The 57,128-nt window shown below is 38.1% G+C and carries 57 protein-coding genes, 9 tRNA genes, 2 other RNA genes, 4 pseudogenes and 1 riboswitch; of the genes and pseudogenes, 9 read left to right on the top strand and 63 right to left on the bottom strand.

The window, feature by feature from the left end:
- Positions 1–66 precede the first annotated feature (66 nt).
- Positions 67–499 (top strand): annotated as a pseudogene (locus EV203_RS09070) (transposase); the annotation flags it as partial.
- A gap of 13 nt (positions 500–512) precedes the next feature.
- Here the strand turns inward: EV203_RS09070 and cuyB are convergent.
- A complete protein-coding gene (gene cuyB, locus EV203_RS09065; RefSeq protein ID WP_009610996.1) occupies positions 513–1,217 on the bottom strand; it encodes a cysteate racemase in 705 nt (234 codons plus the stop codon).
- A gap of 506 nt (positions 1,218–1,723) precedes the next feature.
- Between cuyB and EV203_RS09060 the strand changes: the two are divergent.
- Positions 1,724–2,224, top strand: a pseudogene (locus EV203_RS09060) (transposase); the annotation flags it as partial.
- A 15-nt stretch (positions 2,225–2,239) separates the two neighbouring features.
- On the opposite strand, the gene EV203_RS09055 reads toward EV203_RS09060, so the two are convergent.
- The 22 genes and pseudogenes from EV203_RS09055 to EV203_RS08950 all read right to left on the bottom strand — a co-directional run bounded on the left by EV203_RS09055 (position 2,240) and on the right by EV203_RS08950 (position 12,322).
- The gene (locus tag EV203_RS09055) at positions 2,240–2,467 is read right to left on the bottom strand and encodes a cation:dicarboxylate symporter family transporter (protein WP_081698988.1); all 228 of its coding nucleotides are present in this window, start codon (positions 2,465–2,467) and stop codon (positions 2,240–2,242) included.
- A 462-nt stretch (positions 2,468–2,929) separates the two neighbouring features.
- Positions 2,930–3,292: a hypothetical protein gene (locus tag EV203_RS13545; RefSeq protein WP_046159919.1), complete on the bottom strand. Its 363-nt coding sequence runs from the start codon at positions 3,290–3,292 to the stop codon at positions 2,930–2,932.
- 192 nt (positions 3,293–3,484) lie between these two features.
- On the bottom strand, positions 3,485–3,928 hold the full coding sequence (locus tag EV203_RS13865) for a DDE-type integrase/transposase/recombinase (protein ID WP_236727694.1): 444 nt from the start codon (positions 3,926–3,928) through the stop codon (positions 3,485–3,487).
- Positions 3,929–3,983: 55 nt separating this feature from the next.
- A complete protein-coding gene (locus EV203_RS13860) occupies positions 3,984–4,154 on the bottom strand; it encodes a helix-turn-helix domain-containing protein (protein ID WP_236727692.1) in 171 nt (56 codons plus the stop codon).
- A 118-nt stretch (positions 4,155–4,272) separates the two neighbouring features.
- A complete protein-coding gene (locus EV203_RS09040) occupies positions 4,273–4,398 on the bottom strand; it encodes a hydroxyethylthiazole kinase (protein ID WP_243700643.1) in 126 nt (41 codons plus the stop codon).
- Between the two features lie 21 nt (positions 4,399–4,419).
- Positions 4,420–5,598 carry a putative hydroxymethylpyrimidine transporter CytX gene (gene cytX, locus EV203_RS09035; protein WP_132040157.1) on the bottom strand — a complete coding sequence of 393 codons (1,179 nt, stop codon included), beginning with the start codon at positions 5,596–5,598 and terminating at the stop codon, positions 4,420–4,422.
- Positions 5,599–5,626: 28 nt separating this feature from the next.
- Positions 5,627–6,112, bottom strand: coding sequence for an energy coupling factor transporter S component ThiW (gene thiW, locus EV203_RS09030; RefSeq protein WP_132040155.1), 486 nt, complete (start codon positions 6,110–6,112; stop codon positions 5,627–5,629).
- A pseudogene (locus EV203_RS09025) lies at positions 6,109–6,339 on the bottom strand (hydroxyethylthiazole kinase); the annotation flags it as partial. The gene thiW and the pseudogene EV203_RS09025, both read right to left, overlap by 4 nt.
- A 7-nt stretch (positions 6,340–6,346) precedes the next feature.
- Positions 6,347–6,988, bottom strand: a complete 642-nt coding sequence (gene thiE / locus EV203_RS09020; protein ID WP_009610994.1) for a thiamine phosphate synthase — start codon at positions 6,986–6,988, stop codon at positions 6,347–6,349.
- Positions 6,989–7,077: 89 nt separating this feature from the next.
- Positions 7,078–7,398 (bottom strand): annotated as a pseudogene (gene thiD / locus EV203_RS09015) (bifunctional hydroxymethylpyrimidine kinase/phosphomethylpyrimidine kinase); the annotation flags it as partial.
- Positions 7,399–7,454: 56 nt separating this feature from the next.
- A riboswitch (TPP riboswitch) is annotated at positions 7,455–7,557 on the bottom strand.
- 482 nt (positions 7,558–8,039) lie between these two features.
- A tRNA-Cys gene (locus tag EV203_RS09005) sits at positions 8,040–8,114 on the bottom strand.
- A 3-nt stretch (positions 8,115–8,117) separates the two neighbouring features.
- Positions 8,118–8,193, bottom strand: a tRNA-Gly gene (locus EV203_RS09000).
- A gap of 5 nt (positions 8,194–8,198) precedes the next feature.
- Positions 8,199–8,274: transfer RNA gene (locus EV203_RS08995), tRNA-Phe, on the bottom strand.
- Positions 8,275–8,278: 4 nt separating this feature from the next.
- Positions 8,279–8,355 (bottom strand) — tRNA-Asp (locus EV203_RS08990).
- Position 8,356: 1 nt separating this feature from the next.
- Positions 8,357–8,432, bottom strand: a tRNA-Val gene (locus tag EV203_RS08985).
- A gap of 73 nt (positions 8,433–8,505) precedes the next feature.
- Positions 8,506–9,390, bottom strand: a complete 885-nt coding sequence (gene hslO, locus EV203_RS08980; protein WP_011025934.1) for an Hsp33 family molecular chaperone HslO — start codon at positions 9,388–9,390, stop codon at positions 8,506–8,508.
- 70 nt (positions 9,391–9,460) lie between these two features.
- Entirely contained in the window at positions 9,461–9,661 is a 201-nt protein-coding gene (locus EV203_RS08975) for a cold-shock protein (RefSeq protein ID WP_011025935.1), read from the bottom strand.
- Between the two features lie 76 nt (positions 9,662–9,737).
- Positions 9,738–10,481 carry an SIR2 family NAD-dependent protein deacylase gene (locus tag EV203_RS08970; protein WP_041587176.1) on the bottom strand — a complete coding sequence of 248 codons (744 nt, stop codon included), beginning with the start codon at positions 10,479–10,481 and terminating at the stop codon, positions 9,738–9,740.
- Between the two features lie 33 nt (positions 10,482–10,514).
- Positions 10,515–10,691 (bottom strand): alpha/beta-type small acid-soluble spore protein, encoded by a 177-nt coding sequence (locus EV203_RS08965; RefSeq protein WP_011025937.1) that lies wholly within the window; start codon positions 10,689–10,691, stop codon positions 10,515–10,517.
- 84 nt (positions 10,692–10,775) lie between these two features.
- Positions 10,776–10,997 (bottom strand): NifU family protein, encoded by a 222-nt coding sequence (locus EV203_RS08960; protein ID WP_011025938.1) that lies wholly within the window; start codon positions 10,995–10,997, stop codon positions 10,776–10,778.
- A gap of 13 nt (positions 10,998–11,010) precedes the next feature.
- Positions 11,011–11,481 carry a GAF domain-containing protein gene (locus EV203_RS08955; protein WP_011025939.1) on the bottom strand — a complete coding sequence of 157 codons (471 nt, stop codon included), beginning with the start codon at positions 11,479–11,481 and terminating at the stop codon, positions 11,011–11,013.
- 67 nt (positions 11,482–11,548) lie between these two features.
- Positions 11,549–12,322 (bottom strand): prolipoprotein diacylglyceryl transferase, encoded by a 774-nt coding sequence (locus EV203_RS08950; RefSeq protein WP_011025940.1) that lies wholly within the window; start codon positions 12,320–12,322, stop codon positions 11,549–11,551.
- A 142-nt stretch (positions 12,323–12,464) separates the two neighbouring features.
- Here EV203_RS08950 and rgy point away from each other — a divergent pair, with 142 nt between their 5' ends.
- Positions 12,465–15,818 carry a reverse gyrase gene (gene rgy / locus EV203_RS08945; RefSeq protein WP_132040153.1) on the top strand — a complete coding sequence of 1,118 codons (3,354 nt, stop codon included), beginning with the start codon at positions 12,465–12,467 and terminating at the stop codon, positions 15,816–15,818.
- A 74-nt stretch (positions 15,819–15,892) separates the two neighbouring features.
- On the opposite strand, the gene EV203_RS08940 is transcribed toward rgy, so the two are convergent.
- From EV203_RS08940 to EV203_RS08920, 5 genes are all read right to left on the bottom strand, one after another.
- Positions 15,893–15,969: transfer RNA gene (locus EV203_RS08940), tRNA-Val, on the bottom strand.
- Positions 15,970–16,020: 51 nt separating this feature from the next.
- On the bottom strand, positions 16,021–17,415 hold the full coding sequence (pepV, locus tag EV203_RS08935; protein WP_011025942.1) for a dipeptidase PepV: 1,395 nt from the start codon (positions 17,413–17,415) through the stop codon (positions 16,021–16,023).
- Between the two features lie 71 nt (positions 17,416–17,486).
- Entirely contained in the window at positions 17,487–18,572 is a 1,086-nt protein-coding gene (locus EV203_RS08930; RefSeq protein WP_011025943.1) for a glycosyl hydrolase family 18 protein, read from the bottom strand.
- A gap of 414 nt (positions 18,573–18,986) precedes the next feature.
- Positions 18,987–19,856 (bottom strand): spermine/spermidine synthase domain-containing protein, encoded by an 870-nt coding sequence (locus EV203_RS08925; protein WP_243700642.1) that lies wholly within the window; start codon positions 19,854–19,856, stop codon positions 18,987–18,989.
- 229 nt (positions 19,857–20,085) lie between these two features.
- Positions 20,086–20,162, bottom strand: a tRNA-Val gene (locus EV203_RS08920).
- Positions 20,163–20,296: 134 nt separating this feature from the next.
- Here EV203_RS08920 and EV203_RS08915 point away from each other — a divergent pair.
- Positions 20,297–21,037, top strand: coding sequence for a DUF72 domain-containing protein (locus tag EV203_RS08915; protein WP_011025946.1), 741 nt, complete (start codon positions 20,297–20,299; stop codon positions 21,035–21,037).
- Here EV203_RS08915 and EV203_RS08910 read toward each other — a convergent pair.
- The 20 genes from EV203_RS08910 to EV203_RS08820 all read right to left on the bottom strand — a co-directional run bounded on the left by EV203_RS08910 (position 21,018) and on the right by EV203_RS08820 (position 37,943).
- The gene (locus EV203_RS08910) at positions 21,018–21,977 is read right to left on the bottom strand and encodes a type I phosphomannose isomerase catalytic subunit (RefSeq protein WP_132040149.1); all 960 of its coding nucleotides are present in this window, start codon (positions 21,975–21,977) and stop codon (positions 21,018–21,020) included. The two genes, EV203_RS08915 and EV203_RS08910, sit on opposite strands and share 20 nt — an antisense overlap.
- 59 nt (positions 21,978–22,036) lie before the next feature.
- A complete protein-coding gene (deoD, locus tag EV203_RS08905) occupies positions 22,037–22,735 on the bottom strand; it encodes a purine-nucleoside phosphorylase (RefSeq protein WP_011025948.1) in 699 nt (232 codons plus the stop codon).
- 175 nt (positions 22,736–22,910) lie between these two features.
- Positions 22,911–23,265: RNase P RNA component class A (rnpB, locus tag EV203_RS08900), an RNA gene on the bottom strand.
- A 73-nt stretch (positions 23,266–23,338) separates the two neighbouring features.
- Positions 23,339–24,454: a Nif3-like dinuclear metal center hexameric protein gene (locus EV203_RS08895; RefSeq protein ID WP_041587178.1), complete on the bottom strand. Its 1,116-nt coding sequence runs from the start codon at positions 24,452–24,454 to the stop codon at positions 23,339–23,341.
- Positions 24,414–25,118: a tRNA (adenine(22)-N(1))-methyltransferase gene (locus tag EV203_RS08890; RefSeq protein WP_132040147.1), complete on the bottom strand. Its 705-nt coding sequence runs from the start codon at positions 25,116–25,118 to the stop codon at positions 24,414–24,416. The genes EV203_RS08895 and EV203_RS08890 overlap by 41 nt, the downstream gene beginning before the upstream one ends.
- A 63-nt stretch (positions 25,119–25,181) precedes the next feature.
- Positions 25,182–25,257 (bottom strand) — tRNA-Ile (locus EV203_RS08885).
- Positions 25,258–25,263: 6 nt separating this feature from the next.
- Positions 25,264–25,338 (bottom strand) — tRNA-Asn (locus EV203_RS08880).
- Positions 25,339–25,390: 52 nt separating this feature from the next.
- Positions 25,391–26,470, bottom strand: coding sequence for an RNA polymerase sigma factor RpoD (rpoD, locus tag EV203_RS08875; RefSeq protein WP_041587179.1), 1,080 nt, complete (start codon positions 26,468–26,470; stop codon positions 25,391–25,393).
- A gap of 13 nt (positions 26,471–26,483) precedes the next feature.
- Positions 26,484–28,286, bottom strand: a complete 1,803-nt coding sequence (gene dnaG, locus EV203_RS08870; RefSeq protein WP_132040145.1) for a DNA primase — start codon at positions 28,284–28,286, stop codon at positions 26,484–26,486.
- A 96-nt stretch (positions 28,287–28,382) separates the two neighbouring features.
- Complete coding sequence (locus EV203_RS08865; RefSeq protein ID WP_011025953.1) at positions 28,383–29,402, bottom strand: deoxyguanosinetriphosphate triphosphohydrolase; 1,020 nt, start codon at positions 29,400–29,402, stop codon at positions 28,383–28,385.
- A gap of 59 nt (positions 29,403–29,461) precedes the next feature.
- Positions 29,462–29,701 carry a preprotein translocase subunit SecG gene (gene secG / locus EV203_RS08860; RefSeq protein ID WP_011025954.1) on the bottom strand — a complete coding sequence of 80 codons (240 nt, stop codon included), beginning with the start codon at positions 29,699–29,701 and terminating at the stop codon, positions 29,462–29,464.
- A 127-nt stretch (positions 29,702–29,828) separates the two neighbouring features.
- Complete coding sequence (gene eno, locus EV203_RS08855) at positions 29,829–31,118, bottom strand: phosphopyruvate hydratase (RefSeq protein WP_132040144.1); 1,290 nt, start codon at positions 31,116–31,118, stop codon at positions 29,829–29,831.
- A gap of 25 nt (positions 31,119–31,143) precedes the next feature.
- Entirely contained in the window at positions 31,144–31,890 is a 747-nt protein-coding gene (gene tpiA, locus EV203_RS08850; protein WP_011025956.1) for a triose-phosphate isomerase, read from the bottom strand.
- 14 nt (positions 31,891–31,904) lie between these two features.
- Entirely contained in the window at positions 31,905–33,089 is a 1,185-nt protein-coding gene (locus EV203_RS08845) for a phosphoglycerate kinase (RefSeq protein ID WP_011025957.1), read from the bottom strand.
- Positions 33,090–33,155: 66 nt separating this feature from the next.
- Positions 33,156–34,163 carry a type I glyceraldehyde-3-phosphate dehydrogenase gene (gene gap, locus EV203_RS08840; protein ID WP_132040143.1) on the bottom strand — a complete coding sequence of 336 codons (1,008 nt, stop codon included), beginning with the start codon at positions 34,161–34,163 and terminating at the stop codon, positions 33,156–33,158.
- A gap of 50 nt (positions 34,164–34,213) precedes the next feature.
- Entirely contained in the window at positions 34,214–35,236 is a 1,023-nt protein-coding gene (locus EV203_RS08835; protein WP_132040142.1) for a sugar-binding transcriptional regulator, read from the bottom strand.
- A 118-nt stretch (positions 35,237–35,354) separates the two neighbouring features.
- Positions 35,355–36,191 (bottom strand): RNA polymerase factor sigma-54, encoded by an 837-nt coding sequence (gene rpoN / locus EV203_RS14435; RefSeq protein ID WP_279432261.1) that lies wholly within the window; start codon positions 36,189–36,191, stop codon positions 35,355–35,357.
- A complete protein-coding gene (locus EV203_RS14430; protein ID WP_279432260.1) occupies positions 36,121–36,711 on the bottom strand; it encodes an RNA polymerase factor sigma-54 in 591 nt (196 codons plus the stop codon). The genes rpoN and EV203_RS14430 overlap by 71 nt, the downstream gene beginning before the upstream one ends.
- A 121-nt stretch (positions 36,712–36,832) precedes the next feature.
- A complete protein-coding gene (locus EV203_RS08825) occupies positions 36,833–37,105 on the bottom strand; it encodes an acylphosphatase (protein ID WP_011025961.1) in 273 nt (90 codons plus the stop codon).
- 16 nt (positions 37,106–37,121) lie between these two features.
- Entirely contained in the window at positions 37,122–37,943 is an 822-nt protein-coding gene (locus tag EV203_RS08820) for a Cof-type HAD-IIB family hydrolase (protein WP_009611199.1), read from the bottom strand.
- A gap of 171 nt (positions 37,944–38,114) precedes the next feature.
- Here EV203_RS08820 and perR point away from each other — a divergent pair, with 171 nt between their 5' ends.
- Positions 38,115–38,537: a transcriptional regulator PerR gene (gene perR, locus EV203_RS08815; RefSeq protein WP_132040140.1), complete on the top strand. Its 423-nt coding sequence runs from the start codon at positions 38,115–38,117 to the stop codon at positions 38,535–38,537.
- Positions 38,538–38,566: 29 nt separating this feature from the next.
- On the opposite strand, the gene EV203_RS08810 is transcribed toward perR, so the two are convergent.
- The 11 genes from EV203_RS08810 to ssrS form a co-directional block, all read right to left on the bottom strand.
- Positions 38,567–40,048 (bottom strand): VanW family protein, encoded by a 1,482-nt coding sequence (locus EV203_RS08810; protein ID WP_011025964.1) that lies wholly within the window; start codon positions 40,046–40,048, stop codon positions 38,567–38,569.
- Between the two features lie 98 nt (positions 40,049–40,146).
- Positions 40,147–40,788, bottom strand: a complete 642-nt coding sequence (gene nth / locus EV203_RS08805) for an endonuclease III (RefSeq protein WP_011025965.1) — start codon at positions 40,786–40,788, stop codon at positions 40,147–40,149.
- Positions 40,789–40,793: 5 nt separating this feature from the next.
- A complete protein-coding gene (queG, locus tag EV203_RS08800; protein ID WP_011025966.1) occupies positions 40,794–41,915 on the bottom strand; it encodes a tRNA epoxyqueuosine(34) reductase QueG in 1,122 nt (373 codons plus the stop codon).
- The gene (locus EV203_RS08795; RefSeq protein ID WP_132040138.1) at positions 41,912–44,272 is read right to left on the bottom strand and encodes a Lon protease family protein; all 2,361 of its coding nucleotides are present in this window, start codon (positions 44,270–44,272) and stop codon (positions 41,912–41,914) included. Before EV203_RS08795 ends, queG begins: the two co-directional genes overlap by 4 nt.
- A gap of 104 nt (positions 44,273–44,376) precedes the next feature.
- On the bottom strand, positions 44,377–44,607 hold the full coding sequence (locus EV203_RS08790; RefSeq protein ID WP_011025969.1) for an alpha/beta-type small acid-soluble spore protein: 231 nt from the start codon (positions 44,605–44,607) through the stop codon (positions 44,377–44,379).
- Between the two features lie 82 nt (positions 44,608–44,689).
- Positions 44,690–44,878, bottom strand: a complete 189-nt coding sequence (locus tag EV203_RS08785; protein ID WP_041587181.1) for a ferredoxin — start codon at positions 44,876–44,878, stop codon at positions 44,690–44,692.
- A gap of 103 nt (positions 44,879–44,981) precedes the next feature.
- Positions 44,982–45,644, bottom strand: coding sequence for a helix-turn-helix domain-containing protein (locus tag EV203_RS08780; RefSeq protein ID WP_132040136.1), 663 nt, complete (start codon positions 45,642–45,644; stop codon positions 44,982–44,984).
- 59 nt (positions 45,645–45,703) lie between these two features.
- Positions 45,704–47,056, bottom strand: a complete 1,353-nt coding sequence (locus EV203_RS08775; RefSeq protein WP_132040134.1) for a radical SAM/SPASM domain-containing protein — start codon at positions 47,054–47,056, stop codon at positions 45,704–45,706.
- Positions 47,057–47,198: 142 nt separating this feature from the next.
- Positions 47,199–48,734: a methyl-accepting chemotaxis protein gene (locus tag EV203_RS08770; RefSeq protein ID WP_243700640.1), complete on the bottom strand. Its 1,536-nt coding sequence runs from the start codon at positions 48,732–48,734 to the stop codon at positions 47,199–47,201.
- 139 nt (positions 48,735–48,873) lie between these two features.
- Positions 48,874–50,517 (bottom strand): nucleoside kinase, encoded by a 1,644-nt coding sequence (locus EV203_RS08765; protein ID WP_132040130.1) that lies wholly within the window; start codon positions 50,515–50,517, stop codon positions 48,874–48,876.
- Between the two features lie 69 nt (positions 50,518–50,586).
- Positions 50,587–50,764: non-coding RNA, 6S RNA (gene ssrS, locus EV203_RS08760), on the bottom strand.
- A 99-nt stretch (positions 50,765–50,863) separates the two neighbouring features.
- Between ssrS and EV203_RS08755 the strand changes: the two genes are divergently transcribed.
- Positions 50,864–51,697, top strand: a complete 834-nt coding sequence (locus EV203_RS08755) for a radical SAM protein (protein WP_132040128.1) — start codon at positions 50,864–50,866, stop codon at positions 51,695–51,697.
- On the opposite strand, the gene EV203_RS08750 is transcribed toward EV203_RS08755, so the two are convergent.
- Complete coding sequence (locus EV203_RS08750) at positions 51,692–52,549, bottom strand: RluA family pseudouridine synthase (protein ID WP_132040126.1); 858 nt, start codon at positions 52,547–52,549, stop codon at positions 51,692–51,694. The genes EV203_RS08755 and EV203_RS08750 overlap by 6 nt on opposite strands.
- A gap of 63 nt (positions 52,550–52,612) precedes the next feature.
- On the opposite strand from EV203_RS08750, the gene EV203_RS08745 reads away from it, so the two are divergent.
- Complete coding sequence (locus EV203_RS08745; protein ID WP_011025977.1) at positions 52,613–53,077, top strand: NUDIX hydrolase; 465 nt, start codon at positions 52,613–52,615, stop codon at positions 53,075–53,077.
- On the opposite strand, the gene EV203_RS08740 is transcribed toward EV203_RS08745, so the two are convergent.
- Positions 53,038–53,247: a YgiT-type zinc finger protein gene (locus tag EV203_RS08740; protein ID WP_011025978.1), complete on the bottom strand. Its 210-nt coding sequence runs from the start codon at positions 53,245–53,247 to the stop codon at positions 53,038–53,040. The two genes, EV203_RS08745 and EV203_RS08740, sit on opposite strands and share 40 nt — an antisense overlap.
- A gap of 247 nt (positions 53,248–53,494) precedes the next feature.
- Between EV203_RS08740 and pckA the strand changes: the two genes are divergently transcribed.
- Together pckA and EV203_RS14130 are read left to right on the top strand one after the other, a co-directional pair.
- Positions 53,495–55,060: a phosphoenolpyruvate carboxykinase (ATP) gene (pckA, locus tag EV203_RS08735; RefSeq protein WP_132040124.1), complete on the top strand. Its 1,566-nt coding sequence runs from the start codon at positions 53,495–53,497 to the stop codon at positions 55,058–55,060.
- Positions 55,061–55,149: 89 nt separating this feature from the next.
- Positions 55,150–55,281: a hypothetical protein gene (locus EV203_RS14130; protein WP_022587079.1), complete on the top strand. Its 132-nt coding sequence runs from the start codon at positions 55,150–55,152 to the stop codon at positions 55,279–55,281.
- 43 nt (positions 55,282–55,324) lie between these two features.
- On the opposite strand, the gene EV203_RS08730 is transcribed toward EV203_RS14130, so the two are convergent.
- Complete coding sequence (locus tag EV203_RS08730; protein ID WP_132040122.1) at positions 55,325–56,647, bottom strand: replication-associated recombination protein A; 1,323 nt, start codon at positions 56,645–56,647, stop codon at positions 55,325–55,327.
- 12 nt (positions 56,648–56,659) lie between these two features.
- Positions 56,660–57,025, bottom strand: a complete 366-nt coding sequence (locus EV203_RS08725) for an HIRAN domain-containing protein (RefSeq protein WP_011025980.1) — start codon at positions 57,023–57,025, stop codon at positions 56,660–56,662.
- Positions 57,026–57,128: the final 103 nt, after the last annotated feature.

The raw sequence follows: 57,128 nt of genomic DNA, 5'->3' as shown, positions 1-57,128 counted from the left end.
TTTCCTCCCTTTTTTGTCGAATTATTATATATCCGCCATAAAATACTTATAAGGAGGAAATCCCACATGTATCAGCTTCAATTACTCTTAAATATACCTGAGCTCTTTACTTCTCACTTTAAAATTAACTTCTATTCTTCTATGTTTGAAAATCTTGATCCATCTTCAATACCTGAATTCCCTTCCTCTAGCCCTGGCCGTAAAGGGTATTCTCATCATACAATGTTTAGAGCTTTTATCGTTATGCAGGCTGAAAGATTCGGTGAAATTACTGACCTCGCAGACTACCTTCGCAATAATCTTATTATTGCTCATCTTTGTGGCATCGATATTACTAAGCCTCTCCCTTCTTACTGGACTTTCCGCCGCTTTATTAATTGAGTTTGCCCATGATTATTTGACCACTATCTTTAAAAATCAGGTTAATATCCTCAAATATTTGGGCGTTATCTCTGGTGAGTTTGTTTCTATGGATTCTACTCATATTAAAGGTAACACTAATTCAACAGCTCTTATATCCCTAAAGCCAATTCTACTGCTACCTTAGCCAAGATAGTTAGAGGATCTACTAAAGGCAGGGAAACATCTTCTTCTCCTAAAACTAATGAAATCTCGGTGCAACCAGCTATTATAACCTGTGCTCCTCTCCTAATCAGTTCTTGAGCTGCTTCTTTTAATAACCTCCTCGGTTTCTCTCCCAAATTGCCTGCCTTTATTCCTTCTTCACCGTATATAGCTTCCATAGTCTTCTTTTCATCCCCTGCTAAAACACTAATACCAAACTTTTTAAAAGCCTTATGGTAAAGGTTGCTTTTTATAGTTCCCGAAGTAGCTAACAAGCCCACGCATTCTGCATAAGGATAGTTATTTCTTACATAACGGGCTGTTTCTTCAATCATATTTATAATAGGGATATCTACCTCTCTTTTTAAATAGTCTAAGAAATAATGAGCTGTGTTACAAGGAATTACTATAAAATCAGCCCCTGCTTTCACTAAATTCTTCGCTGTCGCTATAAGCTCAGGAGTAGGATCAGGACCTCCATATAAAATAGCTTTGGTACGATCTGGTATCTGAGGATTACAATCGATTATAATCCTCAAATGTTCCTGGTCTACTTTAGCAGGAGTAAATTCAACAATTCTACGAAATAAATCTACAGTAGCCATCGGCCCTAATCCTCCCAGAATCCCAACTATCTTTCTCTTTTTTCCCATAAAAAATCCCCCTCCTTAATTTGGTCCTGTCAAAAGTGTTTACTTTGAAATCCGTTCAAACGGTTATTGATAAGGCTTAAATGATATTAAGCTTATCAACTTTAGTTTTGTTAGATTTTTACTTTTTTACTTTTATTCTTTTAAACTCATATTTCTGCATGATTGCATTTTGCTAAGGCTAAGTTGAATGACTAATCTCCTCATGAATTAAAGTACGGAGATTATAATTTGATTAGAGGATGAAAATCATTTGTTTGAATAAAATTTTTCATATAACTTATGAAACTCCAATTAATATAGCTATTTTTTAGGTAACGCTGGTTTTAATGTTTTTGATAATTTATCTTGGATTCGGCAAGTGAATTTACGAAATGCCCAAATAAAGCCATTTAAGGGCTAAATTAAGTGAAAAATTTTTTACAAAAAATATATATAGAGATTCTCCTTTTTTTGATAAAATTTAAGTCTCAAACAAAAACATTAACAGAAAGGAGAATCTCCATAATATGAGTTTAACACTTAATCTTACAAAAGAAAAGGGGTCTTCAAAATACATTTTGCCAGCAACTTTTGACAATTTGACAGTATCAAACAATGTAGCTTTCACATACATCCAAGCATTTAAAGAAAAAATCGGCTTTAATAAAATTCTTTCCAGCATATTATCCTTTAAAAAAGCACCAAATGCTGTCTTTCAACCAACCAAGATTATTGACTTTATGATTGATTCTGTAATTCAAGGGAATACTCGCTTTCTTCACATGGACCAACTAAGATATGATAATGCATACACAGAAATTAAAAGACATAAAGTTTCCAGCGAAAAAGTATACAGAGACTTAATTAAAGCTATGCCTGAAAGCTCTCTTGAAAAATTAAGACTTACTAACAAAACTTTGCTTTCCCTGCAATCTAAAGGAACAAAACGTGAAGTCATTATGAATTTTGATGATACAGTCTGCACTATATTTGGGGAGCAGGAAGGTGCTTCAGTAGGTTATAATCCTTAGCAAATTTATTAATCAGCTCCTGCTAGTAATTCCTTTCCTCGGATGGAAATTTACCCCCCATTTATCAACTAGTACAGCCACCATGGTGTTCCCAAACACATTGACAGCAGTCTTACCCATATCCATAAACCGATCTATGGCAAACAACATCCCTATGGACTCTAGTGGCAATCCTAAAGTGTTCAAAATTACGGACACCACTACCAAGGAAGCAGCCGGAACATTAGCCGTACTTTGAATTTGTGCTCAATCAAATCCTAGTAGCTCAGGCTATTACCCTTATAAGAGAACAGAAGAAAGCTAGGGTGATTATAATGGTTACCAATCTTAAAAATCTGTTTTATACAAAACATTATTTCTTGACAAGCCCCCGAAGAACCTGCAAGAAAAATGGATATCAAAGCGAAAAAAGATAAAGCTTATAAAGCAATGAAAATACTTAGCGACAGCTAAATATTTCAGGCAGTAAAAACTTTTAAAAAACAAAGCTATTCCAATAAAACAACTTTTATTACTAGTTGATTTACAATAACTGTAAAAACCCTAATGTAGAGGATGAACAAAAGCCTACCAACAGCACATCCTTAACACTAGGGACCGGAAGGCAGTACAATGAATTGAGCGTTGATACTGAGAACTTTATACAAACTTTTTAACCTGGATACATATTTCTTTAACAGATTTTTACGCTTCATCTAAAATTTAACCACTAGTAAATTGTTCAATGATGGGAGGCAAAATATATGGCTGATTTAACATTTCTTCAGTAATAAAACTCATTTTACTTGCCATAAGGTTCAAGATATCTTTTATATTTTCCTCAATCTTTTCTTGAGTAACTACCTCCTTAAAATAAAGCTCACCAATCAGCTCAAGTATAAGCGTATCTATTTCTTCTATAGATAATTTCGTAATTTTAGCGATTTTATCTATTTCCATTCCCTCTTCTAACAGCTCTCTAGCTACCGCCAGTCTGCCTGCTTTTTCTCCTCCTTCTAATATTTTTCTGTACGTCTCTGTATCTCCAAATATAAGCTTGTTTATCTCTTCTGTTGATAGTTCCATAGCTTTAACAATTTTATTCCCTTCTATTCCTTTAATAATCTTTTAGCTATTATTAACCTATTTTCTCTTTCCTTTTTTTAGTATTTTCCTACATATCTCAGATTCTTCAAACACAAGCATATTTATTTCTTCCTCTGGTAGGTTTGTAATTTTAGCAATTTTTTTATTTCCATCTTTTCTTCTAGCAACTTTTTAGCTATTTCCAATTTCTGCCTTAACTTTAGTCTGAGGGCGTCTAGCTCTGCAAACTTTGGGAGTAAATCCAAGAGTGGCAGCAAGGTCTTCAAATGTGGGGTTCCATAGAGGCTTTTTGTTTTCACCAGTGCCCAGTATTACAGTTTTCATTCTATCGGTAAGGACTACGTCGCTTACTCCGCCGAAATATTCAAATCCGTGTATCAGACAGCGGATAAAAGTGCGAACGTCACATCGGTTTGTGAATTCCACATATATTGCTCTGGAATAACCAAGCACCATGACAAAAGAGATAGAGCTTGCGTACTTCTCCGGTTTCCTCATCAATGTAGGTATATCACCCCAGTCAACCTGAGCCTGCTGACCGGGTTTGGTTTCATAACGGCATACGGTGGAAAGCTGTTTTGGAGGTCTAAATTGCCTTACATAGTCTCTTAAGATGGTGCGACCACCAGTGTAACCTTCTTCTTTGATTCTCTCATAAATAACTTCACAATCAAAGGGATAGTGTCTTTGTATGGATCAAGTTTTGAACCTCTTCTAGGATGCGGTTTTTTTCAGGAATACCTTCTGCTCTAAGATATTTTCTTACTGTATTTCTGGAATGACCTGTTTCTCGTGCGATTGCACGAATACTCTTGCCTTTTGCTTTTAATTCGTATAACATGATAATAGACCCACTCCCTATCTAACATTTATTTCCCTCCGATCCTCTGAGATGATAGATTTAGATCAAAGGGGTATTTCGACAGGGGGTGGGTCAATTCCTTCTCGTTACCCCTGGGTCAATTATACAGCTGCGGTAACACAGGTGATGCTCCAAAACTCAAAAGTGCGTTTGCATTATCATTCATCACAACATAATTTGTGATGACATGTATAAGTGGCACTTTCCCTTTTACGTCGTTCAAGAGTTTTTACAATTTCATCAATCATAAAATTTTCTCTTTTCTTTTAAAAAAAGTTTGTGTTACAGTATAAATTACAGCAGTCAAAAATATTGTTGTTATGGTGGGAGTTAGATACCATTTTAATAATGAAGTACCGTTATATACCATGTAATTATACGTAATAATTCCAATGATAGATGATACAACTGCAGGAATATTAAGGTACCCACTTTCTTCATATTTTAATATAAAGAAGCCTACAAAAACTACTGTGTATACTGGAATAAATACACTACCGATAGCATATAAAAAGTTTTGATATTTATCAATTGGGAATAGATATGCTGCTATGATACCTATCAGCGAATAAATTATTAATAGCTCTTTTTTACTGAGCCTTGTTTTAATAACTGCCATTGTAGATATCGCAGCAGAGTATACATCCATAAAAGTAGTCGTCACTGTTGATAAAAGTATTATTAGCAATGGTACAAACCCAGTTTTTATTGATGCAAAATATGAAATTATATCTTTTCCTTCCGTTTTCAATGAAACAAAAAGACCTATAAAATACATAAAACAGCTTGCAATAAAATAACCTAAAAATGTATATATAAAGCTAGATTTTCTATTTTCACTGTTGATCGTATAATCTCCTACTAAAGGCAGCCATGATACAGGCATAGCAACGGCAAGTTCGATTGCATCTACAAAACTTATATTACCTGTTGGTGTTAAAATTTTCCCGCCCTTTAAAAATACTACAACACCAATAGTCAATATAAACAACAATATTACTGCAATGTTATTTACCCAGTATGCTTCACTTTCAAAAAATAGTGACCATAATAAAACAGATGTGCCTGCAAAAAGTATTCCTACACCAACAGACATACCAATGGCACCATTAAAAGCTTTTGCTGATTGTATAATCATGACTGCTGTCCATCCAATCAATTGTAGAATGTTTAGTGCTCCTAAAAAAATTGTACCTTTATTGCCCAAAACAACTTTTGTTGATTTTATTGCTGGCAACTTAAGGATGTATGACATAAGCCCCCCAAGCGAGAAAAATAATGTACCAATGATATGGCCTATTAAAATAGCCAACAAGCCTTTAGTTAAACCTAGAGGTGCAAATAGCGAACCTGTATAGATTTCAGCAATTGAGATTGCTGCACCTGCCCATATTAGAAAAAGGGTAAAATTTTTAATTTTCATGATTCACACCCGCCTTTCTAAAGTAAGTTTATGAGATAAACTTCTTATATTTTCCTAAAACCAATACTACTACATATCCTATCACCGAGCCTATTGTACTTGAAAGGGAAAATGGAATGACAAACATAAAAACCGCACCGGAACTTCCCAGTATATACTTAGCTATAGGATAAGAAAGCAAAGCCCCTATAATGCCTGTACCTATAACTTCTCCTATAGAGGCAAAATAAAACTTACGTGTAAATCTATAAAGATATCCAGCAATGAACGCACCAACCATTCCTCCTGGAAATGCCAAAAGCGATCCAACGCCAAGGATGTTCCTCAATAGTCCTATAATAAAAGCTACTTCTAACGCTCCCCAAGGGCCCAAAAAAACTGCTGAAATAACATTAATAGCATGTTGAACAGGTGTAACTTTGGCAACACCTACACTAAACCATACATATTGAGAAGTCAAGGTGCCTATAGCAATAATAAGTGCCATAAAAACCATACGATGTATTTTATTCATACTTCCACCTTCCTATCTTTTTCTATTATCTCCGGCGTGAGATTATATATCTCATCAAAAAATGTCACTTTAAAACTGCCGGGCCCTTTGACATTGCTGCTTTGAGCGGCTCTTTCACCTGCTATTCCAAAAGCTACAAAAGCTTCTATTGTGGTTTCAAAATAATCTTCACATACTCCGCAGAAGCTCGCTACTACAGAGGTAAGCATACAACCTGTGCCGGTGATTCTTTTTTCATTTCAAATTCCTCCTATCGTTTATCGCTTTTGCTATAACCTCCAAAAGTTTTCTTGTATTGTTTTCTATATCCCCATAAAATACAGCTGAAACTGAAGATATCCCGTCTACTCCCGACTTTAACATGACTTCATAAGCATTATCCTTCGTTATACCTCCTATTGCAACGACTGGAATAGTAACAGCCTCTTTTATCCTTTTCAGCCCTTCTATTCCAATGGCTTCCGCTTCCGGCTTTGTAGGAGTCTTAAACACTGCTCCTACCCCTAAATAATCCGCTCCATCCCTTTGTGCTTTTAAAGCTTCCTCCACTGTCCTCGCTGATACCCCTACTATTTTATGAGGACCTATCATTCTCCTTACAACATCTGCTGGCAAATCCTCCTGTCCAACGTGAACTCCATCTGCATCTACTGCCAAAGCTATATCCACTCTGTCGTTAATAATGAGAGGAATTTTATTTCTTTTTGTCACTTCTTTAACTTTAAGAGCAATTTCATAAAATTCCCTACTTGATATATCTTTTTCTCTCAGTTGAATTATTGTTGCACCGCCTTTTATTGCTAGTTCTACTGCGTCAGCAATATCCATATCCTTTATGTAAGACCTATCCGTTATAGCATAAAGGGTTAAGTCCATATCTCACACCTTCCTTATTTCTATATTCCAAAAATGGTTAGTGGGACCTACTCCATGCCCTATGGCCAATGAATGTTTTATAGCCCCTGCATGACAGGGTCCAGCACAGCATTTTTTACATTGTAATCTTTTAATCCTTTTGCAATCATCTTAATTATGTCTTCATTAGACACCATACCTATCTTCACTGCACAGGGATACAAATCCTCAAAAATTGCCCTCATTTGCAGATACACCATATCAGGACTTATATCCTCAATTCCTAAAACCCCCATGGTATTTTGCGCTGTTATTGAAGTAATGACACTCATGCCGTATACTCCATGGGCTGAAAAAGTCTTTAAATCTGCTTGAATTCCTGCTCCTCCCCCAGAGTCAGAACCGGCAATTGTAAGAGCTAACTTCCATATGACCACCTCCAAAATAATAAAATGAGCCCACCTGTTCAGGTGAGCACTTTTTACAGACTCAATAAAACGTGCTTCCCTTCGCAGGCATTACCCTGGTCAAGTTCTAAGGGTCGGGAACGAATCCCCTCTCAGCCATTTCTGGCTCCCCTAGCACTTGAGTATTTAATTTTTCAATTACAGCTTTATTTTTATTATATCATAAAGATTAAAAAAATTGAATTCCTACAATTTCCACGTCCGTGTCAAGGTTTCGCAGGTAAAATTTTTTAAAAAATGGTTCTATAATAAATGTTGGGGTGGATGAAAAACATCCTACAAAAAAAGAGCGCACTTATTCTGAATGCCTGCTATAATAGAAGTGGTTAAAACAACCCAACAAAAGGAAGCATCAGAATAAGTGCAAAGTAATTATATCACAAATCTTTTAAAATCTGAAGATATAATTTGGGAAAACATTATAGGAAATGACGATAGAATAGAGTTTCACATCAAAATGAAGCAAAAGCCTCACGTTTGTCCAATTTCCTTATAGTAACTCTGTAACAGAAGGTTATAATAACAAAATCATATATGAAAAACTAAGAGGTAGGCATTCAGAAAAATACCCACCCCAACTATTGACAAAGAGCCACTATATTTTATGGAGGCGACACCCGGATTCGAACCGGGGAATCGGGGTTTTGCAGACCCCTGCCTTACCGCTTGGCTATGTCGCCTTATGGAGCGGGCAACGAGACTCGAACTCGCGACCCTCACCTTGGCAAGGTGATGCTCTGCCAACTGAGCTATGCCCGCTTGGATGGTGCCCCGAAGTGGAATCGAACCACTGACACAGGGATTTTCAGTCCCTTGCTCTACCTACTGAGCTATCGGGGCAGGATGGCGACCCAGAAGGGACTTGAACCCTCGGCCTCCAGCGTGACAGGCTGGCGCTCTAACCAGCTGAGCTACTGGGCCATGGTGGTCGCGATAGGACTTGAACCTATGACCCCCTGCTTGTAAGGCAGGTGCTCTCCCAGCTGAGCTACACGACCAATTTTGCTCCATGCAAGTAATAGTATACATAAAAAACTCTCAATAGTCAACACCCAATTTCATAAATCAGCATCAATTTTCCGCTTCTTTTAAAAGCTCCTCAAGTCTTTCTCTAGTTATAAAATACTTTTTGCCGCAGAAATGGCACACAGTCTCAATACCTTGTTCTTCTTTAATAAGTTTTTGTATCTCTTCTTTCCCTAAGGCAAGAATAGCACTCTCGAATCTTTCCTGTGAACAGTCGCACTCGTATTTTAGCGGTATTTTCTCTAAAAATTTTACTTCTTCCTCTTCAAAAATAGAGGTCAAAATATCTTCCGGAGTCTTCCCCTGCCTCAAAAGGTCTGTTACAGAGGTAATTTGACCAATAGCCTTTTCAAGCTTTAATATTACCTCTTCTTTTACATCGGGAAGGAGCTGAAGTATAAACCCTCCCGCTGTCAGCACATCCCCTTCCTTCCCCACTAAAACTCCTAATCCTACAGCAGAGGGAATCTGCTCAGAAGTGTAAAAGTAATAGGCTATGTCATCTCCAATTTCTCCTGTCTGGATCTCCACCGTCCCTATGTAAGGCTCTTTCAAACCTATATCCTTTATCACAGTCACATAACCTTTTTTACCAACAGCCCTTCCCACATCTAACTTTCCTTTTTCACTCAAAGGCAAATCGACAAAAGGATTTCCCACATATCCTTTTACAATACCTGGAAAATTGGATACGACCACAATACTGCCTATCGGTCCATCCCCTTTTATGACAAGAGTGACTTTATCCTTCTCTCCTTTCATCATAGTCCTCATCATCGCAACAGCTGTAAGGCTTCTGCCCAAAGCTGCACAGGCAGTAGGCGTAAGACTGTGAATCTCTTTTGCCCTATTTACTGTATCTTTTGAGAGAGCTGCAAAAGCCAGCACATTGTCCTCATAAGCAGTCGCTTTTACGATATAGTCACCCATTTTGTAAACCTCCACCTTTTATATATCAAAAAACCCTAACATATACATGTTAGGGTTTAAAATTCGGCAGTTACAGCTTTCTTACCTTAGAAGCCTGTGGGCCTTTAGCCGCCTGAACTACCTCAAATTCTACCGCCTGTCCTTCCTCTAACGTCTTAAAGCCCTCGCCTTCAATCGCGGAGTAGTGCACAAATACGTCTGTGCCATCCTCTCTCTCAATAAAACCATAGCCTTTCTCGGCATTAAACCATTTAACTTTACCTCTTACCATTTACATCTTCCTCCAAACTAATAAATGATTTACCTATTTATCATAACACCAAAACTTCAAAAAGTCAAACTTTTTTTCAACTTTTTATTAAATTCCATATATTTCTAAGTGCGTAGCTAGCTTTCTCCCTTATCACCACGTCAGCTTTATAGTCATAAGGGGTCTCTGTAGCATTTATTATTATTAAGCCGTCCACCATCCCAGGTAAAAAATTCACAGGGGCGACGACCAGCGAAGAACCTATGACTATCAAAAGATCACTTTCCTGCACCTCTTTCAGAGCTAAATCAAAGGCATGAGGCATTGGGTCCCCAAAAAGAACCACATCTGGTCTTAGCATTCCTCCACAGCGGTCGCAACGGGGAGGTATCTCTTCTTTTGCCACTTTTTCTTCCAAAAGTTCAAAACTCACCTTCTCCCCGCATCTTAAACAACTTCCTTCTCTCGTATTTCCATGAACTTCGTAAACTTTTTTTGAGCCCGCCTTTTGATGAAGGTTATCTATATTCTGCGTAATTACCCCCGCAATTATTCCTTCCTTCTCCATTTCACTCAATATATAATGAGCTTCATTTGGCTCTGCATTTCTCATAGAGGACAAAATTTTAAAGCCCACCCTGTAAAACTCCTCAGGTGAATTGAACAAAACTTTTGTGGACAAAACTTCTGTAGGGTCCATATTTTCCCATAAGCCTGTACCAGGACTTCTAAAATCAGGAATTCCGCTTTCCGTAGAAATTCCTGCACCTGTTAAGACCATAGTCTTTTGAGAGGATTTTATAAGTTCCGCCGCTTTTTTAAACAAATTCTTGCTGTCCATAAAAAACAATCCCCCCTTTCAAGTATCAGTATATCACATCTTATTGTTCTTTTTCATTTTTTCTTTAATTTTTCTCTTCACTAAAACTCCTATTTTGCCTGTTTCTTGAGCTGAGAGATTAGGCCATCCAACTTCCCTCACCTTTTCCAGAAGTCCTAGCTCTTTTGCTGCTTCCCACTTCAAAAGCTCAAACAAAAACCTATCTTCCATACCTTCACCCCTTCTTTGTCGATAATCTCCTCTAATTAGCTTTCCCGAAACTTACGTAAAATAAAAAATCCGGGAAGACCCGGATTAAACTGCTATAACTTCTTTTACTTCTGGAATTTCCTCTTTAATTGCTCTTTCAATACCCTCTTTTAGCGTCAAAGTAGCAAAAGGGCAACCTCCACAGGCTCCAGTCAATTTCACTTTTACAACACCGTCTTCGGTGACATCTACAAGCTCTACATCTCCTCCATCTGCCTGAAGTGAAGGTTTTATAAGGTTTAATATCTCTTCTACTCTCTCTCTCACCTAAATCCCTCCTTTAAAACTTTCCTTCTAATTTTCTACCAATAATTTTAGCCACTTCCTCTAAAAATATTTTATCCTTATCATCAAAAGCAGCCAAGTCATCACTGTCAATGTCTATTTCTCCTATTATTTCTCCATTAGCCCAAATTGGAACTACTATTTCAGATTTTGTCTCAAGGCTGCAGGCTAAATAATTATCTTCTTTAGTCACATCATCAACTATTATAGTGCTTTTCTCAGCTACAGCCCTTCCACAAACTCCCTGTCCCACTTTTATTCTAACATGCTCTGTAGGCCTGCCAATATAAGGTCCTATCACTAATTCCCCGTCTTTCATGAAATAAAAACCCGTCCAATTGTAATAGGGCACATTTTCGGATAAAATTCGCACAACTTCCTTGTAAAATGTATCCATATCAGTTATGTCTCTTGCTTTTGCCTTAATTTCGTCAATCAACCTTTCAAAAACCTTTTGCTTTTCCATAGCTACAACTCCCTTGTAAAAATTTTGTCAATATAATTTTACCATAAAACCTATCAAAAACAAAAACTCAATCGTAATACTGCCTGTTAGGGTCATTCAAAACTCTTTTAATCATCCAGTAAGCCAGTATTAATATAAATGGAGTAGCCACCTGCGTCATAGTAAACAATCCAATACCCCATTCTTCATTTAAATATACAGGCCACACAAGAGGTACGTCTTTTACAGTCTCCTCAAACACTCCTCTTAAAAGCTGGTAATAAAAGATAAAAGACCAAAACTGATAACCGTCAGGCATGTGCTTTTTCTGCACGTAAAAATACCTTATGAGAAGAAAAGCTCCTATAGCTACACCAACGAGCTGGGCTGGCCATCTGCCGAAGAAAAACTCTGTCGGCCTTCCCAAAACCTCATGGTTAAATATGTTGCCCACTCTCACCAGCATATTTCCCAAAGCCAGCCCAACTACAGCGAAATCTTCCAGAGGATTTATTCTAACTCCCTTTTTTCGGCAATAATAAAGACCTGCCAAAAAGCCGCCAAGTACTGCACCATGCCATGAAAGCCCACCTTCGTAAATTTTAAAAACCTGTACAGGGTCTTTAACAAACCACTCAGGATAGTTGGCAAGCACAAACATGAGTCTTGCTCCAATAACCCCAAATATCACAACTATCATTAAAAGGTTTAACAAAAAATCCTCATCGTAATTCAATTTCGTCGCCTGCTTATAAAGGTAGTATCCTCCTACCGCAATAGAAATAGCCATAAAAATTCCATACCAGTGAACGGCAATAGGTCCGAATTTAAAAGCATATGGGCTCAATGAAGGAATGTCCATTATCGCTACCTCCAACTTCGATTTTCATTGTATAATACCATTTTACAGCATTTCAACAGCATGTCAAGAGGATTGATTTTTTCAAAGTTTTCTAGTATATTTGGAAAATAGAAAAACAGCTAATATTTCAAAGTAGGGGGCAATGGCATTGGCAACAGGTGCAAAATACTATCACTCCTGCATAAACTGCGGAGGAATAAACACGGACACAAGAAATGAAAAAGGCTTACCTTGTGAGGTGTGCTTGCCGTTTGAAGATGGAGATATCCTAAAAGGTTTGAAACTCAACAACAGTCTTAAAGGATATGAAAAATACTGGAATTTAAATCAACAATACAAGGAATTTGAAGAATTTTTCTTTTCAAAAATAAACAAAAAGCCCACCGGGTATCAAAGATTCTGGGCAAAGCGGCTTTTACTCTCAAAAAGCTTTACACTCGTTGCTCCAACTGGAGTCGGCAAAACTACATTTGGACTAATTTCAGCTCTTTGGATTGCAAAAAAAGGCGGTAAAGTAGCTCTCGTTTTCCCCACGGTCTCACTGGTAGAACAGGCAGCAAAGAGGTTGATTGAATTTTCTAAAGAAGATGAAGATGTGAATATTCTCTTTTATACGTCTTCGCTGAAAAAAAAGGAAAGGGAAAAATTTGAAAAAAACTTTTCTGAAGGAAACTACGACATACTGGTAATCTCATCCCAGTTCATATCCAAAAGAAAAGAGCAGCTTTCTCAAAAAGTTTTTGACCTCGTATTTGTGGATGACGTAGATGCAGTTTTGAAATCATCGAAAAATATTGACACACTTCTTAATATGATAGGAATCTCACAAAAAGCGATAGACTCAACTTTAGACAATCTAAAAAAAGGTAACAATTCCGATAAAATTCAAATTGAAGAAAAAGCTCCAAAAGGAAGGTTAATCGTCTCTTCTGCCACCGCAAAACCAAAAGGCATAAAACCCCTTTTATTTAGAGAACTTTTGGGTTTTGAAATCGGAAGATTTACTACCAGTGCACGGAATATAACAAACGTGAGAATAAAAGAAAAATCGCTAGAAAAATTGCTCTATATAATTAACCTCTTAAAAGACGGAATCCTGCTCTTTGTACCCACAGAAGAAGAAGGGAAAGAAATTGCAAACTATTTAGAAGAACATGGAGTAAAATTAGGTAAAACATGGGAAGATTTTGAGAAATCTTTTGAAAAATTTAAGGAGGGAAGCCTACAGCTTCTATGTGGCATATACTCTTACTACGGAAAATTAGTAAGGGGAATTGACTTGCCTTTAAGGATCAAATTTGCAGTATTTTGGGGAACTCCCTCTTTTAAATTCAGCACAAAGTTAGAAAATGCTCCCAGATTTATTCTAGAAAGAAATTTTCAGGATTATTTAGAAAACAACCCAAAATTGAAGGCCTACTTCAAAGACCTGCAGAGGCTTTCAACAGAAAAGCTCAGAAAATCTGTAGAAAAATACATATCACCTGAAACCTGGGAAAAACTCATACAGAAAAACTTCCCCACTACAAAATTTGATAAAGAGAAAAATCTCATAGTAATACCTGATGTGTACACATACATCCAGGCTTCTGGAAGGACTTCGAGAATATTCGGTACATCTCTCACCAAAGGAATTTCCATACTCTTTGAGGAAGACGATTCCTTATTTGAACTTTTAAAGGCAAGACTTCTCTACCTCACCGAGGAAGAGTGGACAGAAGAAGGTGAAATTGAGCATTTAGTGAAAGAAGCAGAAGAAACTAGAAAAGCCATTTCAACAGACAGCTCTTCTAAAGACATGAAATCTAGAATGATAATCGTCGAATCTCCTACAAAGGCCCAAACTATTTCAAAATTTTTAGAAAAATCTTCTACAAGAAGATACGGGTCTTTAATGGTACACGAGTCAATAACACAGGAAGGTATTTTGCTTTTAACTGCATCAAAAGGACATTTGTATGATTTGGAGACAAAAACAGGGCTGCACGGCGTGGAGATAAATGATGGCAGATTCATTCCTTACTACAACTCCATAAAGCGTTGTAGTTCCTGCGGAGCTCAGTTTACAGATGAACTACCCCGTTGCCCCTACTGCAATTCAGACAAGATTGATGATAAGAAAAAAATTTTAGAAGCTTTAAGGGACATCGCGATGGAAGTAGATGAAGTGATAATTGCCACAGACCCAGACGTGGAAGGCGAAAAAATTGGGTGGGATATCTCCCAATATATAAAACCGGTAAATAAAAACGTTCAGCGCATTGAAATGCACGAAATTACAAAATTTGGCTTCGATAAGGCCATAAGAAATCGGAGAAACTGTGATGTGAATCTTGTAAAGTCGCAAATTGTGAGGAGAATCGAAGATAGATGGGTAGGATTTGAACTGAGCTTGCGGCTTCAGAAAAATTTTCAAAACTCTAATTTATCTGCAGGAAGAGTGCAAAGCACCGTTCTCGGGTGGATTTTAGAAAAAGAAATAGAACACAGTAAAAGCAAAAAAACTGTAACTCAGTTCACACTGGATAATGGATTTAAATTTGAAGTAGATGGAAAAATAGATGTAGACGAGGTAGAAGTGGAGATAGTAGAAGAAAAAGAACAGGCGCTTTCTCCCTTACCACCTTTTAATACTCCTTCTTTGTTGACAGCTGCTTCTCAGCAATTTAAACTGCCTGTGCAGCAGATAATGGAAATACTCCAGACGCTTTTTGAGCTAGGCTTTATAACTTATCACAGAACAGACTCCACCAGAATTTCTTCTACAGGACAGAAAATAGCGCGGTCATACCTTGAGAAAATAGGTAAAATTACCCTTTTGTCTGAAAGAGAATGGGGTAAAGAAGGAGCTCATGAGGCCATAAGACCGGTAAAACCGATATCTCCAGAAGAATTATCTGAATTCATCACAGAAAAAATAGCTGCCTATTTAAGTCCCATGCACATAAAAGTGTATTCTTTGATATTCAATAGATTCATGGCAAGCCAAATGACATCCCCTGTCGTGATAAATCAAAAAATTTTGATTAAGAATGGTTCTTTTCAGGTAGAAAGGGAGGTGCCAGTAAAATTACAAGAAGAAGGATGGAATATTTTTAACCCAATAACAGTCTATACACCCTTTGAAGAGAAAAAATACTCAGTAGTTTCTAAGAGGACTTACACTACTCACACAGTTCCCCTTTTCACACAAGCTTCTTTGATTGAAGAAATGCAAAAAAGAAATATAGGCAGGCCCTCCACATATGCAAAAATAGTAGATATACTTTTCAAAAGGAAGTATATAATTGAGGACGTTTATAAAAGGCTTAGAACCACTGCTTTGGGAAGAAAGGTCTATTCGTACTTGTCAGAAAGATATATGAACTACATAAACGAAGAAACTACCCGCCAATTGGAAAAGCTCATGGAATCAGTCGAAACAGGAGAAAAAGATTACCAGAGTGTTTTAAAAAACTTATATGAAGAATTAAACGAGATTCTAATAAAAAATTAAAAACTTTGGCACCAAAACAGCAAAAAATAGAAAAACGGTCCTTTGATAGGACCGTCAAAGTCTTAATTTTACTATGGTGGGGTCAACAGGAGTCGAACCTGTGACCTCTGCGATGTGAGCGCAGCGCTCTGACCAGCTGAGCTATGACCCCACCGCTTCTTTATTTATTATAATACAATTTCAAAGCACATGCAAGGAGATTTTATTTGGCAAGTTCATATATTGCGTGAGCGTAAATTTTTGCGTTTAATATCAGGTCTTCAATTTCTATGTACTCATCAGCCTGATGAGCCAGCTCTGGTTTTCCTGGGAAAACAGGACCAAAAGCTACAGTATTCGGCATTTCTTTGGCATAAGTTCCACCACCTATAGCCAAAAGCTCTGCTTTCTGTCCCGTCTGCTCTTCATAAACCTTACTTAAAATCTTTATCAAGGGATGATCAGGTGGGAAATACAAAGGCGGCTGGTGCAGCATATCCTCTATTCTCATACCCTGACCTTTTATCTTCTCCTCAAAAATGTTCATCCAGTCTTCATACTTGTGCTTGACAGGATATCTTATATTCAATCCCAATACTCCCTTGTCCTCATCTATCGAAACAGTTCCCACATTAAAGGTGAGCTCTCCTGTCTCATCTTTTAGGTATATTCCAAAAGTTTTGCCATTAGTCTCCATGCCAACATTCGTCGCAAAGAAGTGTATAAAGTCCTTCACATCGCTTTCATCTAAATTTATTCTATCCAAAAAGAGGAATAGTTGCATTATTGCGTTTTTCCCGAGATGTGGAAGGCTTCCATGGGCAGGTATCCCAAAAGACTTTATTACTAAATCGCCTTCCTTCTCCTCAAATTTAAGGTCATACCCCGTTTCTCTTACAAAAGCTTCTAATTCATTCAAAATCTCTTTCTTGGTATTTTCCTCTTCAACCTTAAGCCTCGCCTCACAGTAACCGGGGACCACATTGGGCCTTTCTCCACCTTTGATGTATTTTACCACTATTCTACTTGGCTTTTTATTAAAATCTTTGACCACATTGAACATTGTTATTCCTTTTTCTGCATGTATAATCGGGTACTGTGCATCAGGAGTAAAGCCCATTGTGGGAGCTTCATCGTGTTCCAGATAATATTTTATCTCATGGGACCCTGTTTCTTCATTAGTCCCGAAAATAATCCTCACTCTTTTCGAAAGCTTAAGGCCTGCATCTTTTATGGCTTTTAGGCCATATAAAGCAGCGATTATTGGCCCTTTGTCGTCCACAGTACCTCTCCCATATATCTTTCCGTCGTGTATCTCAGCTCCATAGGGCGGATATGTCCACCCATCCCCTTCAGGCACTACATCCAGGTGCCCCAGCACTGCAATCATTTCTTCTCCTTCACCGTACTCTGCATACCCTATATAGCCGTCCAGGTTCTTAGTTTTAAATCCCAACCTTTCTGCAATTTCAAGCGCTTTCTCTAGCGCTCTTGCAACGCCTTCTCCGTACGGCATACCTGGTTTCGGTTCATCCTGCACGCTTTTTATTCTGACTAATTCCTGAACGGATTTTATGATTTCATCCCTCATGCTGTCTATGTAAGAGTTTAAATCCATAAAAATCCCCCCAACAAATTGGTAATTTACATATCTATTATATACTCAAACTTAAATGTTTTCAACATTTTTTACCGCGCACCTATTTTCTGGTCAATTACTTTCCAGAAAGAGGGGGTTTCAAAACCAATCCTCCACACACATATTCCATGGAGATTATACCTTTTTGCCACTTCTATTTTTTCTGCCAATGTATATGAATTCTCAAACCAAACCTCCCTTGTGGTACCGGTTATTTTGTCATAGTAAGTATAGTAGGGTTCTTGGTACTTATCACTCCATTTTATCTCAATCCCCTGAAGTTTTGCCTTTGTCATGATTTCTTTGGTAGGCCTTGAGAAACCTCCGCTTTTGCTTGCAGGCCAGTCATAGCCATAAGTAGCAACCCCAAGGCATATCTGCTCAGGCTTAAACCCTTCATTGAGGGCATCCTTTACATTATACTCTACCCACTGTTCCGGTGAAACAGGACCAGGAGGAGTAGAAGCATTATGCCTGTCATAAGTCATCAATGTAACGTGGTCCACCAAATGCGCTAGTTCTCTATAATCGTATATTCCGGATATTTCTTTTGGCACTTGATAGTGAGGTATAACTGATATGTCCAATATTTTTCCTTCTTTTTTGACAAGAGGCTTTAACTTAGCCACAAAGGCCGTCAGATAATCCTTGTCCTTTACATAATTCTTTTCTCCATGAGGTATGAACTCAAAGTCTATGTTGTACCCGTCAAAATCGTGCTTTTTTAGAAGAACTACCAATTGAGAGATGACTTTGTCGCGAATATTGGGGTCTAAAAGCACTTCATCCTTGCTATTGGCAACATTCACCAGGGGAACTACTTTTATACCCTGTTTTTTGGCGTAGTTTAAGGCCTGCGGATTAGTAGAGTCCTTTACTGTCCCATCTCCCTCAACTGTTAGCCAAAGCGGTGAAAGCGTATCTATGTATTTGGAATATCTCACTAGAGACTGATAAGAATTGTCATACCCTTGAGAATCCATGTAAAATCCCACAACTTGCAATTTCTTACCCTTAACCCCAGCAAAAGGCTTAAAAAACTGTTTTTGTGTCCCACTCTTGCATCCATTTAAAAAAATCAAACTGACCACTATAAAAATTACCAAAATTGTCATTATGAGATTTTTTCTCTTCATAAAAAGGCATAACCTCCTCACTTTTGTGATTCGGTTATATATTTTGCAAGAAGTGAAAATTTTATGTATAAAAAACTAAGTATAACCTTTCGTCAAAGTTTCATCTAATCTTGCAATTTCTTAAATTAAAAAGGGGTACTATCATACCCCTACAGTTTGTTGACAAAGTCTTTCTTATTTAAGTGGCATTTTGTGTTAATGCTCCAGAGTTGCAAAGCGACTAAACTAAGGCTCACTTTTCGGGCTCAGGCGGGGTACCGGCCAATTCGCCTTTCAGGCTCAGGTGGCCGCTCGCTTTGCTCGCCCCGCCTTCGCTCCTCAAGTTCGCCAAGTTTAGTTACCGCTTTGACAACAAGTCGCATTTACACACAAAATGCCACTTCTTTATTTTGTCAACAGTCTGAAGGGGTACTATCATACCCCTAGTTTTTCTCTCAAAGGCTTAGCTAGAGTAAAAATCCTTTCATTTGTATATTCATCGTAATACTTAAGGTCACGGGGGATTTCATGCCTTGGGGTTAAGTCTTTAATTCCTTTCAGAGCCACAAAAAAAGTCCACAAATCGCTAAAAGAGGGGATGTAATCGGCATAGGGAATTACAAAAGGAAATACTTCTTTGAGAATCTCATAGATGTGGCAAAAGCCGACATTTTTAACTTTCGAAAAAGCTGATGTCCCCTGCACTACCACAGTAGCTTTTTCGCCTAAAATTTCATAAAGCCTTTTATAAAAGTCTAACTGGTGAACACTCCTAGCAGGCCCATCTAAATCATCTGTTACATCTACTATAGCTACATCAAAGGGTTCGCCTCTATAATTTTTTATAAATTCTGCTACATCTTGATATACAAGTCTCACACGCTTGTCATCAATAGGTGTTTTACCCAAGTGTTTCTGACAGAGGGCAACTACTTCTTTATCTATATCAACACCTATTACCTCTTTTACTGTCGGGTATTTTAAAACTTCTCTTACGCTCTTCCCCTCTCCTACCCCGCATATCAAAACTCTCTTAGGAGAAGGGTGAACACGCATAGCTGGATGCACCAAAAGTTCATGGTATATAAATTCATCTGATTCTGTTGACTGAAGGCTGCCGTCTAAAAATAAACTCTTTCCCCAAGTTTCAAGTTCTACAATGTCTATCTTCTGATACGGTGACTGATGTTCCATAATAACAGACTTTACTTTGTAAACTCTATAGCCTCCTTCCACATCTGGCTCCCAGTAAAACTCTTTAGATGAGTCCAATCCCCACTTTCCATTTAGATTTTTCAACCCCACTCCCACCTCCAATTTTAATATCACGCCTTAAAATATTATACCATATTGAAAAGTATTCGCCAAACAGCTCCAGGAATTATTGCCTTATAATTCCATAAATTAAGCATGAAAAAAACCAAGTCACCAGAATAAAGCTGAAAAAATTCTGGCACCAAAATGGCATCAAAACAGCAAAAAAAGTAAAAAAAAAAACGGGCTCTCGTGAGCCCTGAAAGCCTTCATTTTCATATGGTGGGGTCAACAGGACTTGAACCTGTGGCCTCTACGATGTCAACGTAGCGCTCTAACCAGCTGAGCTATGACCCCATCATCTGTCTGTTTTTATTATAATACAATCTCTTAAGATATGCAACTCCCTAATTGACAAAACTATTGTCATATAGATTTTTTGTGTTGTATCATACTCTTAAAAGCAACACATTCTGAAAGGAGGAAAAAAGATGGGGAAAAAGCTCTACATAGGGACATCCGGTTGGGCATACTCCCACTGGAAAGAAATTTTTTATCCTTCTAACCTTCCTTATGAAGAAAGGCTTAGCTTTTATTCAAAGCATTTTCTGAGCGCTGAAGTAAATTCTTCTTTCTACCACTTACCTCAAGAAAAAACTTTGATGAAATGGTATACCTCTACTCCTGAAGGTTTCATCTTTTCTGTAAAAGCCTCCCGCCACATAACTCACTTAAAAAAACTTTGTGATGTGGAAGAAGCGTGGAACAATTTCAAAAAAAGGATAGACCTGTTGAAGGACAAGTTAGGACCTATTCTCCTGCAATTCCCTCCAAGTTTTAAAAAAGACCAAGAAAATGTAGAAAAAATCATAAACTTTTTAAGAGGGAAAGAAAACTACAAATTTGCCTTGGAATTCAGGCATAAAAGCTGGCTTGATGAAGAAGTCTATGACCTTATGAGGAAATTGAAAGTCGCCTGGGTAATAGCAGATTCCTCCCGGTATCCTAAGGCAAAAGTTGTCACAGCAGATTTTGCTTACATTAGAATGCATGGGCCTGAAGCTTTGTTCAGTTCCTCCTATTCAGAAGAAGAACTTGAGGAATTGGCAAAAGACATAGAAGAATATTTAAAAAATTGCGATGAAATTTACGTGTATTTCAACAATGACGTCAACGGCTGCGCAATTCAAAATGCCAAAACTTTAATAAAACTCACGGCACATATGCTTTGAGAAATTTAGCTTTTCCTTTAACTTTGTATTTATCTACAAAAGCGGGTATGACAATAGTTTCTCCTGCCTTTACTACTTTTGTCCCTTCTTCCCACTCTACCTCTAATATGCCTTCCACAGAAGTAAGAGTTTCAAATCTGTCATAAGTTTCAAACTCCATTTTTTCAGCCAGTTCAATTATCTCAACGTTAAAATATGGGGATTCAACTGCTCTTGCAATACGCCCTCCTTTTATTTCTTCAAACATAGGCACTATCTTATCTGATTTGAGTTCAAAATCTATTACATCAAGTGCTTTATCTACATGGAGCTCTCTTTTTCTGCCTTTTTCGTCCACTCTGTTGTAGTCATAGACCCTGTAGGTCAAATCGGAATTCTGCTGAATTTCGCATATCAAAATGCCTTCGCCTATCGCATGTACCATCCCAGCAGGAATGTAGACAACATCTCCCGCCTTGACTTCTACTTCTTTTAGACATTCTTCTAGTCTTTCCTCTTCTAAAAGTTTTATAAATTCTTCTCTTGTGGTACCTTCTTTTAGACCACAGACCAATTTGGCACCCGGCCTAGCATCTATTATGTACCACATCTCTGTCTTACCCGAATCACCATTTTCGTACTTGTAGGCGTATTCGTCATCAGGGTGAACTTGAACTGAGAGTTTATCCTGCGCATCTATGATTTTTATGAGGAGAGGAAACCTTTCGTATTTTTTCCCCTTCCCATAGAGACTTTCAGCAAATTCCAACGCCACATCGCTTATCTTTTTCCCGTCAAATTCTCCTCCATCAATTACACTAACTGCCGTCCTATTGTCAGACACTGTCCAGAGTTCCCCTATTTTTTTGCCTTCAGGAATATCAAACCCAAACCTCTCTTTTAAAGCAGTTCCTCCCCATATTCTCTCCATAAATATTGGCTTAAACTTAAGAGGTTCCATAAAATATCTCTCCTTTCTAAATAGATAATAGTAAAGTGGCATTTTCAAATGCCACTTTACTATGCAATCTCCAGAGCAATCTTAACCATGTCCATGAAAGTTTTCTGCCTCTCCTCAGCTGAGGTCGCTTCACCTGTAACCAAACTGTCGCTTACAGTAAGTATAGTAAGAGCATCAACCCCATACTTGGCAGCCAAAGTGTAAAGCCCCGCTGTCTCCATTTCTACAGCCAACACTCCAAATTTTGCCCAAAGCCTCCAGCTCTCTGGGTCGTCATGGTAGAAAGTATCTGTAGTAAGTATATTTCCAACTTTTGGCTCTATCCCCATTTCAACAGCCTTGTCATAGGCTTTTTTCAAAAGCTTAAAACTTGCCGTAGGAGCGTAATCCATTCCATTAAAACGTATTTTATTTATAGCAGAGTCAGTTGAGGCGCTCATAGCAATCACAATATCTCTTATCTTTATGTCTGGCTGTAATGAACCGCATGTACCTATTCTTATCAAGTTTTTCACGCCGTAACTTGTTATAAGTTCATTCACATAAATGGATATAGAAGGCACCCCCATTCCTGTTCCTTGCACTGACACTCTTTTCCCCTTGTAATATCCGGTGAAGCCGTACATACCTCTGACTTCATTGTAGCACTTTGCATCTTCCAGTAAATTTTCTGCTATATATTTAGCCCTCAATGGGTCTCCCGGAAGCAGTACTGTTTCGGCAATGTCTCCTTCTTTTGCTCCAATATGTATGCTCATGTATTTCCTCCTCTCTATGAGTTTCGCTAAATATAATATTAACAAAAAAACGTTTTTAAATCAAACAAAAAGTAAAAAACGACAAAAACCCCTTTAACAAACTATTCACAATTTTTGTGCTGGCAAAATAGTGGCAAATAAAAAATCCCGTCCCCGGGAAAGCAGAATTTTTCAGCATGTGAGCAAGTCCGTAAGCCGAGTTCTGTTTTAGATGGCCATCTATCTAGGGTATCAGTTGCCTGATACCTCTAGCGGCTTAACCCGAGGGAAATGGCGGGCCACCTACTCCCTCCTATTTGCCTTGCTCCGGGTGGGGTTTACCTAGCCAGCCGGTCGCCCGGCTGCTGGTGCGCTCTTACCGCACCGTTGCACCCTTACCCGACGCCTTTGAAAGCGTCAGGCGGTCTACATTTCTGTGGCACTTTCCTTGGAGTCGCCTCCACCGGGTGTTACCCGGCACCCTGCCCTGTGGAGCTCGGACTTTCCTCGTGCGAGGCAAATGCCTCGCCCGCGGCCATCCGACTTACTCACATGCATTGTATATCATTTTTTATATCAGACAATGATATATTACCACAGGCTTTTGCTATTGTCAAGCCTTACTTAAAGGCATGTAAAAGGGTCTTTTTGAACTTCACTTACAAAGACCTCTATTTCATGCCCTTGTTTTTGAGTTTCATCAATCAAGTATTCTGCGATAAACCTCACTGCTATGTTTTCTGTGGCAAAATGGCCAGCATCAATCAAAGCTAAACCGAGGTGCTGGGCTTCTACCGCATCGTGATAGCCTATATCGGCAGTTATTAAAACATCCGCTCCTTTCATAACAGCCTTATGAATTAGGCTTGCACCACTTCCACCGCATACAGCAACTTTTTTAACTCTTCTTTCTAAATCGCCAACCACCTTGAGAGATTCAGCTTTAAGCTTTGCTTTGACCTTTAAGGCTAATTCTTTCAAAGTCGTCTCTTCAATGACTCCTATTCTTCCAAGTCCGTACTCTTCCCTGAGATTTGCCAGTGAATAAACGTCATAAGCAACTTCTTCATAGGGATGGACTCTTAGCATGGCGTTTATCACTTTATCCAAATATTTTTGTGGAACTACTGTTTCCAGTCTTATTTCTTCTACCTTTTCTAACTTCCCTACTTCCCCAATAAATGGGTCGGCTCCCTCCATAGGTTTGAAAGTGCCTGTGCCTTCTACCTGAAAAGTGGAATCGCTGTAATTTCCTATAAAACCTGCTCCTGCGCTGCACATGGCATTCCGCACTACATCTTCATATCCCTTGGGCACGTACACAACGACTTTTTTATAATCTTCTGAATATGTGACATCTAGAACTTCTCTTTCGTAAATCCCCAATATATTGCACAAGATGTCATTCATGCCATTTGGTGCTATATCAAAAGAAGTATGAGCTGCATAAAGGGAAATCTCATGTTTGATAAGTTTCATGACAAGCATGCCGACTGGCGTATCGGATCTGACAGATTTTATAGACTTAAAAATCAGCGGATGATGAGTCACAATCATATCTACTTTTTTCTCTATAGCTTCTTCAACAACTTCATGAGTGGCATCAAGTGCTACTAGTATCTTCGAAACATCCTGTAAAGGGTCTCCTACAATTAACCCCACATTGTCCCAATCCTGGGCAAATTTGCGCGGCGCAAGCCTATCCATTATAGAAACTATTGTTTGGCATTTCACTGCCATCGCCCAACACCTCAAGCTTTTTTATTTTCTCTTCTAAGCCTTTTCTCTTTGGATCTCCAGGTGGAATTTTATTCAAAATCCTTCGAATTTTTTGTATCTTGTAAAGCAAAAACTCTTTAAGAAGGGGATGATTTTTTTCTACGAGTTTTGGCCCTATTTCGTAATATACGTCATTTTCAATCTTTTGTCTACCATGTTCTGCTATTATAATCTCATAAAACTTGCCTCTTTCTTTTACTAAATCTTCCTCAGAAATTTTATAGCCGTTCTGAACTAGATATCTCCTTAATTTATCAGCATCCCTCATTGGCTGAAAAATGAATTTTTTTATAGTTTGTGCTATCTCTTTCCCTTCTGTGAGGATTTTTATTATCAAAAGCCCACCCATACCTGCAATAATCGCAACTTCCACCTCTCCAGGTGTGAGCACCTTTAATCCGTCCCCTAATCTGGTCTCTATAAACATCTCTAAGTTTTTATTTTTTATATTGTCAATCGCCTTCTGAAGGGAACCGCAATTTAAATCAGTTGCTATAACGTATTTAGCAATTTTATTCTCAACAAGATAAATGGGTATAAACCCATGGTCAGTGCCAATATCAGCTACTCTTACCTCTGGCGGAATGTATTTAGTGATAGCTTTTAGACGCTCTGGAAGTCTCATACAATCCTCCAAAACAAAAAAATAAAAAGCATTTGACAACCTCAAATGCTTTTTTTATCGAGATGGTGGGCCTTCAGGGATTCGAACCCCGGACCAATCGGTTATGAGCCGACCGCTCTGCCAGCTGAGCTAAAGGCCCAAAAAGTGGCTCCTCAGGTAGGATTCGAACCTACAACCTGCCGGTTAACAGCCGGCTGCTCTACCCTTGAGCTACTGAGGAATACGCTAATATTAATTATAATGATTTTTGCGAGATTGTCAAGAAGCCATCATCAATCGAGAAAATCTTTTAATTTTTTGGACCTTGAAGGATGCCTCAATTTTCTCAAAGCTTTTGCTTCAATCTGCCTTATTCTCTCTCTTGTGACGTTAAATTCTTTGCCAACTTCTTCAAGAGTTCTAGCTCGTCCATCGTCAAGTCCAAACCTTAACCGCAATACCTTCTCCTCCCTAGGAGTCAGCGTATCTAAAACATCCATGAGTTGCTCTTTCAGCATGGTGTAAGCTGCAGCTTCTGCAGGAGCCGGAGCATCTTCATCAGGTATGAAATCTCCCAAGTGACTGTCTTCCTCTTCACCTATAGGAGTCTCAAGAGAAACTGGTTCTTGAGCTATTTTGAGAATTTCTCTGACTTTTTCTTCAGGCATTCCCATTTCTTTTGCCAATTCTTCAGGGGTAGGTTCACGGCCTAATTCCTGGAGCAATTGCCTTTGCACCCTTATCAATTTGTTTATAGTTTCTACCATGTGCACAGGAATTCTTATCGTCCTAGCTTGATCAGCTATAGCTCTAGTTATAGCCTGTCTGATCCACCATGTAGCATAGGTGCTGAATTTATACCCTTTTCTGTAGTCAAATTTTTCTACGGCCTTCAAAAGCCCGAGATTACCCTCTTGTATCAAGTCTAAAAAGAGCATGCCACGCCCTACGTACCTTTTTGCAATGCTTACCACCAACCTCAAATTAGCTTCTATCAGGCGCTTTTTCGCTTCTTCATCTCCCTGCTCTATTCTTTTTGCCAATTCAATTTCTTCTTCTGGAGTGAGTAGAGGTATCTTGCCGATTTCTTTGAGGTACATCCTCACAGGGTCATCTATGCTGACTCCCTCAGGAAGAGAGAGGTCGTCCAAATTGAGGTCCTCTTCTGATATTTCTTCCTGTCGGGGTTCATCTCCTACTATTTCTATTCCCATATCTTCAAAAGTGTCATATACTTTTTCGATTTGGTCAGGATTTAAATCTATATCCTCAAGGGAGTCCATTATTTCATTGTAAGTGAGCATTCCGGTTTTTTTCCCTTTATTTATAAGTTCATTAATGGCTTCTCTTGCTAATTCTTCATTGTTACTCATAGATTTCCCCTCCCTATGGGTTTCTCTCTTTCTGCCCATCTTTTATCTTAAGCATCTCCTTTTCACAATTTTGAAGTTTAATAAGAAGCTCTCTCTCTTTTTCTACATCCCCCAGAAGATGAGCATTTAATATCTCTTTTCTTATCTCTTCTCTCTTTCTTGCAAGATTATTTAGCAAAATCTTCTGCAGGATGTCATCCACCATTTGCGAAAGGTCCTCCGCTTCAAAAAGGGCTTTTACTATATCGTTAAAATCTGAAATTAAGTTATCTTCCTCCTGAATAAGGTATACTATATCTTTTATTTGAACCTGTTTTCCTCCCTCTAAACTCGATACTATTTCCTCAAAGATAGGTTTTAACTTGGAGTCCTCCAACATATCCGGTTTAATTACACCTTTTATCTTGTGATACAAATTATTATCGTGTAAAAGCAATGCAATTAAGTACTTTTCTGGTGATATTTTACTGCTACTGTATATATTATGCCTTATATTGCCAGTCCTATACATAAATTTTTGTTTTTTTTCGGTTTCCCTCTTGACAAATCGGTCAACCTCTGTTCTAACAGCATTTTCAGGTATTTGAGCAGTTTTAGCAGCAGCTGAAATATAAACTTCTCTTTTCACTTCGTCAGAAATTTTTGCTATTTCACTTGCAATTTTTTTAACATATATTATTCTATCTTCAACTTTTTCAAAGTCAAGACCTTTTTTGAAAATTTTCGACTTAAACTCTATCAAACTTTCAGCATTTTCAACAAGCCTTTTAAAGGCTTCACTTCCTTCTTTTTTAATAAATTCGTCAGGGTCTTTCCCTTCAGGTATGCTCAGCACTTTTATATTTATATTCAATTTTTCTAGAATGTCAAGTCCCCTCAACGTAGCATTAACCCCAGCTTCATCAGCATCATAAGCAATCACGACATTTTTCTTGTATCTTTTTATAAGCCTTGCCTGATCTTCAGTCAAAGCGGTCCCCAAAGACGCAACAGCACAGTCAATACCTGCCTGATGCAGAGAAATTGCATCCATATATCCTTCCACTATTATAAACTTGTCATCTTGGGTTTTTTTCGCAAAGTTTATAGCAAAAAGAGTCTTGCCTTTTTTAAAGATTTCAGTCTCAGGTGTATTAAGATATTTAGGCAAAGAATCATCCAGGGCTCGTCCCCCAAATCCTACTACATTGCCCCTTACATCGATGATAGGAAACATGACCCTATCTTTAAACCTGTCATAGTATTTGCCACTTTTATAAACCACAAGTCCTGCTTTGCTTAAAAAATTTTCTTTATATCCTTTTCCTTTTAAGAAATTAAGGAGGTCATCATTTGAGGGAGCATACCCTATGCCAAATTTTTTTATTGTAGTGCTGCTAAGTCCTCTACTCTTTAAGTATTCTAAAGCTTTGACTCCTTCTTCTGAAAAGAGTTTCCGATGAAAAAACAAAGCAGCTATTTTATTTACTCTGTATATTTCCTCAATTATCTTCTTCCTCTTGGCCTCTTCTTCACTTAAATCTACTTCTTCTAGAGGAATCCCTGCTCTTTCAGCCAAAAATTCAATAGCCTCTTTAAAGCTTAAATTTTCAATATCCATTATAAAGGTCACTACATTGCCACTGGCATTGCAACCAAAACAATGGTATACCTGTTTAGTAGGGCTTACCATAAAAGATGGCGTCTTCTCCCTGTGAAAAGGGCAGAGTCCCCGAAATTCCTTTCCAGCTCTTTTGAGCTCTACATAGTCAGAAATCACATCTACAATGTCATTGGCCTCTATCACCTTTTCAATGGACTCTCTCGTATAAGCCATCAATATCACCTAATTATTCTATTCGACAGAAATTGTTAAATTCCTCTTTTTATGACGTCCAATATATATTCGACAAAAAATTAAAAAATCCTTCTTTTATAAGTCAAAAATATTTTGCTCAAACCACGGGCTAGGCAGAAAAATTTCCTTGTACTTTAAAAGAGCGTATTTATCTGTCATTCCCGCAATATAGTCAGCTACAGCCCTCTCTCTTCCATAAATTTCGGCAAGTCTTACAAACTCTTTAGGCATTTTATCTACATTGTCATAGAAATAATAAAAAAGCTGCTCAACAACTCTTTTGGCTTTTTCTTCATCTCTTTTGGCTTTCGAGCCAATATATACCTTTTCGAACAGAAAAGCCCTTAACTGATATGTCGCCTCATATATCTCCTTGCTCATGGAAACCTCTGGTTTCCCCATGCTGTTATAAATGACATCCCTCACCATTGTGTCTATCCTCTTGCCATGCTTATCCCCCAAAATAGCTATCAAATCCTTCGGCAAATCCTCTGGTTTTAGTACTCTCCCTCTTATAGCATCGTCTATATCGTGATTTATATATGCTATCTTATCAGAAATCTGCACCACTTGCCCTTCCAAAGTACTGGGTTTTCCTCCAGTAGAATGGTTTAATATCCCATCCTTCACTTCCCAAGTAAGATTAAGCCCCTTTCCGTCATTTTCTAAAACTTCTACCACTCTTATGCTCTGCTCGCTGTGTCTGAATCCACCTTTTAAGAGTTTATTTAGGACTTCTTCTCCAGAATGCCCAAAAGGAGTATGACCCAAATCGTGTCCTAAGGCAATCGCTTCTGTCAAGTCTTCATTCAGTCTTAAAGCCCTCGCTATTGTGCGGGCAATTTGTGCTACCTCCAGTGTGTGAGTTAACCTTGTCCTGTAGTGGTCCCCTTCCGGAGAAATAAAAACCTGTGTCTTATGGCTTAATCTTCTAAAGGCTTTACTGTGAATTATTCTGTCCCTATCTCTTTGAAAATCAGTCCTTATGTCGCACTTTTCTTCTTCTCTGGCTCTTCCACGGCTTTCTCGGCTTTTCGCAGCATATGGAGAAAGGAGCTTGTATTCCAGCTCCTCTGTAATTTCTCTAACTTTCATCCGACCACCTGGCCTTTTTAAATAGTAAAAATAAAAACCCATAAAAGGGTTTTTATCGTTTATCTTGCCATCAATATTGTAAGTATTATCGATAAAACTATAAAAAGTGTAGCACCGATTACTGTAAGCCTTTCTAAAGTACCCTCTAAAGTTTTCGCCTTGTGTTTGCCAAAGAAAGTTTCCGCTCCACCAGCAATTACTCCTGAAATTCCTGCACTTTTCCCTTTTTGAAGGAGCACTATAACTATCAAAAATATGCTAACCAGAACCTGCATAACCATAAGCACTGTCGTCAGCATGTTCACACCGCCTCATTTAAAATTTTTAAGCCCAATAATGCCACAGTATATATTATACAAGTACATCTTTTACAAATCAAGAGGAAATTTAGAAAAGGGGACGCGAAAAGTCCCCTTTAAGCTTTTTTTATTTTCTGATGTTGTAGAAAGCATTTTTTCCAGGATACTGGGCCACGCTTCCCAATGCTTCTTCTATTCTTAATAATTGGTTATATTTTGCAACTCTATCGGTCCTTGCTGGAGCACCTGTTTTGATCTGACCTACATTTGTAGCTACTACTAAATCAGCAATAGTTGTATCTTCCGTCTCTCCTGACCTGTGAGATACGATAGCAGTGTAGCCTGCCCTTTTAGCCATTTCAATGGCATCCAATGTCTCTGTCAGAGTACCTATCTGATTGAGCTTTATGAGTATTGAATTTGCAACTCCCATGTTAATGCCTTTTGAGAGCCTTTCCGTATTCGTCACAAATAGGTCGTCTCCTACTAGCTGCACCTTTTTGCCCAATCTTTCAGTTAAGAGTTTCCATCCGTTCCAGTCTTCCTCTGCAAGTCCATCTTCTATAGAAACAATGGGGTATTTGCTGACGAGCTGCTCCCAGAACTCTATCATTTCCTCAGAAGTTCTCACAATTCCCTCTCCTTCAAAATGGTATTTCCCATCTTCTTTGTACATTTCAGTGGCCGCAGGGTCCAACGCTAAAACTATGTCTTCCCCAGGTACATATCCGGCTTTTTCTATAGCCTCAAGTATTACTTTAATTGCCTCTTCATTCGATGTAAGGTTAGGCGCAAAACCTCCCTCATCGCCAACTGTAGTGCTCAATCCCTTGGAGTGAAGCACATTTTTCAGGCTGTGATAAACTTCTGAACACATCCTTAAAGCCTCTTTAAAATTGGGAGCTCCTACAGGCATAATCATAAACTCTTGTATATCTACATTGTTGTCAGCATGCTTTCCGCCATTTAGTATGTTCATCATTGGAACAGGAAGTATCTTAGCATTTACGCCCCCTAAATACTGGTACAGAGGAAGACCCAGCTCTTCTGCTGCCGCTTTTGCAACTGCCAAAGACACACCTAAAATAGCATTTGCTCCTAACTTGCTTTTATTGGGCGTTCCATCCAGTTCAATCATAGCTTTATCAATTGCTACCTGGTCCTGTGCTTCCATACCAATTAATTCTGGCGCAATAATGTCATTTACATTCTGTACTGCTTTCAATACGCCTTTTCCTAAGTATCTTGACTTATCTCCATCTCTTAACTCAATTGCTTCAAAAGCCCCAGTAGAAGCCCCAGACGGTACAGCAGCTCTTCCCACTGCACCACTGTCTAATTCAACTTCTACCTCAATCGTAGGATTGCCACGAGAATCTAATATTTCCCTCGCATAAATATCAATAATTGATGACATACCACTTCCCCTTTCTATGTAAAATTTAGTAATTCACAATCTTTGCAAAATCCTCAGCCACAAGGCTGGCACCGCCAACCAAAGCTCCGTCTATATCGCTTTCTGCCATGAAACCAGAGATGTTATCAGGTTTCACACTTCCTCCGTACTGTATTCTCACCATTTCAGCCTTATCTTTCCCATAAAGTTCTGCTATTGTATTCCTTATAGCTTTTATAACCTCATTGGCGTCCTGTGGAGTAGCATTTTTACCCGTCCCTATTGCCCAAACAGGCTCATAAGCGATGACTACTTTTGTTATATCTTCCTCAGATACGCCTTTTAAAGCTTCCCTTGTCTGAGTTAAAACTACATCGTAAGTTTTTCCTTCCTCTCTTTGAGAAAGAGATTCTCCTACACAGACGATAGGTTTTAAATCGTGTGAAAGGGCAGACAACACTTTTTTATTCACCATTTCATCTGTCTCTTTAAAATACTGCCTTCTTTCAGAATGGCCAATTACCACATAAGTTACTCCTATTTCTTTTAGCATGACAGGTGAAATTTCTCCTGTGTAAGCCCCCTTTTCTTCCCAGAACATGTTTTGTGCTCCCAGCAATATATTAGTACCTTTTATGACTCTAGCAACTTCTGTCAAATCTACAAAAGGGGGAATTACTACTACTTCGGCTTTTGCATCTTTTACTAGAGGAATCAGCTCTTCTACCAATTTCACTGCCTCTGAAGGGGTCTTATGCATTTTCCAATTTCCTGCAATTATAGGCCTTCTCAAAACAAAACACCCCTTTACTTATCATTCAAAATGTCAATTCCCGGCAAGACTTTCCCCTCTAAAAATTCCAGTGACGCACCGCCTCCAGTTGAAATGTGGGTGACTTTATCAGCATAGCCAAGCTGTTCTATGGCAGCTGCAGAATCTCCTCCTCCTACTATTGTTGTACCTTTGCACTCGCTCAAAGCCTTTGCGATAGCTTTTGTACCTTTGGCAAATTCAGGTATTTCAAAAACTCCCATTGGTCCATTCCATACAACTGTCATGGCATGCTTTATCACTTTTGAATACTCTTCTATTGTTTTAGGCCCAATGTCAACTCCTATCTGGTCTTCTGGCATTTTGTCAATGTCAACCACTTCATAAGGTACCCCGGATTTTAACTCTTTCGCGATAACTGTATCAACAGGAAGCATGAAATTTACGCCCTTCTGCTTTGCTTTTTCCATTATTTCCTTTGCTAGTTCAATTTTATCCTCTTCCAAAAGAGATTTCCCTATTTCGTAGCCCTTCGCCTTAATAAAGGTATAAGCCATTCCACCGCCAATTAACAGGCTGTCCACTTTTTCCAGAAGATTTGTTATAACCCCAATTTTATCAGAAACTTTAGCTCCACCTAAAATCGCCACAAAAGGTCTCTTAGGATTCTCCAACGCTTCTCCCATTATAGAAAGCTCTTTTTCAATTAAAAAACCTGCCACTGCTGGAAGATACTTGGCAACTCCTGCAGTAGAAGCGTGAGCCCTGTGAGCAGTGCCAAAAGCATCATTTACGTATATATCTGCTAAAGATGCAAGCTCTTTTGCAAATTCAGGGTCATTCTTCTCCTCTTCTGCATGGAATCTAACATTTTCCAAAAGGAGAACTTCCCCTTCTTTTAAGGCAGCAGCTTTTACCTTAGCATCTTCTCCAATCACATCCTCTGCCATAATTACAGGCTTTTTCAAAAGCTCAGACAGCCTTTTTGCAACAGGCTTTAAAGAGTAATCCGGATTGAATTTCCCCTTAGGTCTCCCCAGGTGAGATACCAGTATCACTTTTGCGTTGTGATTTATTAAATACTCAATGGTGGGAAGAGCTTCTCTTATGCGCCTGTCATCTGTTATGTTTTTATTTTCATCCATCGGCACGTTAAAATCTACTCTAACTAAAACTCTTTTTCCGCTAACGTCTATGTCTCTCACAGTTTTCTTTTTCACTTCAAAAACCTCCCCTATATTAGGATTTAAAGGTCCGGTCCTTGAAGGACGCGGACCTTTGCCCTGCTACATCCTTTCAGCTATATAAAGAGCCAGGTCAACGACTCTGTTGGAGTAACCCCATTCGTTGTCGTACCAGGAAACTACTTTAACGAGTGTGCCCTCCACTACCATTGTGAGAGGAGCATCCACTATTGAAGACCTGTCGTCTCCCTTGTAGTCCACAGAAACCAATGGGTCCTCAGAGTATCCCAAGATACCTTTCATGTATGTCTCAGAAGCTTCCTTCATAGCAGCGTTTACTTCCTCTACCGTGGTTGGAATTTCTACTTCAACCACCAAATCTACAACTGAAACGTTAGGCGTTGGAACTCTCATTGCAAAACCGTTCATCTTGCCTTTTAACTCAGGAATTACCAAGTGGATGGCCTTTGCCGCACCTGTTGTCGTAGGTATTATTGAAACAGCTGCAGCTCTCGCTCTTCTCAAATCACTGTGAGGAAGATCCAATATTCTCTGGTCATTTGTATAAGAGTGAACTGTTGTCATCATACCTTTTTTAATGCGGAATTTGTCATTCAATACTTTTGCAATAGGAGCCAAGCAGTTTGTCGTACATGATGCGTTTGAAATCACATGGTGATTAGCAGGGTCATACATGTGCTCATTTACACCCATCACAATTGTAACATCCTCATTTTTTGCAGGAGCTGTAATTATCACCTTTTTAGCTCCACCGTGTATGTGCTTTATAGCATCCTCTTTGTTAGTAAATCTTCCTGTAGACTCAATTACAATGTCCACTCCCAAATCTCCCCATGGAAGCTTACCTGGGTCTGTTTCCTTGAATATCTTTATCTCTTTCCCATTTACAATTAGAGAGTCATCAGTGTAAGAAACCTCTCCTTCAAATTTCCCTAAGACAGAGTCGTATTTGAGAAGGTGAGCCAATGTTTTAGCATCTGTCAAATCATTGACAGCCACAAATTCTAAATCAGCATTTTTCTTTAAAGCAGCTCTAAACACATTCCTTCCTATTCTTCCAAAACCGTTAATTCCTACTCTAACACCCATTATGTACTCCTCCTTGTTAGTTTTTTTGTTAAACACCTTATAAGGTGTTTTTACACCATTCTTAAAATTTCAAAAGCAGCTCCTTCATCAGTCACGAGCACCTTAACATTTCCACTTCTGCAGGTGGCTAGAATAGCTTCTGCCTTGCTCTTCCCACCAGAAACTCCTATCAAATGCTTTACTGACTTCAAATCATCAATGGTAAGGAAAATACTAGGTGTTGCGTATACTATTTTTCCTTCTTTATCAAAGTAATATCCCAGGCTTTCTGCCACAGCACCTTTCTCCTTTAAAAAATCCTTTATAGACTGTGGAAGATTTCTCCTGTCAGCCATCACATCAGCTCTACCTATTCCAAAGATGAGGATGTCCGCTTTTTTGAGTATATCAACTACTTCTTTTATATCAGGCTCTTTCATAAGGCTTTCTACCGCTTCTTTGCTTAAATGGTCAGGAACATACAACATCTTATATGTACCGCCAAGTTTTTTAGCGAGTATGGAGGCAATCGTGTTAGCCTGTTTTTCTACTTCCCTCCCTAGACCTCCACGAGCAGGAACTACTACTATCTCTGATTGGGCGTACAATTGAGGCATGCCATTTGCAACTTCCAGCACAGTAGATCCGCCTGTTAAAGCTATGACACTGTCATACCTTATTATTTCCCTAAGGTAATTGGCGGCAGATTTGCCAAGCTCTTTTTTTGTCATCGGGTCTTCTTCTGTATTCCCAGGCACTACTATGACTTTTTCCACTTTTAATTTTTCCTCAAGGACTTTCTCTATGTTATCAAGTCCCTTGAGTTCATGTATAAAATCTTTCAAGCTCTCAATCAATTCTTCGCCTTCTTTAGTGACTGTCATGCCCATTGGATTTATATCTATGAGGCCCTGGGACTTCAGAAAAGAAACCTCTGTGCGTATTATCCTTTCTCCTATGTTTAACTGGTGAGAAAGAGCTCGACGACCTATGGGCTGGTTAAAGTAGATGTTTCTCATTATAGCATACCTTTTTTGGAGAAGTTCCATAAGCTCTGGTACTATTTTCTGTTGCAAGGCTATTATATCCTTCATGTCATTTCCCTCTTCAGGACACTTCCCGTCCCGTTATTCTTTAAATGTCCCACCTTTTATAAAAATAACCTCCACCAACTATTTTATACTAATTTCAAACCTTTTTCAATACAAAAACTTAATATCTTTTTCGCTTAAGAGTTGAAGGGATATTGCATTCCTCCCTATATTTTGCCACAGTTCGCCTAGAAATATTTATATTTTTCTCCCTTAAAATCTCTGCTATTTTCTGGTCGCTTAAGGGGTTCGCAGGGTCTTCCTCCTCTATCAACTTTTTAATCAAATTTTTAACAGTTTCAGCTGAAAACTCTTTTCCATTCTTGCTGGGAAGCCCCGACTGGAAGAAAAACTTGAGCTCAAAAGTCCCTCTTGGAGTTTGGACGTATTTTCCGTTGATAGCTCTGCTGACAGTTGACTCATGTATTCCGAGGATATCCGCAACCTGCTTTTGTGTCAAAGGCTTCAAGTAATTTATCCCTTTATCTAAAAACTCTTTCTGAAGGTCAACTATGGTCTTTACAACTTTATACAGCGTTTCCTTTCTGCTCTCTATGCTTTTTATAAGCCACATAGCTGACTGGAGTTTAGAGGTTATATATTTTTTAGCTTCTTCATCAGAACTTTCTAATATGGAATAATAGTAACTGTTAATCCGTAACCTCGGAATATTCGAATCATTTACTAACACCAAATACTCCCCATCCCTTTTTATCACTTCTACATCAGGAACTATATACCCTTCTGCTTCCGGTGCAAAAACGCTTCCCGGTTTGGGATTTAATTTTTTTATCGCATCTACCGCCTTCTGCACCTCTTTTGCAGACACATTGTAAAGCTTTGCTAAGTAAGAATACCTGCCCTCTGCAATATCTTCTAAATGATTTTCAACAAGGTCTTTTATAATTCCTTTGTAATTGCCCTGTGCAAGAAGCTGAAGTTTCAGACACTCCTGCAAATTGCGGGCACCTACACCAGGGGGGGTCAAAAGATTGCACAACAGCCAATGCCTCCAAAACCTCTTCTTCAGTGCACTCCAGCATCTGTGCAATTTCTCTTACATCTTCTTTTAAATAACCACTGGGAGTTAGGCTAAATATTATATACTCGCATATCTTGCGAATCCTAGTAGGAACAGGTGTTATATGAAGTTGAAAAAGAAGATGATCGCTTAAGGCTGGTTTAGCAGACACAAAATTCTCATAATTGAATTCATCCATTTCCTCATCATCAGAATCCCCGTAGTACATCCTCTCTTCCATTTCCCTTATGCTTTTGGCCAATTCTTTGACATCTACCACGTATATATCTTCTTCAACCTCTTCTCTCTCAAGAAGGGGATTATTCTCCAGTTCCTGCTGTATCAATTCATTTAACTCCAGAGCATTTAACTGCAAAATTTCAATAGCCTGTTTTAGCTCTGGAGTCATTATGAGCTTTTGGGTTTGCTGAAGTTTCAGATCAAATTCCATCCTCATACCCATGCACCCTCAATCCGATCTTATACACAAGGTAATTTAATCCACTAAATAGATGAAGCTTTTTAAAATATTATATCACATTTAAACGTTTAAATAAATAAAAAAAGAAAGGAAAACCTCAATAAATGCGAAAATCTTTGTACTGACCTTTATACTCTAACCATCTCTCCTCCACGTTATCCACTCTTGCCCACCTCAAGCCTGTCTTGATAAAATGTATGAGCTCCTTTATGCTCTCCTCATCCCCTTCTGCTACCACTTCAACACTTCCATCGTACAAATTCTCTGCATAGCCCGTAATTCCAAGAGACGTAGCCTTCTGATACACAGAATACCTGAGCCCCACTCCCTGGACATGTCCAGTTATCCTCAAATGAACAGTCTTTTTCATAACAAAATCCCCTCTCTCAAGTTAATATAAATTTTTCAATAACGTGTTTCACCCCATCTTCCATGTTGGACTTTGTGATAAAGTCTGCTACTTTTTTCACTTCATCAATAGCATTCTCCATAGCCACCCCTAATCCCGCAAATTTAATCATTTCTATGTCATTCTCACTGTCTCCAATAGCTATCATCTCTTCTCTAGAGACTCCAAGATATCCTCCAAGAATTTCCAAAGCCCTTCCTTTGCTGACCCCCTTGTTCATGATTTCAATGTTGTCCACGTAAGAGCTGGTAATCTGCACATCTAACCTCTCAGAAAGCTCACTTCTAATTCTTTTTAATAGGTCTGGATCCTCATTGAAAACTATCACTTTCAAAACCCTGTCTTTAAGTTTTTCCGCTTCTTCCAATGGATTTTCTATTTCTTCGACTTCTACTTTTATTTCTGTTTTCAAAAGGGCATTCCATTCAGCATATCTCTGGAATTTATTTGTAATCTCTGGAGTGTACACTGTGGTATCGCTTATCAACTGAAAATAGGTTCCATATTTTTGACAGGTTCTTATCACCTCTATCATGTTGTTGTAATCTAAAATGCTTTCATAGATAGTGTTGTTATCTGGGTCCCTTATCAAAGCTCCATTGCTTGCAATAATATAAGTTCTAAAACCGATCATATCAGCGTAAGCGTAAGCAGAGGCAAACACTCTTCCCGTCGCAATCACTACATACACTCCCTTTTCTCTTGCCCTGTGGAGCGCCTTAATGTTCTCCTCAGAAATTGTCTTATCGTGCCTTAAAAGCGTATCATCCATATCAATAGCAATTAGCTTATACTGCACTTTTTTCAACTCCTTTTGCTATTCTGTTCAGTTATATTATACCTTATTTCGAAAGTTCAGTCGATACGCCTTTCTAATAAAAACGATTGACATTATTAAAAAATAGGGATATAATAAAAACACGAAATATTAAGAGAGAAAGATTATTTTTTATGGATTGGAGTGATAAATATGGAGGAAATTACTGCTCTTCTAAAGCAAAGAGGACTCAAAGTGACGCCTCAGCGCCTTGCAATTCTTAATTTCTTAATGCATACAAATGAGCATCCCACTGCTGAAACCATTTACAAAAAGCTAGTCTCTGATTTTCCTACAATGAGCCTTGCTACAGTGTACAAGACTTTGGAAGTTTTAAAAAATACAGGGCTAATTCAGGAATTGAATGTAGGAGAAGGCAGTTTCAGATATGACGCAAAGACCACTCCCCATCCTCACATAGTCTGCCTTGGATGCGGCAAGGTAGAAGACTTGGATGAAAGCATTTTTAAAGATTTATTGGAAGAGGTAAAAAAGCACACGGATTACAAAGTTGTGGGACAAAAACTATATTTCTACGGTTACTGTCCCGCATGTCAGAAAAAAATGAACAATTAAAAAGCCCCACTTTAAAAAGTGGGACTTTTTTAATTTGCAGGCGATTCTTCAGTTGAAGTATCCGGTGGCGGTGAAGTATCTGTGGGAGGAACAACTGGGCTTGTAGCCTTAAGGGGGTTGTTTTCCTTAGGGACCTTCTTAGTCCCCTTTTTTATAACCCCATCTACAGGCTTGTAAAGGTCCCTGTACAAAAATTCCTTTTTTACAAGCTTGCCGTTTTCATAAGTCAGCCTGTACACGTTGACTTTGTACCCCGTCTGGGGCTTTACTTCTTCAATCACTTCTCCTTCATGCAGGTTAGGGTCTTCTATGTACTTCACACTTGGCTCATACTTTTCCACGATTTCTGATTGTATATCCACCCATCTTGAAGGATTTTCCACATGTCCATACAGGTTTATTATCAGCCTGTTGCCTTCTATATATGACTCTATGTAAATCGGGTACTGAGTGGAATTTTTAAATTTCAGATCCAGCACATCCCCTGAAATAGTCGCATCCTGTCCCGGCGGAACATAAGCCACAGGGAAGCTGTGGTGATATCTTTCCACAACCGTTATATCCGCCCGCAGCACAGCGTTGTAAAGCGTAGTTGCTACCTGGCATATCCCTCCACCTAAAGCCGGCACCAATTTGTTATCTATTATCACCGGAGCCTCCTTATATCCCCTCTCTATGACCCTCGGTCCAAGGGCTTTGTTCAATGAAAACACTTCTCCTGGCAAAAGAAGAGTTCCGTTTATCGCCCGGGAAGCTACAACAAGGTTATCGCTCCTGTTTACATCCTCTGCGTTAAAAACAGTAGAAAACGTCGAAATCCTGCCGTTAATCGAATCCAGCATACTTTTTGTCACTTGTGGCAGCACTTTTTTAACGGATACTTCTACCTCTACTCTACCAAAAAGTTTATTTTCAATAGCTTTGCTCAACTCATCCACTATATTGCTAAGGGTTTTTTCTTTGTCTACTTTAAACCCCAGCTTCTCTGGTGTTATGCTCTTTACACCTCTTACAATCCTTATAGAAGCATTTTCAGGCTTTTTATCAATTTTCTCTGCTATCCTATCAATAAATTCTTTTAACGGTTTTTCATCATAAGAAAGGGAAAGGTTATAATTTCTCCCTTCTCTTCCTACGGTGTAAATTTCCCTTATCCTATCCAATACATTTCCATTTCTGCCCACCTCATAGGCTTTATTTACCACTTCCTCATAGTTATACTGAAGCCCAATATCCTCCGTCGTAATCTCAAAAGATTGTCCTTCATAAAAAGCTACAATAGAAAACTTGGGAACCTTAAATTTTTCTTTGATAATACTGAGAGCTTCCTCCCTTTCCATCCCCCCTACATTAATTCCTTCTATAAACACACCTTTAGCAATATAGGAAGACGTGAGAAGGACGTAAAAGTAAGCAAAAGCAAAAGATAAGAAAACTGCCAACGCCAAAACAGTTACCAAGTAGAAATAATTGCGCTTTTTATTCTTATTGCTTCCACCCTTTGCCTGCATCCATTTCTCTCCCATTTTTAATTTTGGTCTCTTTTTTTAATATATGACAATTTCTCTTCCAATACAATTAATTATTCCTTAAAAAAATTACAAAAACATTAAATTTTTCTCCCCTTAAAGTAAAGGCAAAACTCCTTTACTGGACACTTGTCGCACTTAGGCTTTCTAGCAGTACATAAATTTCTGCCGTGATATATCAAAAGGTGGTGGGATATTGACCACAAATTTTTCGGTATAATTTCCATGAGCTGTTTCTCAGTTGTCAAAACATCCTTGCTATCTGCCAGCCCTATTCTGTTTGAAACTCTAAATACATGGGTATCCACAGCTATGGCATCTTTTGAGAAGGCATTGCTTAAAACCACATTGGCAGTCTTTCTTCCTACCCCTGGTAAAGCCATTAGTTCTTCCAAAGTATCAGGCACTTTTCCGTTATGCTTTTCTTTCAAAATTCTGCAGGTCTCAAGTATGCTTTTGGACTTATTCCTGTAAAGGCCACACTCCCTTATCTCCTCCTGAAGTTCTTCAGGAGTCAATTTTAAAAAATCCTCTGGAGTCTTGTACTTTTTAAAAAGCCTCTCAGTGATTATATTTACCCTCTTGTCAGTGCACTGAGCAGACAAAATAGTGGCAATCAAAAGCTCAAAAGGATTATTAAACTTAAGACCAGATTTTGCATTTGGATAGATTTTTTTCAAAATCTCTATGACTTTCAGGGCTTCTTCTTTAGATATGCGCACTTTCCTCACCTTTCTAGTTTTTGTAAGGCTTCTGCCATCATCTTTATTGCAAAACCATCTTTTTCTTTATTCAAAGCTTCTTTTATTTCCTCTATAGCTTTATCTCTTTCTTCCAAGTAAGATATAGCCCAGGCACTATATCCCCTCAAAAGAGGGCTCGGAGACTTTAGAAGCTTCTTGATAGGCTCTATGCACTCTTGGTCTTTCGTATTCACACAGGCAATTATTGCATTTCTTATTATAACACTTTTCCCTCTCCAAGAAGAAGCTGTAGGTCCAAAAATTTCCTTAAACTCTTTATTTGACATATTTAAAATCTCGATCAAGTTAGGCCTAGGCAAAAGTTTGGAAGGCGTAAATTCTTCTCTTTTCACTTTTTTGGCTTCCTTATTAAAAGGGCAGACTTCCTGACAGGTATCGCATCCGTATATTCTCCTTCCTAATTTTTTTAAAAATTCCTCTTCTATTTCTCCTTTTTTGACTGTTATAAAGGAAAGACACTTATTTGCATTAACTATATACGGCTTTTCTATAGCTTTTGTAGGACAAGCTTTCATACACAAATCGCAATCGCCACACTTTGACTCCTGAGGAGTATCAGGCTCAAAATATTCGTTTATTAAAATTTCTCCTAAGAAAAGGTATGAACCGTATTCTTCGTTTATTATAAGCCCATTTTTACCAAACCACCCTATCCCTGCGTGATAGGCTATTGCCCTTTCCAAAAGAGGATTGTTGTCCACCAGAGAAACCGTCTTTACATCAGGACATTTTGATTTTACAAACTCACACACTCTTTTCATCTTTTCTTTTAAAACCAAATGATAATCCATTCCCCAGCTGCTTTTTGAGATTATGCCAAAGCTTTTACTAGGAAGTTTTACTTGGTATTCTATATTGTAGGACAAAGCTACAGAAATTATGGTTTTAACTTCTGGCAAAATAAATTCAGGAGAGACCCTCTTATCCGGCATTCTCTCCTCAATAGGGCATTCATAACCTAGACTTTTTCTTTCTTCTAAAAAGCTTTTATATCCTTTAAGGCAATCGGCAGAAGCAAAACCGATCAAGTCAATGCCAACTGCTTTAGCAAAGTCTGTTATTTCCTTTTTGCTTATACAGCTCACTTTTTCTCCCCTTTGTCCTCTTTTTTGTTTGTCAAAAGTTCGTAATAGTACTTCAGTTTATTATAAGCTCTTTCATAAATCTCCTCAAAACTTCTGCCAGTAAGTATTTCCATGCCCTCTTCTACTGTCTTAACGCTGTATATGTGGAAAAGCCCCTTTTCCACCGCTTCTATAACCTCATCTGACAAAACTAAATTGGACACGTTCTGGTAAGGGATTATCACCCCTTGATCTCCTGTCAAGCCTTTCTCCTTGCAAACTTTATAAAAACCTTCTATCTTATGAGTGACTCCTCCAACAGGCTGTATCTCCCCAAACTGGTTTACAGACCCTGTAACTGCTATTCCCTGCTTTATTGGAACATCTGAAAGACTTGACAAAAGCGCATAAAGCTCTGTAGAAGAAGCACTATCCCCTTCTACACCTTCGTAGGACTGTTCAAACACAATTCGGGCAGACAAAGTAAGAGGAAAATCCTTAGCAAACTTGCTTCCCAGATATCCTGTAAGTATCATCACGCCTTTATCGTGAATGCGCCCGCTCATCTTCGACTCTCTTTCAATATTCACAACTCCTTCTTCCCCTGGATAAGTAGTTACAGTTATCTTTGAAGGCTTTCCAAACTCATAATCTCCCAGATCTATAACTGCCAGCCCGTTCACGCATCCTACCCTCTCACCTGTGACCTCCACCAGGTAAATATCTTTTTTGAAATATTCCAGCATCTTCTCTTCTAACTTGTTTACCCTCTTTATCTTCTCTTCTATAGCTTTCTTTACATGTTCTTCCGTTACAACTTCACTTCCCTCCAGGGTTGCCCAAGCGTCCGCCTCATACAGCACCTCTACTATTTCATTAAAACGCGTACTCAACTTGTTTTGGTCTTCAGAAAGCCTTGTGCTATACTCTATTACCCTGGCAACAGCAGTTTTGTCAAAAGGTTTTAGGTTATCTTCAATGCAGTGAGTCTTTATAAAAGAAGATAGCTTCCTTATATTCTCTTCATTTAACTCCATTTCCTCATTAAAGTCCACTTTTACCTTAAAAAGCTTGCTAAAATCTTCATCGTAATTGTACAAAAGATAATAAAGATAAGGAGTGCCTATCAATATAACTTTCACAGAAAGCCTTATGGGTTCAGGCTTTAAAGAAGAAATGGACAAAAACCCGTACTGCGAGGAAATATTTTCAATAATCACTTTTTCCGTCTTTAAAGACCTCTTCAAGGCATCCCAAGCAAAAGGATATGACAGCACATCTTTCGCCTGTAATATCAGATAACCGCCGTTTGCCTTATGCAGAGCTCCTGCTTTTATCTTAGTAAAATCAGTAGTAGCAACTCCAAAATCACTTTCATACTCTATATTCCCCACTAGATTGTTGTAATTGGGATTGTACTCAAACACCACCGGAGCTCCTTCTGTATTGCTATTGTCAACAAACAGGTTTGCCATGTACTTTTTGAGAAATCCTTTTTCCTTTCTTAAGAAAGGAAAGGGAGAAGCTTCTCCATCTATAGCCTTAAAACTATCAATATTTTCTAAAATATCCTTCTTTACACTCTCTAAATAATTGGTGACGCTCTCATACTCGCTATACTTCGCTTTTAATTCATCAATCAGATGACCCACAGCAAAAAGCCCTATATCATTGTCAAGCTTTTTAATTTCTTCTCTCGCCTGCTTGTCTAAAAGCTGTATCTCTTTCCAGACCTGCATAGCCTTTACTTCAAACTCTGCAGCTTTTTTCTCAATCTCTTTCCTCACTTCCTCATCCAACTGCTGAAACTCCTCCTGGTTTATCTGTCTCCCCTCAATCACAGGAATGCTTATAAGTCCTGTGCGGGTATCCCTCAAGACAAATCCGTAGTTTCTCGCTAGTTCATTCAAATTCTCTATCAGCTCATTTTTCTTTTCTTGATACTTTTTTACTATTTCACCTTTTTGCATTTCATAGGAATCCGACTCAAAGGCTTTAGGAATGTCTTTTTGAAGCTGTTCTACAAATTCCTCCATATCCTTCTTAAACTCTTTTCCCAACCCAGCAGGTAACTCTATCGCAATGGGCTGAGAAGGTTTTTCGAAATTGTAGACATAAACCCAGTCATTTGGCTTTTTTTCTTTCTTAGCAATTTCCTTTATGTAAGTAGCAGCAAAACTGGTTCTGCCTGTGCCAGTAATGCCTGTTATAAAAATGTTATAGCCTTTTTGCTTAATTTTTACCCCAAATTCCATCGCTTTTTGCGCTCTGTCCTGCCCTATGATTCCCTCTAGAGCAGGAACCTCATCAGTTGTTTCAAAGTCCAAAATCGCCGGGTCTATGTACCTTTTCAATTTCTCTACTCTCAATTTTTCCATAAAAACACCCCTGAGAATTTTTTATAATAATTATTATTCGACAACAAATCAAATTTTCCTCTTTTGCCACAAAAAATATCATAAAAAAGGCTGAAGATTCCTCTTCAGCCCTCGTCAACGTCTATTTTGCCATCTCTCTCATCCATCTCTTTTTCTGCAAATCTTATCATCTTTTTTACCATATTGCCGCCTATCTTTCCCACTTCTCTTGTAGTCATGTTTTCCCATCCGCGTTTTTCAATATCGTCATCCAGATGCAATTCCTCTGCCACTTCCTGTTTTAAAGAATCCAGCTCATCTTCGGCTTTAGGGTATAATTTTTTTCTTTTACCCATAAAATCCCCCCAAATTTCTTTTGTCTTTATTTTCCCCTAAAGCCTTTGCCAAAATACATGAAAAAACCCGGAAAAATCCGGGTTATGCTTCTTTGATTGCTTCAGTTGGGCAAGAGCTCATTGCATCTCTTACACAGTCTTCGAGGTCAGCTGGAACCTCATCTACAATTACATGGGACTTGCCATCTTCATTCCAGTCAAAAACATCCGGACACATGTCTATGCAAACCCCACAAGCTATGCATTCATCTTGGTCAACATATACTTTCATCACACTTACCTCCCAATTATTATGTAAAATTTTACACATATATTATACCATTGATATCACTTTTCTTCAATAGATTCTGACGTAAAAAAATAAGGCTATTGCTTCAGACAGCAACAGCCAGCAAGTCTTTTAAAAAATTATTGAGCAAATGTATGTCTTTTTGGTCCAGTTCGTTTAGATAAGTATAAAACTTCTTCACATTTTCGAATAAAACCTTGTCTACATCACTCTTAATTCTGTTGTAAAGCGAAGCCCCAAGAACAGTTCCCACAAATAAAATCAAAGAAGAAGTAGGATTGACACAAGCAAGAATATTACTTTCTATGCTTTCAAGAGAAATGCCTGTCATCATTCTGAGTTTTAACAGAAAAGCTGCAATAGCATAGGCACAGAATTCCAGTGGCTTTGAAGCGTGAAACATCTCATGCAATAGCTCCTCTAACGAAGCACTTTTGCCATTTTTTACTCTGTCTATCAGATTATCTCTTAAAATCTTCCATTCGTTATTTTCTACTCTTTCAAACAATTGATAAGCCTTCTCCGTAGGCACAAACCTCACTGTAGACCTGCCCTGGCTTTTCCCTTCTTCTAGGTAGTATTCCGCTTTTACATATTCACCTTTTTCCAATTCTTTTAAAACGTCGTAAGCTGTCCATTTGCTTATTTTCATCTTTTCAGCCACATCGCTATAATGAACTGGTTCTTTCTTTTCCTCATATAACTCAGTTACAGCCTTTAGAAACTCCTTTCTCCTATTTGTCAGCATTTTTGCACCTCATCGTCTAATAAGTTATACCTAATTTATAAGAAATTTCGGCAAAAGTGTCAAGCCTCTTTTTTCACTGCCGTTCTTGCTGCCATCTTTTCCTCCCAAATTTCATCAGCCACTTTGCCCCAATTATCAGCTACTACCCTTAAATCCTCATACAGATTTTCTATGTGAGAGGCTTCGCTTGCTTCTGTGTGTTTTGCTTTTGATTCTCTAACTATCTCTAGAAGTTTCTCAGGATTGTCAATGAGAGGACATGGCCTTAAATGGTTTGAATTAAAAGGCTGCCTTTTCCTGTAAGCCTTCATAATAGGAGACTGCAATGCCTCTAAAAGACTTACTTCGTTTATATTAACATTGGAATAATGTATAAAAGCACAAGGCTCTACTTCTCCTGCTGCATTTATGTGTAAATACCTTCTTCCTCCTGCAATGCATCCACCGCTGTATTCTCCGTCATTCCAGAAGTCAATTGCAAAAAGTTCCTTTGTAGCCCTTATATAATTTATCCTCTCGTACATGTATTTTCTTTGCTCAGGTGTCACCATGAAGCTTATATCTGGGTCTCTGCCTATAGGAATATAAGTAAAATACCAAGCAAAGGCAGCACCTTTATCTATCATCATGTCTACAAATTCATCACTTGAAACTTCCTCTACATTCGTTCTTGTGTATGTAGCTGAATATCCAAAGAGCACTCCATTTTCTCTCATCAAATCCATTGCCCTCATTACTTTATCAAAAGTCCCCTGACCGCGTATTGCATCGTTTGTCTCTCTGAAGCCATTAATACTTACTGCAAAAGTAATATTGCCAACTCTTTTTACTTCTTTTATCATGTCCTCATCAATCAAAGTTCCATTGGTAAACAAATGGAATACTTGGTTTTTATGTTTTTCAGCAAGTTTTATTATATCTTTCATTCTCAGCGTAGGCTCTCCGCCAGATAGAACTATGAAATATACTCCAAGCTCTTCCGCTTCTGTACATACTCTATCCATCACTTCAAAAGAAAGATTGTGAGGTTTGTACTGTCCTGCCCAACACCCTACGCACCTTAAGTTGCAAGCTTCCGTCGGGTCCATTAAAATTGCCCATGGAATGTTGATATCATATTTCTCCTCCAGTTCTTTTTGCTTTGGAATACCTTTTAGACTGGCATTTATAAAGAAATTGACGCCTATAGTTTTTATAATGTTTTTGTCAATATTTTTAAGAAGTTTCATTGCAAATCTGTACCAATTGCTGTCTTTGTCATCTAAAAATCTCTTCACACTTTCTATTTGCTGTTTATGTTGCGGCATTATTGCAATTTTTGACAGAAGATTAGCTATTTTGTCTAAATTTTTTTCTGGGTCTTTTTCTACATAGTTAATAACAGCACTGACAAGCGAGTCAATTACATTCATCATAACTCCTCCTCTACTTTATTTTTTATTCCAAAAAATCAAATTGACCCAAAAAACCCAAATTCCATTTCAAGCATATTATACCACTTTAAAAATAATATTTCAACTATAATCTATTTTATTTTATGCATATTTTTCTCTTTTATTTGCCTAATTGAACGTCTCCTCCAAAAACTCCAATTACTTTCTCTCCCTTGTAGACAGGAATTGCTATTGTCACGCAAATTTCATTTGTTGCCAAAGAAATGTAAGGCTCTGTTACTGTCACTTCCCCCTCAATAGCCCTCTGAAACCAGGTTCTGTGATACACATTAGATATATCAACTTCAACAGAAATCGCTTTTATATCTCCATTTCCCAGTATTGAAAAAGCCAATTCAAAATTAGGATATCTTTTCACAATATCCATGATTATATCCTTTGCTCTATCTCCAAACAACTCTTCTCCTTTTTCTTCCGCTATTCTTTGCAGTATTTTTTTTGCCTCTTCTACTCTTCTCTTTTGTTCCACTGTAAGCTTTACTGTTCCTGAGAACTTCTTCACTAGATTTTGAAGTTTTTCAGCAAAGCTATCCAGGCGGTTCATCATCTCTCTTAGCTCTTCCATAGAAGACACCTGTTCTTCTGTAGAAGCCAAGGTCTCCTCCGTATTCGCTGCAGTCTCCTGTGTCACTGCTGCAATCTTATGATTTAATTCCGCAATCTCTTTTATTTTTTCGTATTGAGAATTGACAAGATCGTCCACAAAAGCAACTGCCTCCACCACATTTTCACTTGCATTTACAACGCTTTCTAGTTTGTCTTTTACCTGACTTGCATAAGATAAATTTTCCAATACTCCTTTAATCTCTTCCTCCAATTTCACTGAAACTTCTTTTATTTTATCTTGAATGCTTTTTGTGAGAAGCACTATTTCCCCTGCTGCAGAAGCTGACTGCTCTGCAAGTTTTCTCACCTCTTCTGCTACAACCGCAAACCCTTTTCCATGTTCTCCCGCTCTTGCCGCTTCAATTGCTGCATTCAATGCCAGTAAATTTGTCTGGTCAGCAATTTTGTTTACCATTCCGATTATGTCAGTTATTTTATTTGCCCTTTCTCTTAATTCAGATACTTCCTCTATAAGTTTTTTGTTTTTATTAGCACTTTCCTCCATCCTCTTCATTAGTTCTAGCATAATCTCTTCATTTTCTTTAATCTCTTTTTCCATACTAATACTTAAATTCTTTGTCTCTTCAAATTTATTCTTAACCTTTTCATTCAGCTCAAAAGCCTCACTGGCATTTTTAGCTGTCTTCTGTGCAGCTACCGCTTGTTCCTCTGCTCCTTTTGCAATTTCTTCTAAGGCAGTTGAAATTTCTTTTGCAGCAGTAGTAACGTTATCAATTGCAATCATCAATTTTTTTGAACCCACCACTGTTTGCTCTGCGGTCTGCTGAGACTCCATAACAAGCGTTTTAAAATTTTCCAAGAAGCTATTGAGAGATTTAGCCAGTTCTTTTAACTCTTTATCACCTTTTATGTCAATTTTTCTTGACAGGTCCCCTTTTGCAATTGAATCAATTGCCTCCTTCATTTCCCTTAATACCAAAGTTATACGCCTTTTAACTATCCACCAATACAAAAAAGCTACTACTAAAATAATTGCAATAACTCCTGCCATGTAATAAAAAATAGCCATAACAGTCCTCCTCCTCATTTAGTATCTAACTAAAAAATCGGCATTTGTAAAAAATATTAAAGCCCTTTTATTTTTATTTCTACAAAATTATACGATTCCCTTCTTTGTAAAAACAAAAAGGGACACATATAGCCCCTCTTCACACGTCAAGACAGCTGCCACCTATAAATTCTCTTATGATTGAATTAGGCGGAATAGCAAGTTCATCTTCTATTGGATAAAAATAGCTTAAAAATTCCAGCATCTCTTTTGCAATAGAGTAAGCAGGGTCATCTTTGGAAACTTTCTTTAAAAGGGGTTCAGCGTATTTTTTTAATACAGGAAGTTCATAGGGCAAGAAGGAGTTGAACATGACATCCGCTTGCTCCTGATATGGGAAAATCCAGCGTTCTTCTCCTTTCCTCACCCTAGGCCACATATTTATAGTCTCCGCCGCATCTGTAGACCTAAATTGACTGTCCCTAACTATTCGCCTTATAAGCCTTGTCTGAGAAGTTGGAATTCTATTGTGTTCATCTAAATTAAGCTGAGTTATTGCGCTTACATATATTTTATACTTATTGTCTTTCGGAATTTGGATAGTAAGCTTTTCATTAAGTCCATGAATTCCCTCCATAAGGATAATCTGATTTTTCTCAAGTTTAACTTTTCTCCCTACAGGCTCTCTCTCCCCTGTTTTAAAATTAAAAATAGGGATTTCTACTTCTTCACCCTGTATAAGTTTTATCAAATGTTCATTAAAAAGCGGCAAATCTAGGGCATCGATAGATTCGAAGTCGTAATTGCCAAACTCATCCCGAGGAGTAAGCTCTCTTGGAACAAAATAATTGTCCAGAGAAATAGCAAAAGGCTTTAACCCGTTTACCCTGAGCTGTACGCTAAGCCTATGAATGAAAGAAGTTTTCCCTGAAGAAGAAGGTCCAGCAATAAGGACTACTTTTATCATTTTATTTGAAGCGATGTAATCAGCTATTTTTGAAATTTTCTTCTCGTGAAAAGCCTCGGAAACCAGGATTAAATCTCTTGCTCCTCCTCTTTTTATGAGGTCATTTAAAGAAGCCACATAATTTATATCCAATATATGAGCCCATTCTTCTGCCTCTTTAAATATAGAAGCAAGTTTTGGAACATCCACAAATACAGGAAGAGAACGTGGATTGTAGATATCTGGTGCAATCAAAATGACTCCAGGGAAATAAAATCTTATGTCAAATACTTTTAAATACCCTGTTGATGGAACGCAAGGACTGTAGAAAAAGTCAACTGTGCCATCACAGTAATAAACAGGTACTTTCTCTTTATCAGTATCTTTAAAAAGCCTAACTTTTTCCATTAAACCTTCTTTTTCAAAAAGCCTTATGGCTTCTTCTCTAGAAAGCATTTTTCTCTCTATTTTCAAATTCTTATCTATTATTTCCTTCATTTTATCCTTAATCGATGCTACTATCTTATTGTTTATGGAATAACCGTGAATTTCACAGTACAAGCCTTTCCCGAGGGAATGTTCTATTGTAACAGTAGCACCTGGTAGAAGCTCTTTTACAGCCTTTATAAACACAAAAGTAAGACTTCTCCTATATATTCTTGTCCCTTCTTCTACAGTAGTATCCACAAATTCTACTACACTATCCTCAGAAATTGTACAATTCAAATCCCTCAATTCGTTATTCACTTTCGCTGCCACTATTATTCCGTTATAAAGGTGTTCAAAATCTCTAGCAATGTCTTCTAACCTAGTATTTTCAGGGTATTCGTATTCCCTGTCTCTGACGATAATTTTCATAAAAATTCACCTCGACACTATTATACTCCAATTTTATAAAAAAATAAAAGCCCCAAAAAGGGGCTTTTAACTTTACCCACGGAGCCGTACGGCTATGTTTTCATCCCCGCTCTCGCAGGTGGGTACCCTGTCACCAGCTTCTGAAGTCCTGATTTCCCAGGCATTTCATCCACTGATGAACCCGGATTCCCGTATGGGTTGCGTTGGGTGAAAACAAATTAGCCCGCTACAAACCCCACAGGAACTTTTGTTTTTCGTTTACAATTATAGTTTACACCAATTCTCATAAAAATGCAACAAAAATTTAAAAATAACAATGGTATAATAATTAAAAAGAGGTGGTTTTATGAGGTGCAACCTGTGCCCCAGAAAGTGCAATGTGGATAGGTCAGTACAGCGGGGCTTTTGCAATATGCCGTGGCAGGCCAAAATTTCAGATGCTTTTTTGCATTACGGGGAAGAACCTTTTATAAGCGGAAAAAAAGGTTCTGGCACTGTATTCTTTAGTGGCTGCAATTTAAAATGCGTATTTTGTCAAAATTATGAAATAAGTCAGTATCAGTTTGGCACTTTTGTAACAGAGGAAGAACTGGCAGAGATATTTTTAAAGCTTCAATCAAAAGGAGCTCACAACATAAACCTTGTGACACCGACAATTCACGCTTACTCAATAAAAAAGGCTCTTGTTCTTGCAAAAGAAAAGGGACTTAAAATTCCTGTGCTTTACAATACTAATGCCTATGAAAATGTGGAGACTATAAAGATGCTGGAAGGTCTCATTGACATATACTTACCTGACCTTAAATATTATGACGATGAGATAGCTGTGAAATACTCAGAAGCACCTGATTATTTCAAGTACGCTACTCAGGCAATATTGGAAATGGAAAGACAAGTAGGAGTACCAGAATTCGATGAAAATGGGGTTATAAAGAAAGGGCTTGTGATAAGGCATCTGGTAATGCCCGGATATGTAGAGGACACTAAAAAAATTCTTCTGTGGATAAAAGAAAACCTGCCTAGGGGAGTATACGTAAGCCTTATGAGTCAGTACACCCCTTACTACAAGGCAAGAAACTACCCTGAAATAAATCGAAGACTGCATCCTAAAGAATATAAAGAAGCTGTTGAGTTTTTCTTTAAAATTGGACTTAAAAATGGAATCTTTCAAAATTTATAAAAGCTCAAAAAGTCTTTTTATATCCTCTGGGAGAGGAGCATAAACTGAAATCACTTTCTCTTTTAGAGGATGGAAAAAAGTAACTCTATAGGCATGAAGAGCAGGCCTTTCAATGTAGGAAGTAGGTTCCCCATATAAGTCATCCCCCACGATGGGATGTCCTATATAGTTAAGATGCACTCTTATCTGGTGAGTTCTACCGGTAGCAATTTTGATTTTCAAAAGCGAAAATTCCTCTGTCGCTTTTAGCGATTTGTAATAAGTGATAGCCCTATCCCCTTCTTCTGAAACCTCTCTTTCAATTGTCATAAAAGATTTTCTTTTGATGGGCACATCAATAATTCCTTCCCCCTCCAACTTTCCATTCACTATAGCATAGTAAAATTTGCTCATAGGTTTTACAATCTGAAGGTAATATTGCATAAAAGGTTCTTTTGCAAAAATGACAATACCGGAGGTGCCCTTGTCTAATCTGTTAACAGGCCTTATTAGAGTTTTTATACCTTTTTTCTCAAAATAATAGGCAACTCCATTAGCCAGCGTTCCTTCTCTATACCTTCTTGTAGGATGTACTACCATACCTGCAGGCTTATCTACAATCAAAATTTCATCATCCTCATAGCAAATTGAAAGCTCCATCTCCTGAGGCAGTATATCAGAAGAAGTGTCAAAAAGGGAAAGTTCTATCACATCTCCTTCTTTTAAAACCCTCTTTACATTTTCTTTCTCACCATTTACGCGCATCTCTCCATGCCATTTATACATCTTAATCAATCTTGTTGAAAAGCCCTTCCTCTTCAAAAAGCCCTCTAAAGTAAGGCCTTCTGCACTTTTTTCCACAACAAGTTTCATCTTCTCACCATTTTCTTTAAAATTTATGCTATAATCTAAGTAAAACAACTAGTTGGTGATGTTATGAAAAAAATAATAGTGGGTGTAGGTGGAATAGTTATAAAAGAAAATAAAGTACTTCTTGTGCGCCATACTTATGGCAGTTTTAAAGGAAAGTGGATAATACCCGGCGGACACGTGGAGGCCGGAGAAAATATAGATGACGCCATTTTAAGAGAAATAAAAGAAGAAACCTCTATTGATGCAAAAGTAAAAAATATAATTTCTGTAAGGAGCATAATCCTGCCAGATGGCAGTTCGGAAATATACATAGTGTTCCTTTTGGACTACATCTCTGGAACACCAACGCCTGACAATATAGAAAATGACGCTGCCGAATTCTTTGACATAGAAAAAGCCATAAGGGATGAAAAGGTAGTTTACCTTTCCAGATATCTCATTGAAAAAGTGTGGAGAAAAAATTACAATTCTCTCACACTTGACCCTATTTACCCTTTTAACAACTCGAAATTCAAACTCTTTTGCTGAGCCTCTCTTTTAAAGACTTCATCCAGTATATCTGTATCATAGTACACAGCTCCACATTTTTTGCACACATAAGCTGGAACATTTTTGAAAATCTTAGTTTTCTTCCCTTTTACTATTTTATATTCTACCTCTTTTATTTCTATTTCTCCTCCACAAAAACATTTTTCCAATTCCGCTTCACTCCTCAATTTCTCTTTTGTTAGTACTTTTTTATTATACCATATTTTTCGACATTTTTATTAAAAAATTTGCTCTTTTTATGACCCTCAACAAAGTTTTAAAACCTTGAAAAAATTTTTGAAAGGTGCTAGAATTTTATTAGAAATTACAATTTTATACTTAATAAGATATTTTTTGCAATTCAATCACCCTAAAATTGCAAAAATTACTTCTAAATCTAAAAAGGAGGCCTCATAAATGCTTAACCTTGAAAGATTGGGTTTAATCAATTTTAAAAACGTTTACCGAAATTTGCCCGTAGCAAAACTGATAGAAGAAGCTGTAAAAAGAGAGGAAGGAGTACTTGTAAATAACGGCGCCTTTAATGTGTACACTGGAAAATACACAGGTCGATCTCCAAATGACAAGTTCATTGTAGACGAACCAGAAGTCCATGAGGATATATGGTGGGAAAATAACAAGCCTATTTCCGTAGAAAAGTTTGAAAAGCTGTACAATAGGCTTATTGCCTATTTACAAAACAGAGACCTTTTTATTTTCGACGGATTTGTAGGTGCAGACCATCAATATAGAGTCTCCATAAGAGTGATAACAGAATACGCTTATCAAAGTTTAATGGCAAGACAGCTTTTCATACGCCCCACTGAAAAAGAATTACAAAATTTTGTCCCGGAATATACTTTAATCGCAGCACCTCGCTTTAAAGCAATCCCCGAAATTGACGGTGTTAACTCTGAGGCTTTTATCATCTTAAGTTTTACAAAAAAGCTCATAATTATTGGAGGCACCCAGTACGGTGGAGAAATCAAAAAATCCATATTCACCTTAATGAACTACCTTATGCCTAAAAAAGGCGTGCTTTCCATGCATTGTTCTGCTAATATAGGAAAAGACGGTGACACAGCCCTTTTCTTCGGCCTCTCCGGTACAGGAAAGACCACTCTCTCTGCAGACCCTGAAAGATTTTTAATTGGCGATGATGAACACGGTTGGTCTGAAAGAGGGATTTTTAATTTTGAAGGTGGCTGTTATGCTAAGTGCATCAATCTTTCAAGAGAAAAAGAGCCTCAAATATGGGATTCAATAAGGTTTGGCGCAATTCTTGAAAACGTTGTATACGATGAAGCCACAAGGGAACTTGACTACACAAGTGACAAAATCACTGAAAACACGCGAGCAGCATATCCAATTGACTTTATACCTGGGGCAGTTCAAAGCGGGATAGGAGAACATCCTAAGACTATAATATTTTTGACTGCAGATGCGTTTGGAGTACTGCCTCCTATAGCAAAACTCACAAAAGAGCAGGCAATGTACTACTTTCTGTCCGGATATACCAGTAAACTCGCTGGAACAGAAAGGGGAATTACAGAGCCACAAGCCACTTTTTCCACTTGCTTTGGTGCTCCCTTCTTACCTTTACCTCCAATGGTATATGCTAAAATGCTTGGAGAAAAAATTGAAAAATACGACACAAAAGTCTTTTTGGTGAATACTGGATGGTCAGGAGGCCCTTATGGAATTGGAAAGCGAATAAACTTAGAATACACCAGAAAAATGGTATCTGCTGCCTTAAAAGGAGAATTAGATAAAGTAGAATTTACCAAAGACCCTATATTTAATCTTAACATCCCTGCTTCTTGTCCCGGAGTACCTTCTGAAATCTTAAACCCCAGAAATACATGGAAAGATAAAGAAGAGTATGACAAAACGGCGAAAAGACTAGCCCAAAGGTTTATAGAAAATTTTCAAAAATACAAAGACGTAAGTGAAGAAATAAAAAATGCTGGCCCGAAAGGGTAAAAACTATTCTCTCTGCGCATCGCAGAGAGAACTTTTTATTTGCCTTTTACATATTATGAAATTGAACCTGCATAAAGGAGGTCATAAATATGCCTGGCAAACCTGGAAAGCAAAAAAACTCTGAAAGCCAATGGATATGGATTATAATAATAATCTTGATAATACTCCTCTTTGTACCTGGCATAATCATATTTGAAGACCCTAAAGAAGAAAAAGTGTAGACCCTAAAAAGCGGCATTTTGCAATTCAAGCGAAATGCCGCTTTTATTTCCCTTTCAATTTTAAAATCTCTTCCATTCTCTCTTTTAACTTTTTCTCAAAACCTGAATCCGTGGGAATGTAATATCTTCGACCCTTAAGATTTTTGGGCAGGCATTCCATATCAGTGACTTTCTCTTCAAAGTCATGGGCGTATTTGTAACCCTCTCCATACCCCAATTCCTTCATCAACTTTGTAGGGGTATTTCTCAAATGCATGGGAACTGGTTCAGCAAAAGTCTCTTCTGCATCTTTTTTCACCCTGTTGTAAGCTACATAAAGGGCATTGGACTTGGGAGCCAAAGCGAGATATACAGCTGCTTGAGCAAGATTTACACTGCACTCTGGCATGCCTATGTAGTGAGAAGCTTCATAGGCAGCAATAGCTACAGAAAGAGCTTGTGGATCTGCTAGCCCTACATCTTCTGAAGCAAATCTTATCATCCTCCTCGCGATATAGAGGGGGTCCTCCCCTGCTTCCAACATCCTTGCCATCCAATAAAGGGCAGCATCCCAATCGCTATTCCTCAATGACTTATGAAAGGCTGAAATCAAATTATAATGCTCTTCTCCTGCCTTGTCGTAAAGAAGCGCTTTTTTCTGCATCACATCAGAGAGTATTTCATCTGTCACAACTCTTTTCCCGTTCACGACATTAGCTGCCATTACAGCCATCTCCAAAGTATTAAGGGCTACCCTCGCATCCCCATTAGAAAAAAGAGCAATTTTTTCAAGTTTTTCTTCGTCGATTTCTACATTGTAAAGCCCAAGGCCTCTCTCCTCATCTTTTAGCGCCCTTTTTAGAATAATCATTATATCCTTAACATCCAAGGGCTTCATCATAAAAACTTTAGACCTGGACAAAAGAGCTGAATTTACTTCAAAAGACGGATTTTCTGTAGTAGCTCCAATCAGTATTATATTTCCTTTTTCTACATGAGGCAAAAAAGCATCCTGTTGCGCTTTGTTAAATCTGTGAATTTCATCTATAAACACAACAGTTCTCTGCCCGTACATAGCATCTCTTTCAGCTTGGGCCATTATCTCTTTTATTTCTTTTATTCCAGAAAGTACAGCGCTAAAATTGACAAATTTAGAATTTGTCATATTGGCTATAATCATAGCAAGAGTGGTTTTGCCAACGCCAGGTGGACCCCAAAGTATCATAGAAGTTATGCTGTCCTTTTCTATCAGTTCTCTTAGAGCTTTACCCTTTCCCAAAATATGCTCCTGTCCAACAAACTCATCTAAGGTCCTTGGCCTCATTCTATCTGCTAGAGGCCTGTTTTTATCAAACTTGGCATCAAATATAGAAGTTTGCTTATACATGGTTCATCACCGCTAAGCCTTATTTTTATGCTTTTTTCTCCTCTTTTCCTTTAATTTAAATTTTATTGTTATCTTAATAAAATCGTCTTCTAAAAATTCTGCAATCGCAAAATCTTTCCCAACAAATTTAACCGCAGCGTAGGCATAACTGCCAAATTTGTCATACAGCCTTCCTGCACTATAACATCCTCTGGGAACTGTTCCCACACTGTTTGCCACATAGCCGACTTTACCTAAATAAGGCAAAGTAACTGCTATAGCCTCATCATCGTAATCATTGTTATAATCTTTTTCCAATTTCACTATCATGCCCGGCTTTAAAATCTTTGAGCTGTAGTAATTATTTAACCCTGTTATAGCGAAATAAATTGAATCCATATTTTATTCACTCCTCGTATAATATGATTGTAATCCACATTAAAAATTTAATAATAAACACACAAATTAAATCCTTAAAAACCATTTTTACCCTGGTAAAACA

It is taken from the genome of Caldanaerobacter subterraneus, assembly GCF_004345675.1.
GTDB classification, from domain to species: domain Bacteria; phylum Bacillota; class Thermoanaerobacteria; order Thermoanaerobacterales; family Thermoanaerobacteraceae; genus Thermoanaerobacter; species Thermoanaerobacter subterraneus.
Note: the sequence above shows the minus strand (reverse complement) of the source record. Positions and strands in the feature narration are given on the sequence as shown.

Excerpts from the sequence above, each read along its gene's own strand:
- cuyB (WP_009610996.1), bottom strand. The coding sequence starts at position 1,217 with ATGGGAAAAAAGAGAAAGATAGTTGGGATTCTGGGAGGATTAGGGCCG.
- EV203_RS13545 (WP_046159919.1), bottom strand. The coding sequence starts at position 3,292 with ATGGAACTATCAACAGAAGAGATAAACAAGCTTATATTTGGAGATACA.
- EV203_RS13860 (WP_236727692.1), bottom strand. The coding sequence starts at position 4,154 with ATGTTATACGAATTAAAAGCAAAAGGCAAGAGTATTCGTGCAATCGCA.
- cytX (WP_132040157.1), bottom strand. The coding sequence starts at position 5,598 with ATGAAAATTAAAAATTTTACCCTTTTTCTAATATGGGCAGGTGCAGCA.
- thiW (WP_132040155.1), bottom strand. The coding sequence starts at position 6,112 with ATGAATAAAATACATCGTATGGTTTTTATGGCACTTATTATTGCTATA.
- thiE (WP_009610994.1), bottom strand. The coding sequence starts at position 6,988 with ATGGACTTAACCCTTTATGCTATAACGGATAGGTCTTACATAAAGGAT.
- hslO (WP_011025934.1), bottom strand. The coding sequence starts at position 9,390 with ATGGGTGACTATATCGTAAAAGCGACTGCTTATGAGGACAATGTGCTG.
- EV203_RS08975 (WP_011025935.1), bottom strand. The coding sequence starts at position 9,661 with ATGGTAAGAGGTAAAGTTAAATGGTTTAATGCCGAGAAAGGCTATGGT.
- EV203_RS08970 (WP_041587176.1), bottom strand. The coding sequence starts at position 10,481 with ATGGACAGCAAGAATTTGTTTAAAAAAGCGGCGGAACTTATAAAATCC.
- EV203_RS08965 (WP_011025937.1), bottom strand. The coding sequence starts at position 10,691 with ATGGAAGATAGGTTTTTGTTTGAGCTTTTGAAGTGGGAAGCAGCAAAA.
- EV203_RS08955 (WP_011025939.1), bottom strand. The coding sequence starts at position 11,481 with ATGGAAAAGCAAAAGGTTTTTGAAAGGTTGATTGACGAAATTAAGGCA.
- EV203_RS08950 (WP_011025940.1), bottom strand. The coding sequence starts at position 12,322 with ATGGACATTCCTTCATTGAGCCCATATGCTTTTAAATTCGGACCTATT.
- rgy (WP_132040153.1), top strand. The coding sequence starts at position 12,465 with ATGGCATTGGCAACAGGTGCAAAATACTATCACTCCTGCATAAACTGC.
- pepV (WP_011025942.1), bottom strand. The coding sequence starts at position 17,415 with ATGGATTTAAACTCTTACATAGACAGCATGAGGGATGAAATCATAAAA.
- EV203_RS08930 (WP_011025943.1), bottom strand. The coding sequence starts at position 18,572 with ATGAAGAGAAAAAATCTCATAATGACAATTTTGGTAATTTTTATAGTG.
- EV203_RS08915 (WP_011025946.1), top strand. The coding sequence starts at position 20,297 with ATGGGGAAAAAGCTCTACATAGGGACATCCGGTTGGGCATACTCCCAC.
- EV203_RS08910 (WP_132040149.1), bottom strand. The coding sequence starts at position 21,977 with ATGGAACCTCTTAAGTTTAAGCCAATATTTATGGAGAGAATATGGGGA.
- deoD (WP_011025948.1), bottom strand. The coding sequence starts at position 22,735 with ATGAGCATACATATTGGAGCAAAAGAAGGAGACATTGCCGAAACAGTA.
- EV203_RS08895 (WP_041587178.1), bottom strand. The coding sequence starts at position 24,454 with ATGGCAGTGAAATGCCAAACAATAGTTTCTATAATGGATAGGCTTGCG.
- EV203_RS08890 (WP_132040147.1), bottom strand. The coding sequence starts at position 25,118 with ATGAGACTTCCAGAGCGTCTAAAAGCTATCACTAAATACATTCCGCCA.
- rpoD (WP_041587179.1), bottom strand. The coding sequence starts at position 26,470 with ATGAGTAACAATGAAGAATTAGCAAGAGAAGCCATTAATGAACTTATA.
- dnaG (WP_132040145.1), bottom strand. The coding sequence starts at position 28,286 with ATGGCTTATACGAGAGAGTCCATTGAAAAGGTGATAGAGGCCAATGAC.
- EV203_RS08865 (WP_011025953.1), bottom strand. The coding sequence starts at position 29,402 with ATGAAAGTTAGAGAAATTACAGAGGAGCTGGAATACAAGCTCCTTTCT.
- secG (WP_011025954.1), bottom strand. The coding sequence starts at position 29,701 with ATGCTGACGACAGTGCTTATGGTTATGCAGGTTCTGGTTAGCATATTT.
- eno (WP_132040144.1), bottom strand. The coding sequence starts at position 31,118 with ATGTCATCAATTATTGATATTTATGCGAGGGAAATATTAGATTCTCGT.
- gap (WP_132040143.1), bottom strand. The coding sequence starts at position 34,163 with ATGGGTGTTAGAGTAGGAATTAACGGTTTTGGAAGAATAGGAAGGAAT.
- EV203_RS08835 (WP_132040142.1), bottom strand. The coding sequence starts at position 35,236 with ATGAAGGATATAATAGCCTTGCAACAGAAAATAGTACCAGAGCTTATG.
- EV203_RS14430 (WP_279432260.1), bottom strand. The coding sequence starts at position 36,711 with ATGAGGATGGAATTTGATCTGAAACTTCAGCAAACCCAAAAGCTCATA.
- EV203_RS08825 (WP_011025961.1), bottom strand. The coding sequence starts at position 37,105 with ATGAAAAAGACTGTTCATTTGAGGATAACTGGACATGTCCAGGGAGTG.
- perR (WP_132040140.1), top strand. The coding sequence starts at position 38,115 with ATGGAGGAAATTACTGCTCTTCTAAAGCAAAGAGGACTCAAAGTGACG.
- EV203_RS08810 (WP_011025964.1), bottom strand. The coding sequence starts at position 40,048 with ATGCAGGCAAAGGGTGGAAGCAATAAGAATAAAAAGCGCAATTATTTC.
- EV203_RS08795 (WP_132040138.1), bottom strand. The coding sequence starts at position 44,272 with ATGGAAAAATTGAGAGTAGAGAAATTGAAAAGGTACATAGACCCGGCG.
- EV203_RS08790 (WP_011025969.1), bottom strand. The coding sequence starts at position 44,607 with ATGGGTAAAAGAAAAAAATTATACCCTAAAGCCGAAGATGAGCTGGAT.
- EV203_RS08785 (WP_041587181.1), bottom strand. The coding sequence starts at position 44,878 with ATGAAAGTATATGTTGACCAAGATGAATGCATAGCTTGTGGGGTTTGC.
- EV203_RS08780 (WP_132040136.1), bottom strand. The coding sequence starts at position 45,644 with ATGCTGACAAATAGGAGAAAGGAGTTTCTAAAGGCTGTAACTGAGTTA.
- EV203_RS08775 (WP_132040134.1), bottom strand. The coding sequence starts at position 47,056 with ATGAATGTAATTGACTCGCTTGTCAGTGCTGTTATTAACTATGTAGAA.
- EV203_RS08770 (WP_243700640.1), bottom strand. The coding sequence starts at position 48,734 with ATGGCTATTTTTTATTACATGGCAGGAGTTATTGCAATTATTTTAGTA.
- EV203_RS08765 (WP_132040130.1), bottom strand. The coding sequence starts at position 50,517 with ATGAAAATTATCGTCAGAGACAGGGAATACGAATACCCTGAAAATACT.
- EV203_RS08755 (WP_132040128.1), top strand. The coding sequence starts at position 50,864 with ATGAGGTGCAACCTGTGCCCCAGAAAGTGCAATGTGGATAGGTCAGTA.
- EV203_RS08750 (WP_132040126.1), bottom strand. The coding sequence starts at position 52,549 with ATGAAACTTGTTGTGGAAAAAAGTGCAGAAGGCCTTACTTTAGAGGGC.
- EV203_RS08745 (WP_011025977.1), top strand. The coding sequence starts at position 52,613 with ATGAAAAAAATAATAGTGGGTGTAGGTGGAATAGTTATAAAAGAAAAT.
- pckA (WP_132040124.1), top strand. The coding sequence starts at position 53,495 with ATGCTTAACCTTGAAAGATTGGGTTTAATCAATTTTAAAAACGTTTAC.
- EV203_RS14130 (WP_022587079.1), top strand. The coding sequence starts at position 55,150 with ATGCCTGGCAAACCTGGAAAGCAAAAAAACTCTGAAAGCCAATGGATA.
- EV203_RS08730 (WP_132040122.1), bottom strand. The coding sequence starts at position 56,647 with ATGTATAAGCAAACTTCTATATTTGATGCCAAGTTTGATAAAAACAGG.
- EV203_RS08725 (WP_011025980.1), bottom strand. The coding sequence starts at position 57,025 with ATGGATTCAATTTATTTCGCTATAACAGGGTTAAATAATTACTACAGC.